This is a genomic window from Streptomyces aureoversilis, assembly GCF_042657885.1.
GTDB lineage: Bacteria > Actinomycetota > Actinomycetes > Streptomycetales > Streptomycetaceae > Streptomyces > Streptomyces aureoversilis.
Genome location: NZ_JBHSKJ010000001.1, coordinates 630,666 through 688,336, shown reverse-complemented (window position 1 = coordinate 688,336; position 57,671 = coordinate 630,666). Strand labels below are relative to the sequence as shown.

The 57,671-nt window shown below is 74.3% G+C and carries 11 protein-coding genes and 1 pseudogene (2 of these 12 cut by a window edge); all 12 read right to left on the bottom strand.

The annotated features are described in order from the left end of the window. A protein-coding gene (locus tag ACFPP6_RS02610) for an AAA family ATPase (protein WP_382036620.1) crosses the window boundary here: on the bottom strand, positions 1-2,421 show its 5' portion. The gene continues 327 nt to the left of window position 1, outside the view; 2,421 of the gene's 2,748 nt are visible here — the first part of the coding sequence; its start codon is at positions 2,419-2,421; the stop codon falls past the left edge of the window. Positions 2,422-2,435: 14 nt separating this feature from the next. Then, entirely contained in the window at positions 2,436-5,273 is a 2,838-nt protein-coding gene (locus tag ACFPP6_RS02605; RefSeq protein ID WP_382036617.1) for a helix-turn-helix transcriptional regulator, read from the bottom strand. Between the two features lie 207 nt (positions 5,274-5,480). Beyond that, the gene (locus ACFPP6_RS02600) at positions 5,481-6,128 is read right to left on the bottom strand and encodes a helix-turn-helix transcriptional regulator (RefSeq protein WP_382036614.1); all 648 of its coding nucleotides are present in this window, start codon (positions 6,126-6,128) and stop codon (positions 5,481-5,483) included. A 433-nt stretch (positions 6,129-6,561) separates the two neighbouring features. After that, on the bottom strand, positions 6,562-6,756 hold the full coding sequence (locus tag ACFPP6_RS02595) for a ferredoxin (protein WP_382036611.1): 195 nt from the start codon (positions 6,754-6,756) through the stop codon (positions 6,562-6,564). 11 nt (positions 6,757-6,767) lie between these two features. Further along, the gene (locus tag ACFPP6_RS02590) at positions 6,768-7,982 is read right to left on the bottom strand and encodes a cytochrome P450 (RefSeq protein WP_382036608.1); all 1,215 of its coding nucleotides are present in this window, start codon (positions 7,980-7,982) and stop codon (positions 6,768-6,770) included. A gap of 336 nt (positions 7,983-8,318) precedes the next feature. After that, positions 8,319-9,518: a cytochrome P450 gene (locus tag ACFPP6_RS02585; protein WP_382036606.1), complete on the bottom strand. Its 1,200-nt coding sequence runs from the start codon at positions 9,516-9,518 to the stop codon at positions 8,319-8,321. A gap of 54 nt (positions 9,519-9,572) precedes the next feature. Then, positions 9,573-10,829, bottom strand: coding sequence for a crotonyl-CoA carboxylase/reductase (ccrA, locus tag ACFPP6_RS02580; protein ID WP_382036603.1), 1,257 nt, complete (start codon positions 10,827-10,829; stop codon positions 9,573-9,575). 61 nt (positions 10,830-10,890) lie between these two features. Further along, positions 10,891-20,952, bottom strand: a pseudogene (locus tag ACFPP6_RS02575) (type I polyketide synthase); the annotation flags it as partial. A gap of 55 nt (positions 20,953-21,007) precedes the next feature. Then, positions 21,008-39,490 (bottom strand): type I polyketide synthase, encoded by an 18,483-nt coding sequence (locus ACFPP6_RS02570; protein ID WP_382036600.1) that lies wholly within the window; start codon positions 39,488-39,490, stop codon positions 21,008-21,010. A 34-nt stretch (positions 39,491-39,524) separates the two neighbouring features. Next, positions 39,525-45,089 (bottom strand): type I polyketide synthase, encoded by a 5,565-nt coding sequence (locus tag ACFPP6_RS02565; RefSeq protein WP_465269361.1) that lies wholly within the window; start codon positions 45,087-45,089, stop codon positions 39,525-39,527. Positions 45,090-45,121: 32 nt separating this feature from the next. Then, a complete protein-coding gene (locus ACFPP6_RS02560; protein ID WP_382036597.1) occupies positions 45,122-56,122 on the bottom strand; it encodes a type I polyketide synthase in 11,001 nt (3,666 codons plus the stop codon). Positions 56,123-56,201: 79 nt separating this feature from the next. Then, positions 56,202-57,671, bottom strand: the 3' portion of a protein-coding gene (locus tag ACFPP6_RS02555) for a type I polyketide synthase (protein ID WP_382036594.1). Its footprint extends 21,939 nt past the window's final position; only the last 1,470 of its 23,409 coding nucleotides appear in the window; its start codon lies off the right edge, out of view; it ends in the stop codon at positions 56,202-56,204.

Sequence of the window (57,671 nt, the reverse complement as noted above, 5' to 3'; positions counted from 1 at the left end):
GGGGGCGGCGGCGCGCGGGGAGGGGTCCGGTGTGCGCCGGCCGGTGGGCTGCGCGGTACCGGGGCCCGCGGGCGGCCGTCCTCCCTCCGCCACGTTCCCGGGCCGGGCCCCGGGGACGCCCCAGGCGCGTGCGAGGTGCTGTTCCTCGGCGAGGAGGCCGGCGGCCACGGGGTCGTCCGCGGGCGCCCCGCAGGCCGAGGCGGCGACCCAGCGCCAGGGCAGGAACGCGGGGTTGGTCACCTGCCGGGCGAGCAGCCTGCGCCCGCACTCCAGCAGGTCGGCCAGAGCCCGCTCCCGCTGGCCGCGGGCCAGGCGGGTCCGGCCCCGGGCGTAGAACAGGAGGGCCCCGGCCAGTCCAGCCACGGTGCCGTACGGCTGTGCCAGGGCGAGGAGCCCTTCGGCTTCGTCCGGATCGCCCTGTTCCAGCCGCACCAGGGCCGCGAGGGCGATCAGCCCCGGGGTGAGGAACGGAGAGCGGCAGTTGCCGAGCATGGCCTCCTGGGCCCGGTCCAGTGCGTCGGACGCGGCGCCGGGCCGTCCGCGGCCCAGTTCGGCGAGGCCGGTGACGAGCAGGGCCAGGCCGGCCACCGGGCGCACGTCCGCGTACCGGGCGCGTACGAGCACGGTGTCGAGGGCCGTGCAGGCCTCCTCGTGGTCGCCGCTGAGCACCAGTACGTGGCAGGCGGCCACCTGCAGCAGGAGCGGCACGGTGCGGCGGGCGGCCTCCGGGGCGAGGGCGGTGCGGGCCAGGCGGCGGGCCAGGCCGATGTCCTGGCCGCGCAGGGCGGTGCGCCAGGCCGCGGCTGCGGCCTCCGCCGCCCCGGCGGGCTGCGCGGGCAGTGGCGGGACCGGAGGGCTGTCCAGCTCGTGGGCGGCTTCCGGCTCGCTCTGTTCGGCGAGCCAGTACAGGGCGCGCAGGGCGGCCGCATCGTCGCCGTCCGGAGCGGCGCGCTCGGCGGCTCCGGCGATCAGTGGCTGGGCGGCGGCCATGTCGCCGCGGGCCACCAGGAGCTCGGCAGCGCGTACCCAGGCGGGTCCGGCGGTGGCATCGGCGGGGGCGAGCAGGGCCTGGCGCAGGTGCCGGTCGGCGGCCCCCGGGTCGGAGGGCAGGAGGGCGACCGCGAGTTCGGTCAGCAGCGGGACGCGCTGCGCGGGCGGTGCGGGTTCGCGCAGGGCACGCCGGAGCAGCCGGGCGGCGTCGGCCGTCCGGCCGGCGGTGCGGTGGCGGGCGGCCTCGCCGCGCAGGATGCCGACGGCCCAGTCGGCGCCGTCGGACCGCGCGCCCAGCAGCATGCGCGCCACCGCGCTGTCGGGGGCGGCGGCCCGGTACGCCCATGCGGCGGTGCGGGCGTGGAGGGTCTCCCGGCTCTCGACGCTCAGGCCGGCCAGGACGGTCTCGGCCGCCGCCGGGTGCCGGAACGCGGGCCGGTCGCCGGGGAGGAGCAGGCCGGTTCCGGAGAGCCGGGCGAGGGCGCGGGGCGCGTGCGCCCCGGTGAGCGCGGTGATCATGGAGTGGGTGCAGTCGGGCCCGGCGGCCGCGATGACGCACAGAACGGCGCGGAGTTCTTCGGGCAGCACGGTGAGGGTGTGCCGGGTGCGCTGCCGGACGGCCTCCGCGGCGCAGCCGGCGAGGCGGGGCAGGTGATCGGCGGTCGGCCGCCATCCTTGGCACGCGAACTGGCTGGTGAGCGAACGCAGCAGGGCGGGGTTCCCGTCGACGGCACGCACCGCCGCTTCCTGGAACACGGGGTCGGCCGGGGTGTCCCATGCCCGGGCGAGGAGGTCGCCGACGGCGGGGTCCGGCAGCGGGCCGAGGGCGAGGGTGTGCCGGACGACGGTGTGCTCACCGTCCAGGGGGCACGCGTCGATGCGGTCCCCGGGTCCGGCGGGGGCGGCGTCGCTGCGGGAGGTGAGCAGCATCAGGGAGGTGCCCGCGAGGCGGCGGCCGAGGGCCTGCAGCCAGCTCAGGCTCGCCCGGTCGGCGCAGTGGAGGTCGTCGGCGACGAGGAGCAGCGGCTCGGTGCGGGCGGCGGCGAGGAAGTCCCGGCACAGGTCGGCCCGTTCCGGCTCCCACGGGCCCTGGTGCGGCGGCGGGGCCGCGGCGTGGCCGCTGCGCGCCAGGGCCCCGTGCAGTTCGGCGGCGAGGCTGTGGGGCAGGCCGGCCTCCTCCGGGCAGGCCTGGGCGGCGGCGACCCGTATGCCGGCCCGGCCGGCCAGGGCGGCCGCGCGTTCCAGCAGGGCGCTGCGGCCGATGCCGGGCGGTCCGTGCACCTCGGCGAGCACGGGCCGGCCGTGGCGCAGCTGCTGCAGCGCGGCGGAGAGCAGGGCTTCTTCCCGTTCGCGGCCGGCGAGCGGTGAGGGCGCGCCCGGGCCGTCGCCGGGCGGACGGGGAGCGGGCTGCGGGGTGGTGGTCGGTGACATGTCCGTTCTCCCGCTCACCGGCCCGTCGCCTGCAGCCCGGCGGGGCGAAGGCCGCCGGGGAGCTCGGCGCGGCCCCGTACGCCGAGCTTGCGGTAGACGTTGGTCAGATGCATCTCCACCGTGCGGGTGGTGATGAACAGCGTCTCGGCGATCTTCTTGTTGCTCGCTCCGTCGCGCGCCAGGGAGGCCACGCGGCGCTCGCCGGCGGTGAGGGAGTCCAGCGGGCTGGCGGCGAGCTGCGGCATCCGTCCGCCCGCGGTGACCAGCAGTCTGCGCGCGATGGCGGCGAGCAGGTGGTAGCCGCAGTGGGTGGCCCTTTCGATGACGCGGCGAAGGTGGCGGCGTGCGCCGTCGGTGTCGCCGTGGCGCAGCAGTTCGTGGCCGAGCTGGTATTCGGCCTTGCCGAGCTCCAGGCGGGCCGGGGAGGAGGCCAGGGCGTCCACCGAGTCGCCGAGGAGCCGCAGCCGGGTCCGGCCCTCGGCGACGCAGGCCGCGGCGAGCAGGCCCAGGCCGAGGGCCCGGGGGGTGCCCCAGCGCCGGATGTCCGGCTGGACCCGCTCGACGAGCTCGGCGGCCTCGGCGGTCCGGCCGAGACGGGCGAGGGTGGTGGTGGCGGGCAGCCACCAGGGGGCCAGGAGCGGGTTGGCCACGCCTGCTTCCTCCAGGCTGCGGCCGCACCTGCGCCACACGGCCAGGGCGCCTTCCAGGTCGCCCTGTTCGCGCAGCGCCCGGCCGCGGACGTAGAGGTAGTGGTGCCACTCGAAAAGGCGGTGCTCGAGCACGAAGTCGGTGCGCACCAGGCGGTCCAGCACGACGCACGCGTCGGCGGTCCGGCCCGCGGAGAGCAGGGAGCTGCCCAGGGCGATGTGGGCCATGGGCGCGGGGTCGCCCTGCCCGTCCCGCTCGGCGAGCACGAGGGCGGCCTGCGCCTGCCGCAGGGCGCCGGCGATGTCGCCGGCGTCGTGGAGGGCGAGGGACCGGCCGGCCAGCGCCGGGACCCGCACCCTCGCGCCGTGGCGGGCGAGGCCGCCGGCGCAGGAGCGCTCCAGGCCGGCCAGCGCCTCGTCGACGGCGTCCGCCAGGCCGAGCACGGTGGAGGGGCCGATGACCCACCAGCCGGCGGCGGGGGCCTCGTCCTCGACGCGTAGCGCCTTGCGGGCGAGGGCGGCCGCCTCCCCTGCAGGCCTGCCCTCCAGGCAGGCCATGACGCTCATGGCGGCCAGCAGCTGGCGCTCGGCGGGGCTGTCGCCGTGCGGCAGCGCCCAGGTGAGGGACCGTTCGCGGGCCGCGGACATGGCCGTCGTGTCGTTGACGGCGGTGACCAGGAGGGCCGAGGCGACGGTCGTGCGCAGTTCGCGGTCGGCGGGCCCGGGGCCGGTGCCGGCGCCCAGGCCGGCGTCGAGACGGTCCAGGACGTCTCCGAGGATGCCCACGGCGTCGGCCGCGTGGCGGGTCCCGGCGGCCGAGAGGCCGTAGTCGACGGCGATGGCGGCCTTCTCCCGGGCGTCCGGGGCGGCGGTGAGGGCCTGGTGCAGGTGCCAGAGCGCGGCGTCGGGCGCCGTGGGGGCGCAGGCTCTGGCGAGTTCGCGGTGGACGTCCTTGCGTTCGGCGGGCGTGAGCTGTGCCGTCAGGGCGCTCCGCAGGCAGGTGACCACGTCCCTGGTGGCGGTCCGGCCGGGTGATTCGGCGATGGCGTCGCGGAGTACGGCGAGCATCCACGGCTCGTCGATGCGGTCCAGGAAGACGAGTTGGCCGACGATTTCGGCGGCCGGCCGGCCGGCGTCGTTGAGCAGCCCGGCGGCCCGGGACCGCAGTTCCTGCAGGGTGGCGGTCGGCAGGCCTGCCAGAACGGCCCGGCGGAGCGGATCGCCCATCACCGGGCCGCGCCGTCCGGGGGTGACGGCCTCGAACCGGCGCAGCTCGCCGAGGGCGGTCTCCACGTGCCGGGCGGGGACGCCCGACAGTGCTCCCAGCAGGTCGGGCTCGGCGCGGCCGAGGACGGCCAGGGCCGTGGCCACCTGCTGTACGGGGCGGGGCCGGCCGGCCAGGAAGCCGGGGATCAGCGAGGCCAGGATGCTGCGGTGGACCGCGCGCAGCCGGCGCAGGCCGCCGCGGTCAGGGCGGATTCCGGCCCAGCGCAGCCCGGCGAGCAGCCGCCCGAGCAGTTGCGGATTGCCTCCGCAGATCTCCGCGCAGCGCCGGGCGAAGAGCGGGTCGACGGGGCCGCCCAGCACCCCGGCGATCATGCGGCCGGTGCCGGCCTCGCTCATCGGCCCCAGCTCCAGCAGCGTGCAGCGGCCCTGGGCCAGCAGTTCGTCGAGGGCGGCCGTGCCGGGGCCGTCGCTCTCCGTCCGCTGGGCGAGGAGCACGAGGAGGGGGTGTGCGGCGACCCTGCGCAGGACGAAGTCGAGGCAGCGTAGGGAGGTTTCGTCGCACCACTGGGCATCGTCGAGGACGATGGCCAGCGGGCCGTCGGCCAGCAGCCGGAGGACGTGACCGTGGAAGCGGCGGCAGGTCGCGTACAGGTCGGGCGACGGCCCGGCGGGGCCCGGAGCCACGGACTCGGCAGGGCCCGGAGCCGCGGGCCCGGCGGGAGGGGTCAGCACGTCGGTGATCCGGTCGGCCGCGGAACCGCCGCCGGCGGTGCGCACCGTGAAGCCGTCGGCCCGCAGCCGGGCGGTTGCGGCGGCCAGCAGGCTGCTCCTGCCGATTCCGGCCGGTCCCCGGACCAGCAGGGCCTGCGCGCTCCCCGCCCGGGCCCGGCCGGCCTGCCGCAGCACGCCGTTCAGTTCGGCGGAGCGGCCGGCCAGGTCCTGGGAAGTCTCGTGACGCGTCTCGGTACTGACCGCCAAAGCGTTCCTTTCATGAAGCCCGACGCGACCTCGCATGACGGTCGGCGCGTCGGCGGTCGGCCCTCGGGGGGAGCCGGGTTACATGATCCACTCGACACGACAGTAAGAAACCGTACGGCACGATTCCACTCATCTTTGAGTCAGAAGTCAGACATTGTGGCTGAATTGACGCTGGTCGGAGGAGCGGAGGCGAGGAGGCGTGTCCGTTCACTTCACGAAGTCCTCCACGACCTCGGGCGGCCACGTCCCGACCTTGAGCACGCCCATGGAGTAGGCGCGGGAGACCAGGGCGGCGCGGTTGGGCACCTTCAGCTTCCGCAGCAGGCAGGTCACGTGGTACTCGACGCCCTGCCGGCTCAGGTAGAGGCGCGCGGCCAGGGGGACGGTGGAGACGCCGGCGGCGATGCCCTCGAGGATGCGGGCGTCCATCTCGGAGAGGATCTTCTTCCGGTTGGTGACCACGCGCGCCCCTTCGGGCTCCCGGGTCGTGGGCATCATGACCAGGATCGCGGTCGTGCCGGGCAGGCCGCCGCGCACCGCGACCGCGGTGAGGGGAACGGTGAAGGGCGTTTCCTCACCGGGGCCCACGGCGATGACGGGGGTGACGAAGCGCTGGTGCTTGCCTTCGAGGAGGTGGGAGAACTGGCGCATCAGCGGCTGCCGCACGCTCGGATGCACCACGTCGCGGAAACTGCGGCCGCATATCTCCTCGGACGAGCCGTTGAACTGCCGGAAGAACTCCTGGTTCGCCTGCTGGATGGTCAGGGCCCTATCGAGGCTCGCCATGCACAGGCCCGGCTGGTCGGGCTGCTGCTGATGCGCGTCCGCGTACCGTCCCCGGCTGCCGAACGGCATGTCGTGAGCCACGGGACGGGCCGGGTCAATGGCGGTAGGGGCTGCATTCGACAAGGAAGGGTTCCCCTTCAGAAAACTTCATGGAGAGTGGAATTAATTCGAGGCTAGTTAGCGGCGAGACCCGTGGTCAACGATCGCCCGGCGGGGCAGGCTTAAAGCTGCGGCTCCGCGGCAATGGTTCGGTACCCGGCCCGCCGGCACTACGGGGTTCGGTACGGTCGAAGTCGCGCCAACGCCCCCGCCTTCGCGCCATGCTTGAGGCTCTGTTTCACTCCCCCATACGCGAACTATTACCAGGCGATGACACGCCGGTAAAAAGTCGTCGGTCTTTTCTCCGGGCACGGGAACCGCGGGCCGGCCCGGCCCGGCCACGCACGTGGGGGCCGCGACCGTTCACACGGTCGCGGCCCCCACGGCTTGCGGTTCCCGCGACTCATTCGCCGGAGATCGTGACCGCCTGGACCGGACAGGCCATCGGGACGTCGTGCACGCGCGGGTCGCCCGCGCCGTCCTCCTGGCCCGGGAGCAGGGCGACCACCGCATCGTCGTCCTGGGTGAAGACGCCGGGCGCGGTCATGACGCACTGGCCCGAGCCGATGCACCGGTCGCGGTCGATGGTGATGCGCATGGCCCCGGCCCTCACCAGGTCACGGGGAGCTCGACCGGGCCCTGGGCGTCGTGGCCCGCCTTGATGGGCACCTCGTCGACGGGTACGGCCAGCCGCAGGCCCGGGATGCGGGTGACGAGCGTGCCCAGGGCGATTTCGACCTCGGCACGCGCGAGGTTCTGCCCGAGGCACTGGTGGATGCCGTGGCCGAAGCCGACGTGGTGCCGCGCGTTCCGCCGGACGTCGAAGGTGTCGGGGTCCTCGTACGCCTTGGCGTCGCGGTTCATCAGCGAGATGGAGACGACCACGGCGTCCCCGGCCTTGATGGTCTCGCCGCCGACCTCGATGTCCTCCTTGGCCATCCGGACCATGTAGTCCGAGACGGAGGTGAACCGCAGCAATTCCTCGACCGTTCCGGAGATCAGGGCGGGATCGTTGCGCAGCGCTTCGAGCTGCTCGGGGTGTTCGAGGAGGGTGAGGGCGCCGAGGGCGATCGCGTTGACGGTGGTCTCGTGGCCGGCCACCAGCAGGACCAGCGCGATCATGACCACCTCGTTGTGGTCCAGTGCGCCTTCTTCGAGCTGACGTGCAATCAGCTCGTCCAGCAGGCCGTCGCCGGGATCGGCCTGCTTCTTCGCGACCAGGCCGTGCAGGTAGCCGTACAGCGCGGCGAAGGCCGCGTCGGCCTCCGCCGAGGTCGCGGCGCCCACGAAGTCGCGCGAACGCTCCTCGAAGAAGTCGTGGTCGCCGTACGGGACGCCGAGCAGCTCACAGATCGCCATGGAGGGCACGGGCAGGGCGAAGGCCGACACCAGGTCCGCGGTCGGCCCCTTCTCCAGCATGTCGTCCAGCAGCCGGTCGACGAGGTCCTGGATCAGGGGGCGCATGGCGGCCATGCGCTTGACGCCGAAGCTGGGTATCAGCATGCGCCGCTGCCGGGCGTGCTCGGGGTCGTCGACGCCGATCAGCGGGAACGCGAGGCCGCCGCGGTCCTCCGTGCGCTGCACGACGACGGGGAAGACCGGGTGGCCCCAGTCGGAGGACAGCCGGGGGTCGGCGAGCAGCGCACGCCCTTCGGCATGCCCCGTCACCATCCACGCCGGGCGGCCGTCGAACAGCTCCACCCGCGACAGCGGGCCCTGCCCCCGCCCGTCCGCGTAGGACTTCGGCGGCTGATACGGGCAGGTCCGGTCCTGGGGGAAGGAGAGGTCCGGTGACCCGGTGGAGCGGATATCGGTCTCGGTCATGTCGTGCCTTTCAAACGATCAGCGGAGCCGTCATTCATGGATACTGACGAGTAAATTCAATCCGTCAGCAGGGCCTTTCGCGGTTCGATCAACACCTGCTCGTTCAGTCCCGGACCCCGGCTCGGGCAATTACCGAAAGAGCCGCACCGGACCGCCACCTCGTCGGAATCTCAGTGTTCGCCAGGCTATGCGCCCGGCAGTAGGGCAACCCCTAGTCTTCGCGGCCTCCCGGCCCGCCCGGCGGGACCCGGCACGACCCGGCGCCGGAAGGTGAGCAGCGCCCGCGGGCCGCGGGCGCTGCTCACCATGTGGGGGGGCTTCACCGGGGCGCGGGGGTCACCAGGTGACGGGGAGCTCGTGCACGCCGTAGAAGACCATGTCGTTGCGGAAGCGGAGCTCCTCGACGGGCTTGGCCAGGCGCAGGGTCGGGAAGCGCCGGAACAGGGTCTCGAAGACGATCTGGAGCTCGATGCGGGCGAGCTGCTGGCCTATGCACTGGTGGGCGCCGAAGCCGAACGCCAGGTGCGGCGCGGGGCGGCGGGTGATGTCGAAGCGCTCCGGCTCCTCCACGAAGGCGGGGTCGAAGTCGGCGGCCAGGACGTGCGCGACGACCTGCTCGCCCTTGGCGATGTGCACGCCGCCGAGCTCCACGTCCTCGGTGGCGACGCGCTCACCGCCGAACTGGCCGATGGTGAGGTAGCGCAGCAGCTCCTCGACCGCGTTGCCGACCAGCGACGGGTCCTCGCGGAGCAGGGCCAGCTGGTCGGGCCGGTCCAGCAGCAGCGCCGCGCCGAGACCGATCATGCAGGCGGTGGTGTCGTGGGCCGCGATCAGCAGGGTGCCGGCCGCGTTCATGAGGAACATGTCGTCGACGACGCCGTCGGTGTCCTCGGTGGTGATCAGCGCCGAGATCAGGTCGTCACCGGGGTTGGCGCGGCGTTCCTGGACGAGCTGGTAGAGCAGCCCGCCCAGGCGCATGCCGGCGGCCTCGGTGGCGGCGACGTCCTGGTCGACGCGCATCATCGCCTCGGCGATCTCCTGGAACTCCGCCCGCCGCTCGACCGGGACGCCGAACAGGTCGGAGATCACCATGGACGGCACCGGGTTGGCGAAGGTCTTCACCAGGTCGACCGGGCCGCCCTGCGCCTCGATGGCGTCGAGGTGCTCGTCGACGATGCGCTGGATGTTCGGCCGGAGCGCCTGCATGCGCCGGACGGTGAACTCCTTGGCGAGCAGCTTGCGGTCGGCGGTGTGCTCGGGCTCGTCCTGCCACAGCAGGCTGCCGCGGCCGGGCTTCTGGGTGACGACGCCGTCCTGGGTGTGCAGCGCGTGGGGCACCTGGACGCTGAACGAGGGATCGCGGAGCAGGGCGCGTACCTGCTCGTAGCCGGTCACCAGCCACGCCTCCCGGCCGCTGGTGAAGGTCGCCCGGGTCACCGGGGCGGCCGCCCGGATGTCGGCGAGGCCGTCCGGCGGCAGGAACGGGCAGCTGCGGGCCTTGGGGACGGCGGGCGCGCCGGCGGTGGGCTGGGACATGACTCTCCTTGGGACTTGCTGGTGGGAGGGGGAGGGTTCGTACGGCGGGAACGGTCAGGCGGCGGGGAGTTCGAGCGTCGTCTCACCGCGCCGGGGCGCGTTCACGAGGACGGCCATGTTCCCGGAGGGGTGCACGTTGTCGTGCATCATCTGGTGCATGCGCCCGATGTCCTCGAAGCCCTCGCAGGCGGACAGGCAGGGGTCGAGCATGCCGGCGCCGACGAGGCTGATGACCTCGCGGCACTCGCGGGTGCCGGCGTAGTGCGAGCCCTGGAGGCGCTTGGAGCGCATCCACAGGTGGCGCAGGTCGACGTCGCCGTTGTAGCCGGAGGTGCCGCCGCAGATCACCACCATGCCGGCGTTGTCGCACAGGTACATCGAGGTCGGCAGGGTGTCCTGGCCGCTGTGCTCCAGCACGATCCGCGGGGACTTGCGCTCGCCGAGGATCTCCCAGATCTTCTTGCCGATCCCGCGGGCGCCGCGCAGGAACCGCGCCGACGCCTCGGCGTCCCCGACGTCGGGCAGCCGGCCCCAGTGGTCGAAGTCGCGGCGGTTGATGGTGCCCTCCGCCCCGAGGTTGCGGCAGTACGCGGCGCGGTCCTCGTCGGAGACCACGGCGATCGGGATGCCACCGGCGAGCCTGACGATCTGGATGGCCATCGAACCGAGGCCGCCCGCCCCGCCCCAGATGAGGACGGGGTCGCCGGGGCGGACCGTGTTGCCCTGCCAGCCCAGGAGCTGCCGGTAGGCGGTGGGCCCGGTGAGCAGGAAGGCCGCCGACTTCTCCCACGACAGGTGGGCGGGCTTGGGGTGGCACTGGTACTCGTCGACGCGGCAGAACTGTGCGAAGGAGCCGTAGTTGGTCTCGTATCCCCAGGCCTTGATGCTCTCCGAGACCAGGGGGTCCGTGCCCAGCCGGATGTCCTCGGCGGTCTCGTCCCACTGGCCGCTGGTGACCAGCACCTGGTCGCCGACCTTGACGTTGCGGACGCCTTCGCCGACGGCCCACACCACGCCGGAGGCCTCCGAGCCGCCGATGTGGAAGTCCTCGGGCTGGCCCTGGCGCTGACGCATCCCGATGACGTCGACGGGCGTGCCCAGCGAGGACCACACGTTGTTGTAGTTGATGCCGGCGGCCATCACGTAGACCAGCACCTGGCCCCGGCCCACGGCGGGGGTGTCGACGACCTCGGTGCGGAACGCCTGCTTGGGCTCCCCGAAGCGGCTCTGCCGGATCACCGAGGCGTACATCTGCGGCGGGACCTCACCGAGCGGCGGGGTCTCGCCGATCTCGTAGAGCGCCTTCGTCATGTCTGTCTCCCACATCTGCTCTGTCTGGTCCTGGGGGCTCGCGGTGGTCGCGGGCCGGGCATCAGGTCGTTGCGTCCGGAGGGACGGCGGGGCCGGACGGATCCGTGACGATGTCCGCCAGCCAGGACTCCACCGCCGCCGCGGTGGTGCCGGCGTGGTCCTCCATCATCGAGTAGTGGTTCCCGGCCACTTCGACGGTCGTGCCGACGTGCTCGGGGGGTGCCGCGCGTCCGTCGCCGTCCGTCGCGCCGGCCGCCGCCGGCATGGGCTCACTCGCCCGCACGAGCAGGGTCGGCGCGGCGATCTCCGGCGCGGCCCAGTCGTCGAACAGGTGCATGTAGCGGCCCATCGCGGTGAGCTGTTCGCCGCCGGACCTCATGAAGTCCAGGCGCTGCGACTGCGCTTGGGCCATGGCGTTGAGCACCTGGCGGTCGAAGGGGATCTCGCGGCTGAAGCTGTCGACCATCACCACGGCCGCGGGCTTCTCTCCCATGGCCTCCAGGCGGGCCGCCACGCCGTGGGCGATCCAGCCGCCCGAGGAGTAGCCGAGCAGGACGACGGGCTTGCCGCCGGCGCATTCCAGCACGGTCCGCGCGTGCAGGCGGAGCACGGCGTCCACGTCGGACGGGACCGGCTCGCCCTTCTCGTAGCCGGGGTGGGTCAGGGCCCACATGTCCATCCGGTCGCGGAAGGGTGCGGCGAACCGCGCGTACTGGTGCGCCCCGGCCGGTACGACGTAGGGCGAGAAGCACATCAGCGCGAGGGGCCGGTCGCCCTGCGAGAACCGCACCGGGGCGGGCGGACGGTCCAGTTCCTCGGGCCGCTCGAAGGAGCGCCGGAAGCGGGCCGCCTCCATCAGCATCCCCATGGCCTCGGCGGCCGTCCCGTTCTCGCTCGCGTGCTGGTAGAGCTGCACCAGCATGTCGGCCGGCCGCTCCTCCTCCGCGGCGCCGCGGCCCGCGCCGCCGAGCTTCGTCAGCAGGTGCTTGGCGAGCCTGGCGGGCGTGGGGTGGTCGAAGGCCAGTCCTGCGGGCAGCTTGAGACCGGTCGCCGCCGACAGGCGCCGTCGCAGGTCGATCGCGGTGAGCGAGTCGAAGCCCAGCTCCAGGAACTGTGCGGTGGGCGGCACGTCCTCGGCCGACGCGTGGCCGAGGACGACGGCGCTCTGGGAGCGGATGTGCTCCAGCAGCCGCTCCTCCTGCTCGGCCGGGGCGAGTCCGGCGAGTCCGGCCGCCAGGCCCGCTTCGGCGCCGGTCTCCTCGCCGGCGGCCTGCTCGGCCTCCAGGAGCCGCTGTACGTCCGGCAGGTCGGCCAGCAGCGGGCTGGGCCGTCCCACGGTGAAGGCGGGCAGGAACTTCTCCCAGTCGACGGGGGCGACGGTCAGGGCCGCCTCGTCGTGCTCGACCGCCTGGTGCAGTGCGGAGATGGCCAGCTCGGGGGCCATGAAGCCCAGGCCCCGCTTCTCGCCGCGCTCCTGGACCGCGTCGTCGACCATGCCGCCGCCTGCCCAGCCGCCCCAGGCGAGCGAGGTCGCGGTCAGGCCGCGGGCCCGCCGCCGCAGTGCCAGGGCGTCGAGGAAGGCGTTGGCGGAGGCGTAGGAGGCCTGTCCGCCGCTGCCCCAGACGCCGGCGCCGGAGGCGAAGAGGACGAAGGCGTCCAGCTCGCGGCCGTCGAGCAGCTCGTCCAGGTGGACGGCGCCGGTGACCTTGGAGGCCGCGGCCTCGGCGAACTCGTCGAGGCCGGCGTGGGTCAGCATGGACGACCGTGCCGTGCCGGCGGCGTGCAGCACCGCGGTGAGCGGGTGCCGGGACTCGATCCCGGCGAGCAGCCGCGCGACCGCGTCGCGGTCGGCGATGTCGCAGGCGGCGATGGTGACTTCGGCGCCCAGTGCGGTCAGCTCCGCGTGCAGTTCCTGCGCGCCGGGGGCGTCGGGCCCGCTCCTGCTGGTCAGGACCAGGTGCTGGGCTCCCGCACCGGCGAGCCAGCGGGCGAGGTTGCGGCCCACGCCGCCGGTTCCGCCGGTGACCAGGACGGTGCCGCGGGGCCGCCACGGCGTGGCGGGTTCCGCGTCGGCGGGCCGCGCACGGACCATGCGCCGGCCGAAGACGCCGTCGGCGCGTACGGCGAGCTGGTCCTCCTCGTGCTGGGCCAGCACTCCGGCCAGGCGGCGCAGTGCGTGCTCGTCCAGCGCCTCGGGCAGGTCGACCAGGCCGCCCCAGCGCCGGGGCAGTTCCAGCGCGGCGACGATGCCCAGGCCCCACAGCTGTGCCTGGTCGGGGTCGCGCAGCGGATCGGAGGCGCCGGTGGACACGGCGCCGCGGGTCGCGCACCACAGGGGTGCCTGGACGTCCAGGTCGCCCAGCGCCTGCAGCAGGGTCACGGTCGCGGCGAGGTTCGCGGACAGCGTCGGGTGGGCCGGGTGCCGGCCGGGTGCGAGGCCGAGCATCGAGAGGACTCCGGCGGGCTGTTCGGTGCCGAGCTCCTCGGCGAGCCGGTTCGCGGCGTCCGCGCGGTCGCAGTCGACGGGGAGTTCGACGACCCGCACCTTGGCGCCGTGGGCGCCGAGCACTCCGACGACGCAGGGCGCCCACTCCTCGTCGGCCAGTCCGGCGGGGAGGACGGCGAGCCACAGGCCGTCCAGGTCCGGGGCCGCCGGGGTGTCGGTGAGCTGGCGGAAGGTGACGCGGTAGCGCCAGCCGTCCACGGTGGACTTCTCGCGGCTGCGGCGGCGCCAGGCGGACAGGACCGGCAGCGCCGGGCCGATGAGGGCGGCGTCGTCCGCCCCGAGCTCACCGGCGAGCCCGGGCAGGTCCGTGTTCTCGACCAGTTCCCAGAACCGGGCCTCGACCGGATCGGCGCCCGCGGGTGCCGGGTCGGCGCCCTCCAGCCAGTACCGCTGCCGCTGGAACGCGTACGTCGGCAGGTCCACGCGCGCTTCGGGATGCCCCGCGAAGGGGACCGTCCAGTCCACGTGCACGCCGTTGACGTGCAGTTCGGAGACGGAGCGCAGGAAGCGGTCCATGCCGCCCTGGTCCCGGCGCAGCGACGCGCCGGTCACGGCGTCGGCACCGGCCTCCTCCGCGATCTCCTGCACGGCACCGGCCAGCAGCGGGTGCGGGCTGCACTCGACGAACACCCCGTGCCCGTCCTCCAGCAGCGTCCGCACGGTCTGCTCGAACTCCACCGTGCGGCGGGCGTTGCGGTACCAGTACTCGGCGTCCAGGGTGGCGGTGTCCAGCACCGCGCCGGTCACCGTGGAGTGGAAGGGGATGTCCGCCGTGCGCGGCGCGACCGGGGCCAGCAGCTCCAGGAGCTCCGTGCGCAGGCTCTCGACCTGGGCGGAGTGGCCGGCGCCGGTGGCTCCGCGGACCTTGCGCACGCGGACGCCTTCGCCTTCGAGCTCCGCCAGCAGTTCGTCGACCGCGCCGGGCTCCCCGGAGACGGTCAGGGCGGCGGGCCCGTTGACGGCGGCGACCGACAGCCGGTCCCCGTACTTCTCCAGCCGCGCGCGGGCCCGGTCGGCGGGCATCGCGACGGCGAGCATCGCGCCCTTGCCGATGAGCTTGGTAAGCGTGCGGCTGCGCAGGGCCACGATCCGGGCCGCGTCGTCCAGCGTCAGCGCCCCCGCGACGTACGCGGCGGCGACCTCGCCCTGCGAGTGGCCGACGACGGCGGCGGGCGTCACTCCGTAGGAGCGCCACAGGGCGGCCAGCGACACCATCACCGTGAACAGCGCCGGCTGGGCGACCTCCACGTCCGCCATGCCCGGGGCGCCCGGCTCGGCGCGCAGGACGTCGAGCAGCGGCCAGTCGAGGTAGGGGGCGAAGGCCTCGGCGCAGGCCTTCGCCCGCTCGGCGAAGACCGGGGAGGTCTCCAGGAGTTCCCGGGCCATCCCGGTCCACTGCGAGCCGTGGCCGGGGAAGACGAGCACGACCTTGCCGGAGGCCGTGGTGGATCCCTGGACCACGGTGTCCGCGGGCTCGCCCTCGGCGAGCGCCGCGAGCCCGGCCCGCAGTTCGTGCCGGTCGCGGCCGACGACCACGGCCCGCTGCTCCAGCTGTGTCCGCGTGGTGACGAGGGCGCGGCCCACGCCGGGCAGGGAGAGCCCTTCGGTGCGGTCGAGGTGGTTCAGCAGCCGGCGGGCCTGCTCGCGCAGGGACCGCGCGGTCTTCGCGGACAGCGCCCACGGGAACACGTCCAGGGCCTGGGCCGTGGCGGTGCCGTCCGGGGTTGCGCGGGTCTGCTCGTCCTCGGCGGCGGGCCCGGCCTCCGGGGCCTGCTCGATGATGGTGTGCACGTTGGTGCCGCTCATGCCGAACGAGGAGACGGCCGCGCGCCGGGGCCTGCCCCGGTCGGGCCAGGCGGTCTGCTCGGTCAGCAGGCGTACGTTCCCACTGGCCCAGTCGACGTCCGGGGTCGGCTCCTCGACGTGCAGGGTCTGCGGCAGGACGCCGTTGCGGATGGCCATCACCATCTTGATGACGCCGCCGACGCCCGCGGCCGCCTGGGAGTGGCCGATGTTGGACTTCAGCGAGCCGAGCCACAGCGGGTGCGTTTCGCGCTCCTTGCCGTACGTGGCCAGCAGCGCCTGTGCCTCGATGGGGTCGCCGAGCTTGGTGCCGGTGCCGTGGGCCTCCACGGCGTCCACCTCGCCCGGGGCGAGCCGGGCGTTGGCCAGGGCCTGCCGGATCACCTGCTGCTGGGCCTTGCCGCTGGGGGCGGTCAGGCCGTTGGAGGCGCCGTCCTGGTTGACCGCGCTGCCCCGTACGACGGCCAGCACCTCGTGCCCGTTGCGGCGCGCGTCGGACAGGCGCTCGACCAGGACCAGGCCGACGCCCTCGGCGAAGCCGGTGCCGTCGGCGGTCGAGGAGAACGCCTTGCAGCGGCCGTCGGCGGACAGCGCGCGCTGCCTGCTCGACATCGTGAACGCGGACGGGCCGGCCATCACCATCACGCCGCCGGCCAGCGCCATCGAGCACTCGCCGTTGCGCAGTGCCTGCACGGCGAGGTGGAGGGCGGTCAGCGAGGACGAGCAGGCGGTGTCGACCGTGACCGACGGCCCCTGCAGGCCGAAGGCGTAGGAGAGGCGGCCGGTGATCACGCTGGCCGCGTTGCCGCTGGGGATGTAGCCCTCGACGCCGTCGGGCACCTTGAGCGGGCGGGCGGTGTAGTCCTGGTAGCCGGAGCCGACGAACACGCCGGTGCCGGTGGAGCGCACGGTGTGCGGGGCGATCCCGGCGCGTTCGAAGGCCTCCCACGTGGTCTCCAGCAGCAGGCGCTGCTGCGGGTCCATGGCGACGGCCTCGCGCGGGCTGATCCCGAAGACGGCGGGGTCGAACTCGTCCGCGTCGTGCAGGAATCCGCCCTGGGTGGTGTACGTGGTGCCGGGGTGGTCGGGGTCCGGGTGGTAGAGCGCCTCGACGTCCCAGCCGCGGTTGCCGGGGAAGCGGGAGATCGCGTCGCGGCCGGAGGCGACCAGCTCCCACAGGTCCTCGGGCGAGCTCACGCCGCCGGGGTAGCGGCAGGCCATGCCGATGATGGCGATCGGCTCGTCCAGTACGGCGGCGGCCGCCGAGGCGTCGGCCTCCGGGCCCTCCCCGCCGGTGAGTTCGGTGAGCAGGTGGGCGGCGAGGTCCGCGGCCGTGGGGTGGTCGAAGACCAGGGTCGTGGGCAGGGCCAGGCCGGTCGCCTCGTTGATCCGGTTGCGGAGTTCCACCGCGGTCAGGGAGTCGAAGCCGAGGTCGCGGAAGGGCCGGTCGGCCTCGACCGCGCCCGCTCCGCGGTGGCCGAGGACGGTGGCGGCGTGCGTGCGCACGAGGTCCACGAGGGCGCGTTCCCGGTCCTCGGGCGGCAGCCCGGCCAGGCTCCCGGCGAGCGCCCCGGAGGCGGGGCCCGTCCCGGGCGCGTCCTCCGCGAGCGTGGCGCGCACCTCGGGGAGGTCGCCGAGGAGCGGGCTGGGGCGGCCGAGGGTGAACGGCACGATGAAGCGCGACCAGTCCACGTCGGCCACGGTCAGCAGCGTCTCGTCGCGGTCGAGTGCGCGCTGCAGGGCGGTGATCGCCGAGTCGGGGGTCATCGCGCGGAGCCCGCGGCGGCGCAGCCGCTCCTCGTCGTCCCCGTCCTCGACCATGCCTCCGTCGGCCCAGGGGCCCCAGGAGACGGCGGTCGCGGTGAGGCCCCGGTCGCGGCGCTGCCGCGCGAGCCCGTCCAGGAAGGCGTTGCCGGCGGCGTAGGCGGCCTGGCCGCCGCTGCCCCAGACGCCGGAGATGGAGGAGAAGAGGACGAAGGCGTCGAGCTCCTGATCGCCCAGCAGCTCGTCCAGGTGCGCCGCGCCGCCGGCCTTCGCCGCGAGCGCGGCGGCGAAGGCGGCCGGGGTCGTGTCGGCCACCATGCCGGCGTCGGCGACTCCGGCGGTGTGCACGACGGCGGTGAAGGTGTGCCCGGCAAGCAGGGCGGCGACGGCGCCGCGGTCGGCAACGTCGCACGCGGCGACCGTGACGCGGGCGCCGAGGGCCTCCAGTTCGGCTCGCAGTGCGGCGGCGCCCGGCGCGTCCGGGCCCCGGCGGCCGGCGAGCACGAGGTGCTCGGCGCCGTTGCGCGCCAGCCAGCGGGCGACGTGGCCGCCCAGCGCACCCGTACCGCCGGTGATCAGGACGGTGCCCCGGGGCTGCCAGCGGCGGGTGGCGGGGCGGGCCGGTGCGTGGGCGAGCCGCCGGGCGAAGACGCCGGAGGCGCGGACCGCGAGCTGGTCCTCGTCCCACCCGCCCGGCCGCGCCTGTGCCAGCACTCCGGCGAGGCGTGCGGCGGCCTGCTCGTCGACGGTCTCCGGCAGGTCGATCAGGCCGCCCCAGCGCCGGGGCAGCTCCAGGGCGACGGTGCGGCCCAGGCCCCAGACCTGGGTGTGCCGTGCGTTGCGTACGGCGTCGGAGGCGCTGACGGCCACCGCGCCGGAGGTGAGGCACCACAGCGGGGCGTCGACGCCCGCGTCGCCCAGGGCCTGGACGAGCAGCAGCGTGGGCAGTACGGGGTCGTCGGTGAGGAGCAGGGACAGCACGCCGTCGACCGGTCCGAGCCCGGCCAGTTCCCGTGCCAGCCCGTCGCGGTCGCTCGCCGCGCCGACGGCCACGGTCCGCACGTCTGCGCCGCGGGCGGTGAGCGCGGTGCGGACCGCGACGCTCTGTTCGTTCCGGTCCTCGGACACGGCCAGCAGCCAGGTGCCGCCGAGGGCGGCCGGAGCGAGCTCGCCCAGGCGCTTCCACGACTCGCGGTATCGCCGGGATTCGGAGGCGGACTGCTCCTTGCGCTGCCGCCGCCACGACGACAGCGCCGGCAGGACGTCACTGAGCGCGTCCTCGGCACCGACGTCCAGGGTCTCGGCGAGGGCCTGCAGGTCCTCGCGCTCCACGGTCTCCCAGAACTCCGCGTCCACCGGATCCGCCGCTGCGGCAGCGGCGGCCTCCGGCGTATCCACCCAGTACCGCTCGTGCTGGAACGCGTACGTCGGCAGGTCGGTCGTCCGCGCACCGGAGTAGAAGACGCTCCAGTCCACCGCGACGCCGTGGGTGTGCAGGTGTGCCAGGGCCGTGACGAGCGCCTGGCGCTCGGGGCGGTCGGCGCGCAGGACGGGGACGGTGACCGCGCCGTCGTCCAGGCAGCCCTGGGTCATCCCGCTCAGGACGCCGCCGGGACCGATCTCCACGAAGGTGGTGACGCCCAGGTCGTGCAGGGTCTGGACACCGTCGGCGAAACGGACCGCTTCGCGGACGTGGCGGACCCAGTACTCGGCCGTGTACGCCTCGACGAGCCGGCCCGTGACGTTGGAGATGACCGGGAGCTGCGGTGCGCTGAAGGACAGGCCCCGGACGACCTCGGCGAAGTCGTCCAGCATCGGGTCCATCAGCGGCGAGTGGAACGCGTGGCTGACCTTCAGACGGGAGGTCTTACGCCCCTGCCCGGTGAAGACCGCGGCGACCTTGAGGGCCGCCGTCTCGTCACCGGAGATCACCACCGACTGCGGGCCGTTGACCGCGGCGATGCCCACCCCGTCGGTGAGGTGCGGGAGTACCTCGTCCTCGGTGGCCTGGATCGCCACCATCGCACCGCCCGCGGGCAGCGCCTGCATCAGCGCGGCGCGGGCGGACACGAGCCTCGCCGCGTCCTTCAGCGACAGCGCGCCGGCCACATGTGCCGCCGCGATCTCGCCCACGGAGTGGCCCACGACGAAGTCGGGCCGGACTCCCCAGGATTCGAGGAGCCGGAACAGCGCGACCTCTACGGCGAACAGCGCGGGCTGGGTGCACCCGGTCTGGTGAAGCGTTTCCGTATCGACGTCGACGGGCGCGTCCAGATGCGCACACACCTGGTCGTACGCCTCCGCGAAGACCGGGAACGCCTCGTACAGCTCACGCCCCATGCCGATGCGCTGCGAACCCTGACCGGAGAAGAGGAACCCGGTCTTTCCACCGGCGGGGCGCCCGAGCAGCACACCGGGCGACGGGGTTCCGGCGGCCAAGTCGCGGAGGCCGTGGAGGAGTTCCGCACGGCTCTCCCCCACCACCGCGGCCCGGTGACGCAGGGCCGCCCGGGTCGTGGCCAGCGACAATCCGACATCCGCCGGCGATACGTCACCGTCGGCGACGGACAGCAGCCGGGCCGCCTGGGCCCGCAGCGCCGCGTCGCTCTTGGCGGAGAGCAGCCAGGCCAGCGGGCCGGCGGCGGGGGATCCCGCGGGCTCCTCGCCGAGGGCCGGGGCCTGTTCGATGATGGTGTGCGCGTTGGTGCCGCTGACACCGAAGGACGAGACGGCTGCCCTGCGCGGGTGGTCGGACTCCGGCCAGGCGACGGCCTCGGTCAGCAGGCGGACGTCACCGGCCGTCCAGTCGACGTGCGGCGTCGGCTCGTCGACGTGCAGGGTCTGCGGCAGCACGCCGTGGCGCATCGCCATGACCATCTTGATGATGCCGCCGACACCGGCAGCGGCCTGCGAGTGACCGATGTTGGACTTCAGCGAGCCCAGCCACAACGGCCGTCCCTCGGGCCGCTCCCGGCCGTACGTGGCCAGCAGCGCCTGCGCCTCGATCGGGTCGCCCAGCGTCGTGCCCGTACCGTGCGCCTCCACCGCGTCGACCTGGGCGGGAGACAGGCCGGCCGAGGCCAGGGCCTGGCGGATGACCCGCTGCTGCGCGGGCCCGTTCGGCGCCGTCAGACCGTTGGAGGCGCCGTCCTGGTTCACCGCGCTGCCCCGCACGACCGCGAGGACCCGGTGGCCGTGGCGGCGTGCGTCGGACAGCCGCTCCACCAGCAGCATGCCGACACCCTCGGCCCAGCCCGTACCGTCCGCCCCGGCGGCGAACGGCTTGCACCGTCCGTCCGGGGCAAGGCCGCGCTGGCGGCTGAACTCCACGAACGCGGTGGGCGTGGTCATGACCTGCACACCGCCGGCCAGCGCCATCGAGCACTCGCCGCTGCGCAGCGCCTGGATCGCCCAGTGGAGCGCCACCAGCGACGACGAACAGGCGGTGTCGACGGTGACGGCCGGGCCCTCCAGGCCGAAGGTGTAGGCGATGCGGCCGGACATCACGCTGGCCGAGTTGCCGGTCCCGAGGTGGCCGTCGGACTCGCCGGCCACCCCGAGCAGGAGGTTGACGTAGTCCTGGTAGCCGGAGCCGACGAAGACACCGGTACGGCTCCCACGCACCGACTCCGCGTCGATGCCGGCCCGCTCGAACGTCTCCCACGTGGTCTCCAGCAGCAACCGCTGCTGCGGATCCATCGCCACGGCCTCACGCGGACTGATCCCGAAGAACCCCGGGTCGAACTCCCCCGCCTCGTAAAGGAATCCGCCGTGCCGCGCGTACGTCTTGCCCGACGCCTCCGGGTCCGGGTCGTAGATGTCCTCCACGTCCCAGCCCCGGTCGGCGGGGAACTCCCCGACCGCGTCGCCACCGGAGGCCACCAGCTGCCACAGGTCCTCCGGCGAGCGCACGCCGCCCGGATACCGGCACGCCATGCCGACGATCGCGATGGGTTCCTGGTCCTTCTCCTCGACCTCGCGCAGGCGCTCCCGGACCTGTCGGAGGTCCCCGGTGACGCGCTTGAGATACTCGAGAAGCCTGTCTTCGTTGCTGCTCATCCGCCCCGTCCGTCCTCGGCTGTCGTTAAAGGTAGAGCGCCAAGAACTAGGAATTTTCTAGATCTTGATCGATCAGATCGAAGATGTCGTCGATCGTCGCGTCCTGGAGCTGCCGCTGTGCGTCAGCGGATTCCGCTCCCTGTTCCCCGGCGGAGTTCACCAGGGCCAGCAGCTCCTGCAGGCGCCTGCGCACCCCTGACCGGACCGTCTCCTCGGCGGAGGCGGCCGTCGAGATCACCGACTCCAGCCGGTCCAGTTCGCTGAAGACCGACGCCTCGTCCGGGCCCGTCCCGCCGGCGAGTTCGGCCCGCAGGAACCGGGCGATCGCCTCGGGCGTCGGGTGGTCGAAGACCAGGGTCGCGGGCAGGGTCAGGCCGGTGTCGGCGGTGAGCAGGTTGCGCAGCTCGACCGCCGTGAGGGAGTCGAAGCCGAGGTCCCGGAACGCCAGGTCCGCTTCCACCGCCGCCGAGTCGCTGTGGCCGAGGACGGCCGCCGCGTGCGCGCGGACCGTGTCCACGAGCAGGCGCTGCTGTTCGTCCTCGGACAGCCCGGACAGCTTCTCCTTCAGCGCGGACGGTTCCGCGGCCCGCTCGGCGGGCTCCCCGGCCAGGGCGTCCCTGACCTCGGGGAGCTCGCTCAGCAGCACACTCGGCCTGCTGACGGTGAACGGGACGACGAACCGCTCCCAGTCCACGTCCGCCACGGTGACCGCGCCGTCGCCGGCGCTCAGCGCACCGTGCAGCGCGGAGATCGCCCGGTCCGGCCGCAGCACGGTCAGACCGCGCTGCCGCAGCCGCTCCTCGTCCCCGGCGTCGGCGACCATGCCGCCCTCGCCCCACGGGCCCCAGGCGATCGCTGTCGCGGCGAGGCCCCGGGCCCGCCGGTGCTGGGCCAGGCCGTCGAGGAAGGCGTTCGCGGCCGAGTACGCGGCCTGCCCGCCGCCTCCCCACACGCCGGAGATGGAGGAGAAGAGGACGAAGGCGTCCAGGTCCCGGTCCCCGAGCAGTTCGTGGAGGTGTACGGCTCCGAGGGCCTTCGCGGCGACCGTCGCCGCGAAGTCGCCGAGATTCGTCTCGGCGAGCATGCCCGCCTCGGCGGTGCCGGCCGTGTGGACGACGGCGTTCACCGGGTGCTCGGCAAGCAGCGCGGCCAGCGCCTCGCGGTCGGCCACGTCACAGGCCGCGATCGTCACCCGGGCGCCCAGCGCCTCCAGTTCGCTCCGGAGGCCGGCCGCGCCGGGAGCGTCGAGGCCCCGGCGGCTGGTCAGCACCAGGTGCTCGGCACCCGCACCCGCCAGCCAGCGGGCGACGTGCCCGCCCAGCGCACCCGTACCACCGGTGATCAGCACCGTGCCGCGCGGCGACCACTGCTGCCCGGCCCGGCCTGCGGGCAGACGGGACAGGCGCCGGCCGAACACGCCTCGGTCGCGGATCGCGACCTGGTCCTCGGCCGACTGGCCGAGCACCGCGGCGAGGCGACCGGCGACCCGGTCGTCGACCGTCTCCGGCAGGTCGACGAGACCGCCCCAGCGCTGGGCGTGCTCCAGCGCCGCCACCCGGCCCAGACCCCAGACCTGGGACTGGAAGGGGTCCGCCACCTCGTCGGCGGGGCCGGCGCCCACGGCGTTCCGGGTCGCGCACCACAGCGGGGCACCGATGCCCGCGTCGCCCAAGGCCTGGACGAGCAGGACGGACAGCGCGACGCCGGTGGTCAGCGCCGCGGCCGCCGGGGCCGGGTCGCCGTCGACGGCGAGCAGTGACAGGACGCCCGCCACGGTCTCGTCACCGGCTGCCCCGGCGAGCTGCGCGGCCAGGTCGTCGCGGCCGGCGGCCGGGTCGACCGGGACCGGCAGCGGAGCCAGGCCGCGGTCGGTCAGCCCGCTCAGGCAGGCGGTGACCCAGTCGTCGCCGAGCTGCGCAGCGCTGACCGGAACCAGCCATACACCGTTCCGGTCGGCCGGGCTCTCGGGGTCGGGGATCCCTTTCCAGGTGATGCCGTAGCGCCAGCCGTCCACGGTGGACTGCTCCTTGCGCTGCCGCCGCCACGACGACAGCCTCGGCAGGACGTCGCTGAACGCGTCCTCGGCGCGGATGTCGAGGGTGCCGGCGAGGGCCTGCAGGTCCTCGCGCTCCACGGTCTCCCAGAACTCCGCGTCCACCGGGTCCGCCACGGCCGCAGCGGCGGCGGATTCCGGCGCGTCCACCCAGTACCGCTCGTGCTGGAACGCGTACGTCGGCAGGTCGACCGTCCGGGCACCGGAGAAGAACGTGCTCCAGTCCACGGGGACGCCGTGCGTGTGCAGGTGCGACAAGGCCGTGACGACGGCCTGCCGCTCGGGGCGGTCGGCACGCAGGGCGGGCACGGTGACGGCCTCGTCCAGGCAGCCTTGCGTCATTCCGCTCAGCACGCCGCCGGGGCCGATCTCGACGAACGTCGTCACCCCCAGGTCGTGGAGGGTACGGATGCCGTCGGCGAAACGGACCGCTTCGCGGACGTGACGGACCCAGTACTCCGGCGTGTAGGGCTCGGCGAGGCGGCCGGTGAGGTTGGAGACCACCGGAATCCGCGGCTCGCTGAAGGTGAGCCCCCGGACGACCTCGGCGAAGTCCTCCAGCATCGGGTCCATCAACGGCGAGTGGAAAGCGTGGCTCACCTTCAACCGCGACGTCTTACGACCCTGCTGCTTGAAGACCTCGGCGATCTCCAGCACGCTGTCCTCGACACCGGAAATCACCACGGACTGAGGTCCGTTGATCGCGGCGATACCAGCCTGCTCGGTCAGGTGCGGGAGCACCTCGTCCTCGCTCGCCTGGACCGCCACCATCGCCCCACCGGTGGGCAAAGCCTGCATCAACGCAGCACGCGCCGACACCAGCTTCGCCGCGTCGTCGAGCGACAGCACACCGGCCACATGCGCGGCCGCGATCTCGCCAACGGAGTGACCGGCCACGTAATCCGGCCGGATCCCCCACGATTCGAGGAGCCGGAACAGCGCCACCTCGACCGCGAACAACGCAGGCTGGGTGCACCCGGTCTGGTGAAGCGATTCCGCTTCGACATCGACCGGCGCGTCCAACCGCGCGCACACCTCGTCGTACGCATCGGCGAAGACGGGGAACGCCTCGTACAGCTCACGCCCCATGCCGATGCGCTGCGAACCCTGACCCGAGAACAGGAACCCGGCCTTGCCTCCCGGCCGGCCCTGGACGACTGCGGGCGACGGCATTCCGGCGGCCAGGTAGCCCAGTCCGCGCCGGAAGTCGTCACAGCTCTCGCCGACGACCGCCGCCCTGTGGCGCAGGGTGCTGCGGGTGGTGGCCAGTGAGAAGCCGACATCGGCCGGTGACATGCCGTCCGTCACGAAGGACAGCAGTCGTCGCGCCTGATCGCGCAGGGCTGCGCTGCTCTTGGCGGAGAGCACCCACGGCAGCAGGGCCGGGACCGGGGCCGGGGCCTCTGCGGGCTCTTCGTCGAGGGCCGGGGCCTGCTCGATGATCGTGTGGGCGTTGGTGCCGCTGACGCCGAACGAGGAGACGGCGGCGCGTCGCGGACGGTCCGACTCCGGCCAGTCCCTGGCCTCGGTCAGCAGGCGGACGTCACCTGCCGACCAGTCCACGTGCGGGGTCGGCTCGTCGACGTGCAGGGTCTGCGGGAGAACGCCGTGGCGCATCGCCATGACCATCTTGATGATGCCGCCGACACCGGCGGCGGCCTGGGCGTGGCCGATGTTGGACTTCAGCGAGCCCAGCCACAGCGGCTGTCCCTCGGGCCGCTCCTGCCCGTACGTCGCGAGCAGCGCCTGCGCCTCGATGGGGTCGCCGAGCCGTGTGCCGGTGCCGTGCGCCTCCACCGCGTCGATGTCGGCGGCGGTGAGGCCGGCGGCGGTGAGGGCCTGGCGGATGACCCGCTGCTGCGCGGGCCCGTTGGGCGCCGTCAGGCCGTTGGAGGCGCCGTCCTGGTTGATGGCGCTGCCGCGTACGACGGCGAGGACCTGGTGCCCGTTGCGGCGGGCGTCGGAGAGGCGCTCCACGAGGAGCATGCCGACGCCTTCGGCCCAGCCGGTGCCGTCGGCCCCGGCGCCGAACGCCTTGCAGCGGCCGTCGGCGGCCAGGCCCCGCTGGCGGCTGAACTCCACGAAGGCCCGCGGGGTGGACATGACCATCACGCCGCCGGCCAGTGCCATGGAGCACTCGCCGCTGCGCAGGGCCTGGACCGCCCAGTGCAGGGCCACCAGCGACGACGAGCACGCCGTGTCGACGGTGACGGCCGGTCCTTCCAGGCCGAGGGTGTAGGCGATGCGGCCGGACATGATGCTCGCGGAGTTGCCCGTGCCGAAGAAGCCCTCGGAGTCGTCGATCGCGTTGAACGCCTGGGCGGCGTAGTCCTGGTAGCCGGAGCCGACGAAGACGCCGGTGCGGCTCCCGCGCACCGACTCCGCGTCGATGCCGGCCCGCTCGAACGTCTCCCACGTGGTCTCCAGCAGCAACCGCTGCTGCGGATCCATCGCCACGGCCTCACGCGGACTGATCCCGAAGAACCCCGGGTCGAACTCCCCCGCCTCGTAAAGGAATCCGCCGCGGCGCGTGTACGTCTTCCCGGAGGCGTCCGGGTCCGGGTCGTAGATGCCGTCCACGTCCCAGCCGCGGTCGGCGGGGAACTCCCCGACGGCGTCGCCTCCTGAGACCACCAGCTGCCACAGGTCCTCCGGCGAGCGCACCCCGCCCGGGTAGCGGCACGCCATGCCGACGATCGCGATGGGATCGTCGTCCTCGGCCGCGGTGGTGGCCGTCTCCGGTGCGGCCGCGGCGGTGCGGCCGGTGATCTCGGTGCGCAGCTGCCGGGCGAGTGCGTGGGCGTTGGGGTAGTCGAAGACCAGTGTGGGGGGCAGCGCGAGGCCGGTCTCGGCGTTGAGTTTGTTGCGCAGTTCGACGGCGGTCAGGGAGTCGAAGCCCAGGTCCTTGAACGCCCGGTCGGCCTCGACCTCGCCGGCGCCGCTGTGGCCGAGGACGGCCGCCGCGTGGGTGCGGACGAGTTCGACCAGCAGCGTGTCCTGCTCGGCCTCGGGCATCCCGGCGAGGCGGGCGGCCAGCGGCGAGGCGGCGGTCGTGCCGGGCTCGCCGGCGGAGCTGCCGGCGCTCAGGATCCGCTCGGTCTCCGGGAGGTCGCCGAGCAGTGCGCTCGGGCGGCCCACGGTGAACGGCGGGAGGAAGCGCTCCCAGTCGATGTCGGCCACGGTCACGGTCGGTTCGCCGGATTCCAGGGCCTGCCGGAGGCCGGCCACGGCGAGCGCGGGAGGCATCGGGATCAGGCCGCGGCGGCGCAGTCGTTCGTCCGCGCCGTCGCTCTCGGCCATGCCGCCGCCGGCCCACGGGCCCCAGGCCACGGCGGTGGCGGTCAGGCCCCGGGCCCGCCGTCGTTCGGCGAGCCCGTCGAGGAGGGAGTTGGCCGCCGCGTAGGCGGCCTGGTGGCCGCTGCCCCATACGCCGGCGATGGAGGAGAAGAGCACGAAGGCGTCGAGCTCCCGGTCCGCGAGCAGGGCGTCGAGGTGGAGGGCGCCGGCCGCCTTCGCGGACAGCACGTCGGCGAAGGCGCCCGGCGTCATGGCGTCCAGCGGCTCCAGGTGATCCACTCCGGCCGTGTGGACGACGGCGTTCACCGGGTGCTCGGCGAGCAGCGCGGCCAGCGCCTCGCGGTCGGCCACGTCACAGGCAGCGACGGTCACGCGGACGCCCGCCGACTCCAGTTCGGTCCGGAGGCCGGCCGCGCCGGGGGCGTCGAGGCCGCGGCGGCTGGTGAGCACCAGGTGCTCGGCGCCGGCACCGGCGAGCCAGCGGGCGACGTGCCCGCCCAGCGCACCCGTACCACCGGTGATCAGCACCGTGCCGCGCGGCGACCACTGCTGCCCGGCCCGGCCGTTCCGGCGGGCGGCGGCGTGGGAGAGCCTGCGGCCGAACACGCCGCGGTCGCGGATGGCGACCTGGTCCTCGGCCGACTGGCCGAGCACCGCGGCGAGGCGACCGGCGACCCGGTCGTCGACCGTCTCCGGCAGGTCGACGAGACCGCCCCAGCGCTGCGCGTATTCCAACGCCACCACCCGGCCGAGGCCCCAGACGGCGTTCTGGGCGGCGCTCGGCGCCGCGTCCGAGCGGCCGGTGGACATCGCGGACCTGGTCAGCGTCCACAGCGGGGCGTCGATGCCGGCGTCGCCCAGGGCCTGGACGAGCGCGAGGGTCAGCGCGGTGCCGGCGGAGAGGGCGGGGTGGGCGGCGTGGGGCCGCTCGTCGGTGCCGAGCAGGGAGATCACGCCGTCGACCGGTGTGCTGCCGGCCGCGTCGCCGAGCTGCCGCAGCAGCGTGCCGCGGTCGGCGGCCGGGTCGGCGACGACCGGGAGCAGCCGGGCCCCGCGGGCCGCGAGCCCGTCGGCGACGGCGGCGGTCCACTCGGTCTCCTCGGTGACCAGGAACAGCCAGTCGCCCGGCAGTTCGTGCGACCGGAGACCGCTCAGCGGCTTCCAGACCGTGCGGTAGGACCAGCCTTCCACCGCGGATTCCCGGCGCTGCTGCCGGCGCCACGCGGACAGCCGGGGCAGGACCGCGTCGAGTTGTTCGGCGGGCAGGTCGAGGGTGGCGGCGAGGGACTGGGCGTCCTCGCGCTCCACCGTCTCCCAGAACCCCGCCTCCACGGCGTCGGTCCCCGTGAGGGCGGCGGCAGCGGGCGCGGTGGTCTCCAGCCAGTACCTCTGGTGCTGGAAGGCGTAGGTCGGCAGGTCCGCGCGGCGGGCGCCGCGGCCGGCGAAGAACGCGTGCCAGTCGACGGGGACGCCGTGCACGTGGAGCTGCGCGACGGCGCCGGTGATCGCCTCGGGCTCGGGGCCGCCGGCCCGTGCGGCGGGTACGGTGACCGCGCCGTCCAGGCAGCCCTGGGCCATGCCGCTGAGCACGCCGCCGGGGCCGACCTCCACGAACGTGGTGACGCCCAGGTCGCCCAGGGTCCGGATGCCGTCGGCGAAGCGCACGGCCTCGCGGACGTGCCGCACCCAGTAGTCCGCCGTGTACGCGTCGATGAGCTCGCCGGTCACGTTGGAGACGACCGGGACGGCCGGCTTCTCGAAGCGCAGTCCGCCGACGACGCGGGCGAAGTCCTCCAGCATGGGGTCCATCAGCGGCGAGTGGAACGCGTGGCTCACGGTGAGCCGGGAGGTCTTGCGGCCCTGCCGGGCGAAGTCCTCGGCGACGGCCGTCACGGCGTCCTCGTCACCGGAGATCACCACCGACGAGGGGCCGTTGACCGCGGCGATGCTCACCGCGCCGGTGAGGAGCGGCAGGACCTCGTCCTCGGTGGCCTGCACGGCGACCATCGCGCCACCGGAGGGCAGAGCCTGCATCAGGCGGGCGCGGGCCGTCACCAGGGTGGCCGCGTCCTCCAGGGACAGGACCCCGGCCACGTGGGCCGCGGCGATCTCGCCGACGGAGTGACCGGCCAGGTAGTCCGGTCGTACGCCCCACGACTCCAGCAGGCGGTGGATCGCGACCTCGTGCGCGAACAGTGCGGGCTGGGTGAAGGCGGTGCGGTTCAGCGCGTCGCCGTCCTCGTGGCCGTTCCCGCCGAAGGCCACGTCCCGCAGCGGCCGGTCGAGGTGCCGGTCGAGGTGTGCGCACACCTGGTCGTACGCCTCGGCGAAGACCGGGAACGCCTCGTACAGCTCGCGCCCCATGCCGGGCCGCTGGGAGCCCTGCCCGGAGAAGAGGAAGCCGACCTGGCCGGCGTCGGCGCGGCCGAGGACGACGCCGGGAGCGGGCGCCCCCGACGCCAGGGCCCGCAGGCCCTCGGCGATCCGGCCGCGGTCGGCTCCGACCACGGCGGCGCGGTGCTCCAGGGCGGCCCGGGTGGTGGCCAGGGAGAACCCGGCGTCGGTGAGGGACGGCCCGGCGCCGTCCGCGGTGAGGGCCAGCAGGCGCTCGGCCTGGGCGCGCAGCGCGGCCTCGGACTTGCCGGACAGCACCCACGGCACGGTCGCCGAGGCGACCTCGACCGGTGCGACGGCGGCCGGCTCCGCCGCCGGTGCCTGCTCGATGATCGTGTGGGCGTTGGTGCCGCTGACGCCGAAGGAGGAGATGCCGGCGCGGCGCGGACGGCCGGAGTCGGGCCAGTCGACGGCCTCGGTCAGGAGCCGCACGGCGCCCGCCGACCAGTCCACGTGCGGCGTCGGCTCGTCCGCGTGCAGCGTCCGCGGCAGCACGCCGTGACGCATCGCCATCACCATCTTGATCACACCGGCGACGCCGGACGCCGCCTGGGCGTGACCGATGTTGGACTTCAGCGAGCCCAGCCACAGCGGCTCGTCCTCGGAGCGGTCCTGACCGTACGTCGCCAGCAGGGCCTGCGCCTCGATGGGGTCGCCGAGCGCGGTGCCCGTGCCGTGCGCCTCCACCACGTCGACGTCGGTCTCGGTGAGCCCGGCGGAGGCCAGGGCCTGCCGGATCACGCGCTGCTGCGCCGGGCCGTTGGGCGCGGTGAGGCCGTTGGACGCGCCGTCCTGGTTGACCGCGCTGCCCCGCACGACCGCGAGGACGTCGTGGCCGTTGCGCACGGCGTCGGAGAGGCGCTCCACGAGCACCACGCCCACGCCCTCCGCCCAGCCGGTGCCGTCCGCGCTGGCGCCGAAGGCCTTGCAGCGGCCGTCGGCGGACAGCCCGCGCTGCCGGCTGAACTCCACGAACGCGGCCGGTACGGCCATGACGTTCACGCCGCCCGCGACGGCCATCGTGCTCTCGCCGTTGCGCAGCGACTGGATGGCCAGGTGCAGGGCGACCAGCGACGACGAGCACGCCGTGTCGACGGTGACGGCCGGGCCCTCCAGGCCGAACGAGTAGGCCACGCGCCCGGAGACGACGCTCGCGGCGCTGCCGGTGAGCAGGTGGCCCTCGACGCCTTCGGGGACCTGCGGGAGGCCGGCGCCGTAGCCCTGGTAGGACATGCCGACGAACACGCCCGTGCGGCTGCCCTTCAGGGAGGCCGGGTCGATGCCGGCCCGCTCGAAGGCCTCCCACGAGGCCTCCAGCAGCAGGCGCTGCTGCGGGTCCATCGCGAGCGCCTCGCGCGGCGAGATCCCGAACAGCGCGGCGTCGAAGTCGCCCGCGTCGTAGAGGAAGCCGCCGTCGCGCGCGTACGTCTTGCCGGGGGTGCCCGGGTCGGGGTCGTAGAGGTCCTCGACGTCCCAGCCGCGGTCCTCGGGGAAGCCCGCGACGGCGTCGCCGCCGGACATCACGAGCTGCCAGAGGTCCTCGGGCGAGCCGACGCCGCCGGGGAGGCGGCAGCTCATCGCCACGATCGCGATGGGCTCGTCGCCGTCGGCGGCCGTGCTCCGCTCCTGCGGCGCGGCGGTCTGCGCACCGAGCAGTCCGGCGCGCAGGAACCGGGCCAGGGCGGTCGCGTTCGGGTAGTCGAAGACCAGGGTGGTGGGCAGCTTCAGGCCGGTGTCGGCCGTGAGCTTGTTGCGCAGTTCGACGGCGGTGAGCGAGTCGAAGCCGAGGTCGTTGAACGCCCGGCCGGGCTCCACCGCCGCGGCGCCGTCATGGCCGAGCACGGCGGCGGCGCGGGTACGGACGAGGTCGGCCAGCGTGCGGTCCTGCTCGCCCGCCGGCAGCCCGGTCAGCTTCTCGGCGAGGGCGTTGCCGGCCCCGGCGCCGCCGGAGGCCGGGGCCTCCAGGGCGCGGCGCGCCTCGGGCACGTCGGAGAGCAGGGCGCTGGGGCGGGTGACGGTGAACGGGCCGATGAACCGCTCCCAGTCGAAGTCCGCCACGGTCAGGGCGGTCTCGTCGTCGGCCAGCGCCTGCTGCAGCGCGGAGAGCGCGAGGGCGGGCCGCATGGGCGGCAGGCCGCGGCGGCGCAGCATCTCCTCGCCGTCGCCGACGCCGGCCATGCCGCCTTCGGCCCAGCCGCCCCAGGAGACGGCGAGCGCGGTGCGCCCGCGCGCCCGGCGGTACTCGGCGAGGGCGTCGAGGTAGGCGTTGGCCGCCGAGTAGGCGCCCTGACTGGCGCCGCCCCAGATGCCGGCGCCCGAGGAGAACATGACGAACGCGTCGAGCTCCTGGCCGTCCAGCAGTTCGTCCAGGTGGGTCGCGCCCGCCGCCTTCGCCGACACCGTGCGGGCGAACCCGGCCGGGTCGGATTCCTCGATCATGACGTGGTCGCCGACGCCGGCGGCGTGGACGACGGCGTTGACGGGGTGTGCGGCCAGCAGCGCCCGCAGGGCGTCCCGGTCGGCCGCGTCACAGGCCACGACGGTGGCGGTCGCGCCGAGTTCCTCCAGCTCCGCGACGAGTTCGGCGGCGCCGGGCGCCGCGGGGCCGCGCCGGCTGGTGAGCACCAGGTGCTCGGCTCCGGCACCGGCGAGCCAGCGGGCGACGTGCCCGCCCAGCGCACCCGTACCACCGGTGATCAGCACCGTGCCGCGCGGCGACCATCCCTGGGCGGGGGCGGTGGCGCGGCCCGCCCGCACCAGGCGGCGTCCGAAGACGCCCGAGGCGCGGACCGCCACCTGGTCCTCGTCCGACTGCCCGAGGACGGCGGCCACGCGGGCCGCGGTACGGGCGTCCAGCAGCTCGGGGAGGTCGAGCAGACCGCCCCAGCGCTGCGGGTACTCCAGTGCCGCAGCCCGGCCGAAGCCCCATACCTGCGACTGCAGCGGCCGGTCCACACGGTCGGAGCGGCCGGTGGCCACCGCGCCGCGGGTGGCGCACCACAGGGGCGCGTCGATGCCCGCGTCGCCGAGCGCCTGCACGAGGCAGAGGGTCGCGGCGAGGCCGTGCGACAGGCCGGGGTGGCCGGCCGAGGCGCTCTCGTCCTCGGCGAGCAGCGACAGCACACCGGCCACGGGGCCGGCGGCGGCCAGGTCGCGGGCGAGCGTCCCGCGGTCGGTGCCGGGCGCGGCGGCGAGCGTGACCAGTTCCAGGCCGCGCTCGCCGAGCGCGGTGCGGACCGAGTCGGCCCACTCGCTCTCCCCGGCCGTCACGAGCAGCCAGGCACTACCGGACGCACTGGGCTCCGGGAGCGCGCCGAGCGGCTTCCACGTGACCCGGTAGCGCCAGCCGTCGACCACGGACTGCTCGCGGCGCTGACGGCGCCACGCGGACAGCCGGGGCAGGATCGCGCCGAGCGAGGCGTCCGCACCGACGCCGAGGGTCGCGGCGAGGGACTCCACGTCCTCCCGCTCCACGGTGTCCCAGAACCCGGAGTCCGCCGGGTCGTCCGCGGTGCTGGTGGCGGCGGCCGGGTCCTCGTCCCCCTCCAGCCAGAAGCGCTCGCGCTGGAAGGCGTAGGTGGGCAGGGCGACGCGGTGAGCGCCGGGGAAGAGCGCCTGCCAGTCCGGGGAGACGCCGTGCACGTGCAGTTCGGCGAGCGCGGTGACGACGGCCTGCGCTTCGGGGCGGTCGGCGCGCAGGACGGGCACGGCGACCACGTCGTCCGTGCGGTCCACGTCGTCCACGTCGTCCACGCAGGACTGTGCCAGGGCGCTGAGGACGCCGCCGGGGCCGATCTCCACGAAGGTCGTCACGCCCAGGTCGTGCAGGGTGCGGACGCCGTCGGCGAAACGGACCGCTTCACGGACGTGACGGACCCAGTACTCCGGCGTGTACGACTCGGCCAGGCGGCCGGTCAAGTTGGACACCACCGGGATCTGCGCCTCATGAAACGTCAGTTCCGCCACCACCCGGCCGAAATCGTCCAGCATCGGGTCCATCAGCGGCGAGTGGAAGGCGTGGCTGACCTTCAGCCGGGAGGTCTTGCGGCCTTGCTGCTTGAAGACCTCGGCGATCGCGGTGACGGCGTCCTCCGCGCCGGAGATCACCACGGACCGCGGGCCGTTGACCGCGGCGATGCCGACCTCGTCGCTCAGGTGCGGGAGCACCTCGTCCTCGGTCGCCTGGACCGCCACCATCGCCCCACCGGTCGGCAGCGCCTGCATCAGCGCGGCACGCGCCGACACCAGCTTCGCCGCGTCGTCGAGCGACAACACACCGGACACATGCGCGGCCGCGATTTCGCCCACGGAGTGACCGGCCACGTAGTCGGGCCGGATCCCCCACGATTCGAGGAGCCGGAACAGCGCCACCTCGACCGCGAAGAGAGCGGGCTGCGTCGAACCCGTCTGGTGCAGCTCCTCCGCATCGACGTCGACCGGCGCGTCCAGCCGCGCACACACCTCGTCGTACGCATCGGCGAAGACGGGGAACGCCTCGTACAACTCACGCCCCATGCCGATGCGCTGCGAACCCTGCCCCGAGAACAGGAACCCGGCCTTGCCCTCGGAGCGGGCGCGCCCCAGCGTCACGTTCGCCGCCGGTTCGCCGGCCGCTAGCGCGGAGAGTGCCTGCCGGAGCTCGGCCGGGTCCTGCGCCAGGAGCACGGCACGGTCCTCGAACGTCTCGCGGGAGGCCAGGGAGAGGCCGATGTCGGAAGCCGTCCACCCGTCCTTCGCGTCGAGGTGACCGGCCAGCCGGGCCGCCTGCGCGCGCAGGGCCGGCTCGCCCTTGCCCGACAGCACCCACGGCACGGCCGCGCCGGAGTCGGGCGTCGGGGGCAGCTCTGCTGCTGCGGGTGCCTGTTCGATGATGGTGTGGGCGTTGGTGCCGCTGACGCCGAACGACGAGATCGCGGCGCGGCGCGGGCGGTCCGGCTCCGGCCAGTCGACGGCCTCGGTCAGCAGGCGCACGTCACCCGCGGACCAGTCCACGTGCGGCGTCGGCTCGTCCGCGTGCAGCGTCCGCGGCAGCACGCCGTGGCGCATCGCCATGACCATCTTGATGATGCCGGCCACGCCCGCGGCGGCCTGGGCGTGGCCGATGTTGGACTTCAGCGAGCCCAGCCACAGCGGCCGGTCGCCGTCCCGCTCCTGGCCGTACGTGGCGATCAGCGCCTGCGCCTCGATCGGGTCACCCAGCGTCGTACCCGTGCCGTGCGCCTCGACGACGTCGACATCGCCCGGCTGAAGGCCGGCCGAGGCCAGCGCCTGCCGGATCACACGCTGCTGCGCCGGGCCGTTCGGGGCGGTCAGGCCGTTGGACGCACCGTCCTGGTTCACCGCGCTGCCCCGCACCACCGCCAGGACCTCGTGGCCGTTGCGCACGGCGTCGGAGAGGCGCTCCACGAGCACCACGCCCACGCCCTCGGACCAGCCGGTGCCGTCCGCGTCCGCGCCGAACGCCCTGCAGCGGCCGTCGGGCGACAGCCCGCGCTGCCGGCTGAACTCCACGAAGACGTTCGGGCTGGCCATGACGGTGACGCCACCGGCCAGGGCCATCGTGCACTCGCCGCTCCGCAGCGACTGAACGGCCAGGTGAAGGGCCACGAGCGACGACGAGCACGCCGTGTCGATCGTGACGGCCGGGCCTTCCAGGCCGAAGGTGTAAGCCACCCGGCCGGAGACGACGCTGGACGCGCCGCCGACCAGCCGGTGTCCTTCGACGCCTTCCGGAGTCCGGCGCACGTCTGCTCCGTAGCCCTGGTAGGCCATGCCGACGAAGACGCCGGTCCTGCTGCCGCGCAACTGTGCGGGGGTGATCCCGGCCCGCTCGAAGGCCTCCCACGACGTCTCCAGCAGCAGCCGCTGCTGCGGATCCATCGCCAGCGCCTCGCGCGGCGAGATCCCGAAGAAGCCGGCGTCGAACTCGGCCGCGTCGTGCAGGAAGCCGCCGTCGCGCGCGTACGTCTTGCCGAGGCGGTCGGGGTCGGGGTCGTAGAGGGAGTCGACGTCCCAGCCGCGGTCGGCCGGGAATTCGGAGATGGCGTCGCCGCCGGACGCCACGAGGTTCCACAGGGCCTCGGGCGAGTCGACGCCGCCGGGCAGGTGGCAGCTCATCGCCACGATGGCGATGGGCTCGTCGTCGGCTGCGGTCGCGTGCCGCTCCTGCAGCGCGGCGGCCTGCGAGCCGAGCAGCTCGCTCTGGAGGAAGCGGGCGAGCGCCGTGGCGTTGGGGTAGTCGAAGACCAGTGTGGGGGGCAGCGCGAGGCCGGTCGCCGTGTTGACCTTGTTGCGGAGTTCGACGGCGGTCAGGGAGTCGAAGCCGAGGTCCTTGAACGCCCGGTCGGGCTCGACCTCCGCCGCCGAGGCGTGGCCCAGGACGGCCGCGACGTGTCCCCGGACCAGCTCGATCAGGGTCTCCGTGCGCTTGGCCTCCGGCAGTCCGGCGAGCCGGGCCGCCAGGGGCGTGGCTCCCGCTGCGGCGTCGGCCGCCGGTGCGGCGGCCTCGGCGCGGCGCACCTCGGGCAGCTCGGACAGCAGGGCGCTCGGGCGGCCGAGGGTGAACGGTCCGATGAACCGCTCCCAGTCGATGTCGGCCACGACGGCCGCGGTGTCGTCGCAGTCGAGGGCGCGCTGGACCGCGGTCACGGCGAGGGCCGCGGGCAGGGTGATGACGCCGCGGCGGCGCAGGTGCTCCTCGTCGGCGTCGGTGACCATGCCGCCGTCGGCCCAGGGGCCCCAGGCGATCGCGGTGGCGGTCCGTCCCCCGGCCCTGCGCCGGGCGGCGAGGCCGTCGAGGAAGGCGTTGGCGGCCGCGTAGGCGGTCTGCAGACCACTCCCCCACACGCCGGCGATCGACGAGAAGAGGACGAAGGCGTCCAGCTCCTGGTCGCCCAGCAGCTCGTCCAGGTGGGCGGCGCCGCCGGCCTTCGCCGCGATCGTGCGGGCGAAGTCGGCCGGGGTCAGCTCGTCGAAGGGGGCGAACTGCTCCACGCCCGCGGCATGGAAGACGGAGGTGAAGGTGTGCTCGGCGAGCAGCGCCGCCACCGCGTCGCGGTCGGCGATGTCGCACGCGGCGAGGGTGACGCGCGCGCCCAGCTCCTCAAGCTCCGCCTTGAGGCCGGCCGCGCCGGGCGCGTCGGCGCCGCGGCGGCCGGCGAGCACCAGGTGCTCGGCACCGGCACCGGCGAGCCAGCGGGCGACGTGCCCGCCCAGCGCACCCGTACCACCGGTGATCAGCACCGTACCGCGCGGCGACCACGGGCGGCCGGTGCCGCTGCGGGCGTGGGTGAGCCGGGCGGTGAACACGCCGGACGCACGGACGGCGACCTGGTCCTCCACCGTGCCGGAGCCCTGGTTCAGCACGGCGGCGATACGGCCGGCAGCGCGCTCGTCGACCGCCGACGGCAGGTCGATCAGGCCGCCCCAGCGCCGGGCGTGCTCCAGGGCGAGGGCGCGACCGAAGCCCCACACCTGGTTCTGTACCGCGCTCAGCGGTGCGTCGTCCGAGCGGCCGGTGGCCGCCGCGCCCCGGGTGACGCACCACAGCGGCGCGTCGATGCCCGCGTCGCCCAGTGCCTGAGCAAGCGCCACGGTCTGTGCGAGGCCCTGGGAAACGGCGGGGTGCCCGGCCGAGGCGGTCTCGTCGATCGCGAGCAGCGACAGGACGCCCCGAAGGCATCCGGCCTGCGGTGATCCGGCTTCGGCTGCGGCCCGGGGCAGCTCGCCGGCCAGGAACTCGCGGTCGGCGTCCGCGCCGACCGTCAGCGGGATCAGACGCGCGCCGCGGCCGCCGAGGGCCGCGCGGACCGTCGCGGCCCACTCGTCGCCCTCGGGCGCGGCGAACAGCCAGGTGCTGCCGGACAGGTCCGTGGCGGGCAGGCCGTTCAACGGCTGCCAGGTCAGCCGGTAGCGCCAGCCGTCCACGACGGACTGCTCGCGGCGCTGTCGCCGCCAGGCGGACAGCTTCGGGACCACGACGTCCAGCTCTTCGGCGCTCAGGCCCAGCGTGGCGGCGAGCGACTGGGCGTCCTCGCGCTCGACGCTCGCCCAGAACTCGGCGTCGACCGCGTCCACGGCGGCCGCCTCGGCCTCGGGGGCCTCCAGCCAGTAGCGCTGCTGCTGGAAGGCGTACGTGGGCAGGTCGGTCTTCCGCGCGCCGGGGAAGAGCGCCTGCCAGTCCGGGGAGACGCCGTGCACGTGCAGTTCGGCGAGCGCGGCGGTGACGGCCTGCTGCTCGGGGCGGTCGGCGCGCAGGACCGGGACGGTGATCACGTCGTCGTCGAGGCAGCCCTGGGTGAGGGCGCTGAGCACGCCGCCGGGGCCGATCTCCACGAAGGTCTTCACGCCCAGGTCGTGCAGGGTCTGGACACCGTCGGCGAAACGGACCGCTTCGCGGACGTGACGGACCCAGTACTCGGGGGTGTAGGGCTCGGCGAGGCGGCCGGTGAGGTTGGAGACCACCGGAATCCGCGGCTCGTTGAAGGACAGCCTGCCGACGACCTCGGTGAACTCCTCCAGCATCGGGTCCATCAACGGCGAGTGGAAAGCGTGGCTCACCTTCAGCCGGGACGTCTTACGGCCCTGCTGCGCGAAGACCTCGGCGATCGAGGTCACCGCCTCCTCCGCACCGGAGACCACGACGGACTGCGGGCCGTTGACCGCCGCAATGCCGACCCCGTCGGTCAGATGCGGCAACACCTCGTCCTCGGTCGCCTGGACGGCAACCATGGCTCCACCGGCGGGCAGGGCCTGCATCAACGCAGCACGCGCCGACACCAGCTTCGCCGCATCGGCGAGCGACAGCACACCCGCCACATGAGCCGCAGCGATCTCACCCACAGAGTGGCCGGCCACGTAATCCGGCCGGATCCCCCACGACTCGAGGAGCCGGAACAGCGCCACCTCGACCGCGAACAACGCAGGCTGCGTCGAACCCGTCTGGTGAAGCGTTTCCGCATCCACATCCACCGGCGCGTCCAGCAGCGCACACACCTCGTCATAAGCCGCAGCGAACACCGGATACGCCGCATACAGCTCACGACCCATGCCGATCCGCTGCGACCCCTGACCCGAGAACAGGAATCCGGTCTTGTCCCCGAGGCGGCCCGTGCTCCGGATCACGGCCGCGGACGGGCTGTCCGACGCCAGTGCCCGTACGCCTTCGGTGAGTTCCTCCAGGCTCTCGCCGACGACGGCCGCCCGTCGGTCCCAGGCGGCGCGGGTCGTGGCGAGGGAGAAGCCGATGTCGGCGGGCGACCGGCCGGGGCCGCTCTCCAGGAAGGAGAGCAGGCGCTCGGCCTGGGCACGCAGCGCCGCGTCGCTCTTGGCCGAGAGCACCCACGGCAGCGCGCCGGCGGCGGGCGCCTGGGCGGCCTCGCCGGCGGGCTCCTCCTCCGGGGCGGGGGCCTGCTCGATGATCGTGTGGGCGTTGGTGCCGCTGACGCCGAACGAGGAGACGGCGGCACGGCGGGGATGGTCGGACTCGGGCCACCGGACGGCCTCGGTCAGCAGCCTGACGCCGCCGGCCGACCAGTCGACCTGGGAGGTCGGCTCGTCCACGTGCAGCGTCTGCGGCAGCACGCCGTTGCGGATGGCCATCACCATCTTGATCACACCGGCGACGCCGGAGGCCGCCTGCGTGTGACCGAGGTTGGACTTGACGGATCCCAGCCACAGCGGCCGGTCACCCGCGTGCTCCTGGCCGTACGTGGCGAGCAGCGCCTCGGCTTCGATCGGGTCGCCGAGGGTGGTGGCCGTGCCGTGCGCCTCGACCGCGTCGACCTGGGAGGCGGTCAGCCGCGCGTTCTCCAGCGCCTGCTGGATGACACGCACCTGCGACGGACCGTTCGGGGCGGTGAGGCCGTTGGACGCGCCGTCCTGGTTGACGGCGCTGCCGCGGATGACGGCGAGCACGTCGTGGCCGAGCCGGCGGGCGTCGGACAGCCTCTCCAGCAGGAGCACGCCGACGCCTTCGGACATGCCCGTGCCGTCGGCGGTCGACGAGAACGCGCGGCAGCGGCCGTCGGGCGACAGGCCGCGCTGCGCGCTGAACGCGATGAACGTGTTCGGCGTGGCCATCACGGTCGCGCCGCCGGCCAGGGCGAGCGAGCACTCCCCGCGGCGCAGCGCCTGGGCGGCCAGGTGGAGCGCCACCAGCGAGGAGGAGCAGGCCGTGTCGACGGTGACGGCCGGGCCTTCGAGGCCGAGGGCGTACGAGATGCGGCCGGAGACCACGGCCGCGGTGTTCGCGGTGACGAGGTGGGCCTCGATGTCGCTGTCGCCCGGACGCTGGAGGTAGGCGTGGTCCTGGCCGTTGGTGCCGACGAACACTCCGGCCCGGCTGCCCCGCGCGGTGGCGGGGTCGATGCCCGCGCGTTCGAAGGCCTCCCAGGAGGTCTGCAGCAGGAGCCGCTGCTGTGGGTCCATGACCAGGGCCTCGCGGGGGGAGATCCCGAAGAACGCGGGGTCGAACTCGGCGGCGTCGTGGAGGAAGCCGCCCTCGCGCACGTACGTCCGGCCGGTCCGCCCGGGCTCGGGGTCGTGGATCGCGTCCAGGTCCCAGCCGCGGTCGGTGGGGAACCCGGTCACGGCGTCACCGCCCGAGGAGACCAGCTGCCACAGGTCCTCGGGGGAGCCGACCCCGCCCGGGTAGCGGCAGGCCATCCCGACGATGGCGATGGGCTCGGTGTCCTTCGCCTCCAGCTCACCCAGCTGCCTGCGGGTGTGGCGCAGGTCCACCATCACGCGCTTGAGGTAATCCCTGAGCTTGTCGTCGTTCGACATGTTTTACGTCCTCGGTAGCAGTGCGTGAGAAGAGTTAGAGAGACCCGAGCTCTTGGTCGATGAGGTCGAACATCTCGTCGTCGGTGGCGGTGTCGATCCGGTCGAGGTCGAGACCGAAGTCGCGGTCGGTGCCGGGGCCTGCGTCGGCGGCGGCGTTCGCCGCGGCGTCCTGGTGGGTGTCGGTCCACTTCCAGAGCAGCGCCTTGAGCCGGGCCGTGACCTTGTCCCGTACCGCGTCCTCCGGGGCGAGCGCGGCCAGCCGGCCCTCCAGCCGGTCGATCTCTTCGAGGACCGGCGGCGTCCCGGCGGCGAGGTCGAGGACCAGGTCCTTGTGCAGGAGCCGGGCGATCGCGACCGGGTTGGGGTGGTCGAAGACGAGGGTGGGCTTGAGCCGGAGCCCGGTCGCGGCCTTGAGCCGGTTGCGGAGCTCCACGGCGGTCAGGGAGTCGAAGCCGATGTCACGGAAGGCCGTGGTGGGCTCGATCCGGGCCGCGTCGGCGTGGCCGAGGGCGGCGGCGGCCTGGTTGCGGACCAGGTCCAGCAGCACCTTCTCCTGGTCGGCTTCCGGCATGCCGGCCAGGCGGCGGGCCAGGGCGGGGGTCCGGGCGGCGGTCGCGTCCTCCTCGGCCGGGCCGCCGGTGTCGCCCACGAGGCCACGGAAGACCGCGGGCAGCATGCCGGCTCGGGCCATGGCGCGCAGCCCCGCGACGTCCAGCCGGACGGGCACGATCACCGGCCGGCCCACGGTGAGAGTGGCATCGAACAGGGCCAGGCCCTCCGCGGAGGTGAACGGCACGATCCCGGACCGGCCCATGCGGTCGCGGTCGGCGTCGGTGATCCGGTCGCCCATGCCGCCGTTGTCCGTCCACAGGCCCCACGCCAGCGAGGTGCCGGGCAGGCCCGCGGCCCGGCGCTGCCGCGCCAGCCCGTCCAGGAAGGCGTTGGCCGCCGCGTAGCTCGCCGCGCCGGCGCTGCCCAGGACTCCGGCCAGGGAGGAGAAGAGCACGAACGCGGAGAGGTCCAGGTCCTTGGTCAGCTCGTGCAGGTGCAGCGCGCCGTCGGCCTTCGGCCGCAGCACGGTGTCCAGGCGCTCCGGGGTCAGGGCGGTGATCACGCCGTCGTCCAGGGCCGCGGCCGCGTGCACCACGGCCACGAGCGGGTGCTCGGCCGGGACCGAGGCCAGCAGTCCGGCGAGGGCGTCCCGGTCCGCGATGTCGCAGGCGGCCACGTCGACGTGCGCGCCCAGCCCGGAGAGGGCGGCGACGAGTTCGCCGACGCCGTCCGCGGCGGGGCCTCGGCGGCTGACCAGGAGCAGCCTGCGTGCGCCGCGTTCGGCGACGAGGTGGCGTGCGAGGGACAGTCCGAGGCCACCGGTCGCGCCGGTGAGCAGCACGGTCCCTTCGGGGTCCCACGCGTGATCGGCGGGCTCCTCTGCCGGGGCGGTCCGTGCGAGACGAGGCACGAACAGCTTGCCGCCGCGCACGGCGGCCTGCGGCTCGTCCAGGGCGGCGAGCGCCGCGGCCAGTGCGGAGTCCACGCCGCCGCCGACCGTGACCGCGTCGTTCGCGTCGTCCACGTCGACGAGCAGGAGCCGGTCCGGGTGCTCGGCCTGGGCCGACTTCACCAGGCCGGCCACCGCGGCGTGCGCGGGGTCCGGTGCCGCTCCCTCCAGGTCGACGGCGCCGCGCGTCATCACCACGAGCCGCGCATCGGAGAACCGCTCGTCGGCGACCCACTCCTGGACGGCCGACAGCACACCGGCCAGCAACTCGCGCGTGGACGAGGCGGCTTCGCCCTCGCTCGGGGCGCAGGGCAGGAGTACGTGGGCGGGCGGGACCGCACCGTCGTCGACCGCCTTGCGGAGCGCGTCGAGGTCTGCGTAGGGGCCGTCGCCGCCGAGGACCACCCATGCGGCATCGGAAGCGGGAGCGGGAGCGGCCGCACCGGGAGCGGTGCGCTCGGTGCGCTCGGTGCGCTCGACCCAGTCGACCTCGAACATCCAGTCCTGGTGCGCCACGCGCGAGGCCAGCACCTGCTGCGGGGACATCGTCCGCGTCCGCACGGACGCCACCGAGGCGACGGGAGCACCGTCGGCGTCGGCCAGTTCGATCGCCACCGCGTCGCCGGAGCCGGCGCCGGCGGGCCGGATCCGTACGCGCACGGCCCCGGCTCCCGGGGCGTGCACCGACGCGCCGCTCCAGGCGTAGGGCATGAGCACCTCGCCGGAGTCTCCGGCACGGGCCGGCGCCAGGGTGTCCAGGGCGACGTCCAGCAGTACGGGGTGGAGGCCGTAGCGGTCCGCCCGGTCCCGCTCCGCAACAGGCAGCGCGATCTCGGCGTACAGCTCGTCCCCGGCGCGCCAGGCGGCGGACAGGCCCGGATGGCCCTCGACGTCCACCGGCTCGGCGCCCGCGGGGGGCCAGATCACCATGTCGAATTCGGCCACAGGGGCACTCCGGGTGAGCTCTCCGGCGACGTGGCGGACCCACGGCTCGTCGGCGCCGCCGGCGGCGGGCCGGCTGTAGACCCGCACCGACCGTCGGTCGGTGTCCTCGCCCGCGCCGATCTGCACCTGGATGCGGACGGCACCCTGCTCCGCCAGCACCAGCGGGGCGTCCACGTCCAGCTGCTCCAGATGCGGGAACCCGGCCTGCCGGCCCGCGCACAACGCGAGCTCCACGAACGCGGCGACCGGAAGCACCGGCACACCGCCGACCGTGCGTTCCACGATCCAGGGCGTGTCGGCCGGGGACAGCCGGCCGGTGAAGAGCACGTCCTGTCCCCCGGCGGTCTCCACCACCGCGCCGAGCAGGGGGTGACCGGAGGAGCCCAGCCCCGCCGAGGAGACGTCGAGCGCGGCCGTTCCTTCGAGCCAGAAGCGCTCGCGCTGGAAGGCGTAGGTGGGCAGGGCGACGCGCTTGGCGCCGGGGAACAGCGCCTGCCAGTCCGGGGAGACGCCGTGGGTGTGCAGCCGGCCGGCAGCGAGGGTGATCGCCTGCGGCTCGGGGCGGTCCGTGCGGAGGACGGGGACGGTGACGGTGACGGTGACGACGCCATCGCCTTCGTCGTCGAGGCAGCCCTGGGCCAGGGCACTCAGGACGCCGCCGGGGCCGATCTCGACGAAGGTCGTCACGCCCAGGTCGTGCAGGGTCCGGACACCGTCGGCGAAACGGACCGCCTCGCGGACGTGACGGACCCAGTACTCGGGGGTGTACGGCTCGGCCACGCCGCCCGTGAGGTTGGACACCACCGGGAGCTGTGGCTCGCTGAAGGTCAGGCCGCGGACGACCTGGGAGAAGTCCTCCAGCATCGGGTCCATCAGCGGCGAATGGAAGGCGTGGCTGACCTTCAACCGGGAGGTCTTGCGGCCCTGCTGCGCGAAGACCTCGGCGACGGCCAGGACGGCATCCTCGGCACCCGAAATCACCACGGACTGCGGGCCGTTGACCGCCGCGATACCAACCGGCTCCGTGAGGTGCGGCAGCACTTCGTCCTCGGCCGCCTGGACCGCCACCATCGCACCGCCCGCAGGCAGCGCCTGCATCAACGCAGCACGCGCCGACACCAGCTTCGCCGCGTCGTCGAGCGACAGCACACCGGCCACATGAGCCGCGGCGATCTCGCCAACGGAGTGACCGGCCACGTAGTCCGGCCGGATGCCCCACGACTCCAGCAGGCGGAACAGCGCCACTTCGACCGCGAACAGCGCAGGCTGCGTCGAACCCGTCTGGTGAAGCGTTTCGGCATCGACATCGACCGGCGCGTCCAGCAGCGCACACACCTCGTCATAAGCCGCAGCGAACACCGGGTACGCCGCGTACAGCTCACGACCCATCCCGATCCGCTGCGACCCCTGACCCGAGAACAGGAAGCCGACCTTGCCCCGGGCGGCGTCGGCGCGCCCCGTCACCACATGTGCCGCGGGCTCGCCCGCTGCGAGCGCGGTCAGCCCGGCGCGCAGCTCGTCCGCGTCGGCGCCGACCACCGCGGCCCGGTGTTCCAGCGCCGATCGGGTGACCGCGAGCGAGATCCCCACGTCGGCCGGCGACGCGGCCGCGAGGTCCGCGGACGACAGCAGCCGCTGCGCCTGCTGCCGCAGCGCCTCCTCGGTCTTCCCGGAGAGCACCCACGGCACCACCGGGGTCCGCGGCCGCAGCGGCTCCTCAACCGCCGCGCCCTCATGCCCCGTCCTGTCGTCCGCCGTTTCCTCCGCAGCCGGTTCTGTCGCCTGCTCCAGGATGATGTGCGCGTTGGTGCCGCTGATCCCGAACGAGGAGATCCCGGCCCGGCGCGGGTGGTCCGTCTCCGGCCACGCGACCGCCTCGGTGAGCAGCTCGACCGAGCCGGCCGACCAGTCGACCTGCGGGGTCGGCCGGTCCACGTGCAGCGTCCGCGGCAGCACACCGTGCCGCATCGCCAGCACCATCTTGATCACGCCGGCGACACCCGCCGCGGCCTGCGTGTGACCGATGTTCGACTTCAGCGAGCCGAGCAGGAGCGGCCGTTCGCGGTCCTGCCCGTAGGTCGCCAGCAGCGCCTGCGCCTCGATCGGGTCGCCGAGGTTCGTGCCGGTGCCGTGGGCTTCGACGGCGTCGATCTCCTCGGCGGACAGCCCGCCGCTCGCCAGCGCTTCGAGGATCACGCGCTGCTGCGAAGGGCCGTTCGGGGCGGTCAGGCCGTTGGACGCGCCGTCCTGGTTGACCGCGCTGCCCCGCACCACCGCCAGCACCCGGTGGCCGAGCCGGCGGGCGTCCCGCAGGCGCTCCACCAGGAGCAGGCCGGCGCCTTCGGACCACGACGCGCCGTCCGCGGCGGCCGCGAAGGACTTGCAGCGCCCGTCGGGGGCGAGGCCGCGCTGGCGGCTGAACTCGACGAACGCGCTCGGGCCCGCCATGACGGTCACGCCGCCGGCGAGTGCCATGGAGCACTCACCGTTGCGCAGTGCCTGCACGGCGAGGTGCAGGGCGACCAGCGAGGACGAGCAGGCGGTATCGATGGTGACGGCGGGGCCCTCGAGGCCGAAGGCGTAGGCGATGCGCCCGGAGGCGACACTGCCGGAGTTGCCGGTGCTGAGCAGCCCTTCGACCCCCTCGGGGAGGACACCGGGCGTGAAACCGTAGTCGTGGTACATCAGGCCGGCGAAGACGCCGGTGCGGCTGCCCTTGAGGGAGGCGGGGTCGATGCCCGCGTGTTCGAAGGCCTCCCACGCGGTCTCCAGCAGCAGCCGCTGCTGCGGGTCCATCGCGAGCGCCTCGCGCGGCGAGATCCCGAAGAAGTCCGCGTCGAAGTCCGCGGCGTCGTGGAGGAATCCGCCCTGCCGGGTGTAGACCTTGCCCGGCTGCTCGGGGTCGGGGTCGTAGAGCGAGTCGACGTCCCAGCCGCGGTCCTCGGGGAAGTGCGAGATCGCGTCGCCGCCCTCGTCCAGCAGCCGCCACAGCGCCTCGGGCGAGTCGACGCCGCCGGGGAACCGGCAGCTCATGCCCACGACGGCGATCGGCTCCTGGTCCCGGGACTCCAGCTCGCGCACGCGCCGCCGGGCCTGGCGCAGGTCCGTGGTGGCCCGCTTGAGGTAGTCGCGGAGCTTGTCTTCGTTCATCATCGGTGTTGCCCGCCCCTTTTGGCCTGCGCAGTTCAGGAGATGCCGAGTTCGTCGTCGAGGAGCTCGTACAGCTCCTCGTCGCTCGCCGAGCTGAGGTCGTCTTCGTCCTCGGCTCCGCCGGCGCCTCCCGGATCGGCCGGCTCGTTCCCGTTCCAGCGGGCGAGCAGAGCCTGGAGACGCATGTTGATCTTGGTTCGGGTGATGTTGTCGACGCCGTCCGCTCCGGCGCCGTCGAGGGCGGCGGCGAGGCGGTCGAGCTCGTCGAGCACCGACACCGTCCCGCCCGTGCCGCCGGGGAGGTCCTTCAGTACCCGCTGGGCGAGCACGGCGGGCGTCGGGTAGTCGAAGACCAGCGTCGCGGGAAGCCGCAGCCCGGTGGCCTTGTTCATCCGGTTGCGGAGCTCCACGGCGGTCAGCGAGTCGAAGCCCAGGTCGCCGAAGGCCTGGTCGGGCTGGACGGACTTGGCCGAGCCGTGCCCGAGGACGGCGGCGACCTCGGACCTGACCAGGTCCAGCACCAGCTCTTCGCGCTCGCTCTCGGGCAGGTCCGCGACCCGCCGGGCCAGCGGCACGGAAGCGGCCCGGTCCGTGCGCCGCGGCCGGCCGCCGACCAGCGTCCTGAGCAGCGGCGGCACCGGGGCGGCCGCGTTCCGCAGGGCGGCGAGGTCCAGCCGCGCCGCCACCACCAGGGGCTCGTCCAGAGTGAGCGCGGAGTCGAGGAGTCCGAGACCGTCCTCGTCGGACAGCGGCAGCACGCCGCCGCGGGCGAGCCGGGTCCGGTCCGCTCCGCCGAGGTCCTCGGTCATGGTGCCGGTCCGCTGCCACAGGCCCCACGGCAGCGACACCGCGGGGAGTCCCTGCGCACGGCGGCGCACGGCGAAGGCGTCCAGGAAGGCGTTGGCGGCGGCGTAGTTCGCCTGGCCGGGGGTGCCGAGCGTGCCCGCGAGCGAGGAGAAGACGACGAACCCCGACACCTCGCCCGCCAGTTCGTGCAGGTTCAGCACCGCGTCGACCTTGGGGCGCAGCACCGCGTCCAGCCGCTCCGGAGTGAGCGAGCCGATCACGCCGTCGTCGAGGACGCCGGCCGTGTGCACCACGGCCGTCACCGGCGTCTCCGCCAGCACCCCGGCGAGGGCGTCCCGGTCGGCCACGTCGCAGGCGGCCCAGCGCACCTCGGCGCCCGAGGCGGTGAGCTCCGCCCGGAGCTCCGCCGCGCCCTCGGCGTCCGCGCCGCGCCGGCTCATCAGCAGCAGGCTGCGCACGCCGTGGGCGGCGACCAGGTGCCGGGCGACGAGTCCGCCCAGGGCGCCGGACGCGCCGGTCAGGAGCACCGTCCCGGTGCCGAAGTCCGGGTTCTCGGACTGCGGGGCGTCGGCGCCGGCCCTGACGAGCCGGGGCAGCAGGAGTGCGTCGCCGCGCAGCGCCGCCTGCGGCTCCTCGGAGGCGAGGAGCCGGGGGACGGCCGTCGCCGCGGCCTGCTGCCAGTCGCTGTCCTTGCCGGTGTCCTTGCCGGTGTCCTTGCCGGTGTCGAGGAGGACGATGCGGTCCGGGTTCTCGGACTGCGCCGACCGCACCAGACCCCACACGGCCGCCTGCACCGGATCGTTCTGGGACGAAACGTTCTGGGACGGATCGCTCCGGGACGGGTCGTCTCCGGCAGCGACCGCGCCCCGCGTCACGAGTACGAGGCGGGCGGTCCGGTCCTCGGCCAGCCACCACTGCACCAGTCCGAGCACCTCGGCCAGGACCTCCCGGACCCGCTCGGCCTCGGTGCCCGAACCGGCCGGGCAGGGGACGACGACGGCATCCACGTCCGTATCCGCCCCGGTCCCGGTCTCCGTCTCCGTCTCCATCGCCATCGCCGCGGCGGAACGGAGGGAGGCGATGTCGTCGTAGGCACGTACGGCCGGGGCGTTCGCCTCGGACGGTGCGGCGAGCGGTGCCCACTCCACGGTGAACAGGGAGTCCCGGGAGCTCGTGCGGAGCTGGTCGGCCGATACCGGGCGCAGCGTCAGCGATTCCACCGAGACGACGGGCCGGCCCGTGTCGTCGGCGGCTTCCAGCCGTACCGCGTCCCCTCCGGCCTGCGAGAGCCGTACCCGCAGGCCGGCCGCTCCGGTTCCGTGCACTGTGACGCGGGACCACGCGAAGGGCAGCAGGGGCCCGTCGGCGGCCGGTACGAGTCCGCCCGCCCCCAGTGCGTGCAGGGCGGAGTCGAGCAGGGCCGGGTGCACGCCGAACGCGTCCGCCTCGGCGTGCGCTTCGCCGGGGACGGCCAGTTCGGCGTAGACCGCGTCGTTGCCGCGCCAGGCGGCGCGCAGCCCCTGGAAGAGCGGGCCGTAGCTCAGGCCGAGGCCGGCCAGGCGGTCGTAGAAGCCGTCGAGGTCCACGGGCTGCGCGTCGGCCGGGGGCCAGCTGCTCAGGTCGGTGGCGGAGGGGGCTCCGCCGGTGGCGAGGGCACCGGTGGCGTTGCGGATCCAGGAGCCTTCCCCGGCGCGCGAGTGCACGCTCAGCGGGCGGCGGCCGGAGTCGTCCCGGGCGCCCACGAGGACCTGGAGCACGACGCCACCATGCTCCGGCAGCACCAGCGGTGCCTGCAGGGTCAGCTCCTCGACCAGGTCGCAGCCGGTCTCGGCCGCGGCGTGGGCGGCCAGTTCCACGAAGGCCGTGCCCGGCAGGATCACCGTGCCCAGCACCGCGTGGTCGGCCAGCCAGGGCTGGGCCTGCAGCGACAGCAACCCGGTCAGCAGGTGGCCACCGGCGTCGGGGAGCTCCACCGCCGCGCCCAGGAACGGGTGGTGGGCGGAGTCCAGTCCGGCCGCCCGTACGTCGCCGGCCGGCGCGCCCGCTTCCAGCCAGTACCGCTCGTGCTGGAACGCGTACGTCGGCAGGTCGACGCGGCGGGCACCCGGCAGGACGGCGTCCCAGGCGACGGCGACGCCGTGCACGTGGGCCTGTGCCAGGGACAGCAGCAGCCGGTGCCGTCCGCCGTCGCCGCGGCGCAGCGTCGGTACGACCACGGCTTCGGCCTCGGCGGCCTCGATGGCGTCCTGGATGCCCGCCAGCTGCACGGGGTGCGGGCTGACCTCGACGAACACGTCGTGCCCATCGGCCAGGGCGGACCGGATCGCGTCGTGGAACCGCACCGTCTGCCGCATGTTGCGGTACCAGTAGCCGGAGCCGAGCTCGCCCGCGTCCAGCTTCCCGCCCGTCACCGTGGAGTAGAAGGGCACGGCGCCGGGGAGGGGGCCGATGCCGGCGAATCCCTCAGCGGCCTGCTCCTCGACCCGTTCGATCTGCGGCGAGTGCGCGGCGTAGTCGACGGCGACCTTGCGGGCCTGGACGCCCTCCTTCTCGCAGTGCGCGAGGAGTTCGTCCAGGGCGTCGGTGTCGCCGGAGACCACGACGGTCCCGGGTCCGTTCACGGCGCCGATGCCCAGGCGGCCGGCCCAGCGGCCGATCAGCTCCTGTGCTTCCTCCTCCGGGAGCGTCACCGAGGCCATGCCGCCGCGGCCCTGCAGTTCGCGCACCGCGAGGCTGCGCTGCGCCACGATGCGCGCGCCGTCCTCCAGCGAGACCGCTCCGGCGATCACGGCCGCGGAGACCTCGCCCTGGGAGTGCCCGACGACCGCGTCGGGAGTCACCCCGAAGGAGCGCCACACCTCGGCCAGCGCGACCGTCATCGCCCACAGGACGGGCTGCAGCACGTCGACCCGGTCCTGCTCGACGTCGGACGTGCCGCGCAGCACCGCGGTCAGGGACCAGTCCACGTGCGGCGCGAGGGCGCGCTCGCAGGCGTCGATCCGCTCGCGGAAGACCGGGGAGGTCTCCAGCAGTTCGGCGGCCATGCCCACCCACTGCGACCCCTGTCCGGGGAAGACGAAGACGGTCTTGCCGCCGGCGCGTGCGGTGCCGGTCACCACGCCGGGCGGTGTGGAGCCGTCCGCGACGGCGGCCAGCCCCTGCCGGAGCTCCTCGGGGGTGTCCGCGACCACCACGGCGCGGTGCTCGAAGGCCTGCCTGGTCGTGGCCAGCGAGTACGCAGCGTCGGCCGCCGGGACCGCGGTGTCGCCGCCGGTGCCGGTGCCGGTGTCCTCCAGGAAGGACGCGAGGCGGGTGGCCTGCGCCCGCAGGGCCGCTTCGGTCCTGCCGGAGAGCACCCAGGGCACGGCCGCGCCGGAGTCGGGCGCCGGGGGCAGCTCTGCTGCTGCGGGGGCCTGTTCGATGATGGTGTGGGCGTTGGTGCCGCTGACGCCGAACGACGACACGGCGGCGCGTCGCGGGCGGTCCGACTCCGGCCAGTCCATGGCCTCGGTCAGCAGCCGTACGTCACCGGCCGTCCAGTCCACGTGCGGGGTCGGCTCGTCGACGTGCAGGGTCCGCGGCAGGACGCCGTGGCGCATCGCCATGACCATCTTGATCACGCCGGCCACGCCGGCCGCGGCCTGGGTGTGGCCGATGTTGGACTTGAGCGACCCCAGCCACAGCGGCCGGTCCTCCGGCCGCTCCTGGCCGTACGTGGCGAGGAGCGCCTGCGCCTCGATCGGGTCACCCAGCTTCGTGCCCGTGCCGTGCGCCTCGACCGCGTCGACGTCGGCGGGTGCAAGTCCGGCCGAGGCCAGCGCCTGCCGGATGACGCGCTGCTGCGACGGGCCGTTCGGGGCGGTCAGGCCGTTGGACGCACCGTCCTGGTTGACCGCGCTGCCCCGCACGACCGCCAGCACCCGGTGGCCGTTGCGCTCGGCGTCGCTGAGTCGCTCGACCAGCAGCATGCCGACGCCTTCGCCCCAGCCGGTGCCGTCGGCCCCGGCCGCGAAGGCCTTGCAGCGGCCGTCGGGCGACAGGCCCCGCTGGCGGCTGAACTCCACGAAGACCGTCGGGCTGGCCATGACGGTGACGCCGCCGGCCAGGGCCATCGTGCACTCGCCGCTCCGCAGCGACTGAACGGCCAGGTGCAGGGCGACCAGCGACGACGAGCACGCCGTGTCGACCGTGACGGCAGGGCCTTCCAGGCCGAAGGTGTAGGAGACGCGCCCGGAGGCGACGCTGCCGGAGCCTCCGGTGGTGAGCAGGCCCTCGACGCCCTCGGGCAGTTCGCGCGGGCCCTGGCCGTAGTCGTGGTACATCAGGCCGGTGAAGACCCCGGTCCTGCTGCCGCGCATCGTCGCCGGGTCGATCCCGGCGCGTTCGAAGGCCTCCCAGGACGCCTCCAGCAGCAGCCGCTGCTGCGGGTCCATCGCCAGCGCCTCGCGAGGGCTGATGCCGAAGAAGCCGGCGTCGAACTCGGCCGCGTCGTGCAGGAAGCCGCCGTCGCGCGCGTACGTCTTGCCGAGGCGCTCCGGGTCGGGGTCGTACAGCGCGTCGACGTCCCAGCCCCGGTTGTCCGGGAACCCGGAGATGCCGTCCCGGCCGGAGGCCACCAGCCGCCACAGGTCCTCCGGCGAGCGCACCCCGCCCGGGAGCCGGCAGCTCATGCCGACGATGGCGATCGGTTCGTCGGCCGCGGCGGCGGACTGCCGCGCCGTGGTCGTGGTTGTGGCCGTGGCCGCCGGGGTCTCGCCGAGCAGTTCGGTGCCGATGTGGCGGGCCAGGGCGGCGGGCGTGGGGTGGTCGAAGACGAGGGTGGCGGGCAGGCGCAGGCCGGTGGCGGTGGACAGCCGGTTGCGCAGTTCGACGGCCGTCAGCGAGTCGAAGCCCAGGTCCTGGAAGGCGTGCGCGGGCTGGACGGCCCGGGGCGAGGAGTGCCCGAGCACGGCGGCGACCTCGGACCGGACCAGCTCCAGGACGGCTTCGTCGCGCTCCTCGCCGGTCAGCCCGGCGAGACGGTCGGCCGGTGATCCGGTGGTGGCGCGCCGGGCGGTGCCGCGCGTGCTGACGCGCACGAGTCCGCGCAGCAGTGCCGGTACGGTTCCGGCCGCCTGGTTCCGCAGGGCGGCCGTGTCGAGGCGGACCGGGACGAGAACGGGCTCGTCCGAGGCGAGCGCCGCGTCGAACAGGCGCAGGCCGTCCTCCGTGGAGAGCGGCAGTACGCCCGAGCGTGCCATCCGCGACCTGCCCGCCTCGTCGAGGCCGTCGGCCATGGCGCCTTCCTGCTCCCACAGGCCCCACGCCAGCGAGATCGTGGGCCGGCCCTGGGCGCGGCGGTGCCGGGCGAAGGCGTCGAGGAAGGCGTTGGCCGCGGCGTAGTTGCCCTGGCCGGGGTTGCCGAAGACTCCGGCGGCGGAGGAGAACAGGACGAACGTCGTTGCCTCGCCTGCGAGCTCGTGCAGGTTGAGCACGGCGTCGGCCTTGGGCTTCAGGACGGCGTCCATGCGCTCCGGGGTCAGGGCGGCGAGCACGCCGTCGTCGAGCACGCCGGCGGTGTGCACGACGGAGTCGACCGGAGTCCCGGCCAGCAGCCGGGCGAGGGCCTCGCGGTCGGCGATGTCGCAGGCGGCCCACGTCGCCTCGGCGCCGAGAGCGGCGAGTTCGGCTTCCAGGGCCGCGGCGCCCGGGGCGTCCGCACCGCGGCGGCTGACCAGCAGCAGCCTGCGCACGCCGTGTCCGGTCACGAGGTGCCGGGCGAGGGCTCCGCCCAGCGCGCCCGAGGCGCCGGTCAGCAGCACGGTGCCGAGGCCGCCCGGGGCGGTGCCCTGGGCAAGGGCGGAGGTGTCGCCCTCGGCGAGACCGGAGGCGGCGCCCTCCGCGGCCGACGACGCGGAGTTCTCTGCGGCCGGACAGGCAACGTCCTCGGTGGCCGGGGACACGGCGTTCTCCTCCGCCGGAGAGGCCACACCCTCCGCGGCCGGAGGCACAGGGTGTTCCGTGGCCGGAGAGGCAGCGCTCCCCGCGGTCGGCGAGGCATGGCTCTCCCCCGCCGGAGACGCGACGCGGGCCAGGCGCGGTGCGCTTGCCTCGCCGTCGCGGACGACGACGTGCGGTTCGCCGGAGTGCAGAACACCGGGCACGAGCCCGAGAACGTCCGCCGGGCGGTCGGTTTCGAGCAGCACGATCCGGCCGGGGTTCTCCGCCTGGGCCGAGCGCACCAGTCCGCCTGCGGCGGCGTGGGCGAGGTCGTCGCAGCGCGCCACCAGCACGAGGCGAGGCGTGCATTCCTCGGCGAACCACCGCTGGAGCAGCTGCAGCACCCCGGCGGTGACCGCGTGGACCCTTGCGGCCTCGGAGGCCCCTTCCGGGCCGTCGGGGCACGGAACCACGACCGCGTCCGGCTGCGTCGACGCGTCGACGCCGTCCAGTGCGGCGGCGGTGTCCGGGGCGTACGTGACGGTCGTCCCGTCGGCGGCATCGGACGGCAGGGTCAGCGGTGCCCACTCGACCGCGAACATCGCGTCGCCGTCGCCGGAGCGCTTGCGGAGCTGATCGGCCGCCACCGCGCGCAGCGTCAGCGCCTCCACGGACGCCACGGGCTCGCCGGCGGCGTCGGCCACGAGCAGGGACACCGTGTCCGGACCGGCCGGCGACAGCCTCACCCGTACGGTGGACGCGCCCGTGGCGCGCACGGACACGCCGGACCAGGCGAACGGCAGGAGCGGCCCGTCCGCTTCGTCCACCAGGGAACCGCGGGAACCGCCCGCGCCGATCGCGTGCAGCGCCGCGTCCAGGAGTGCGGGGTGCAGGAGGAAGGAGCCGGTGTCCGTGCCGTCGGGGAGGGCGACCTCGGCGAAGACCTCGTCGCCCGCGCGCCAGGCGCTCCGCAGGCCGCGGAACGCCGGGCCGTAGGCCAGTCCGAGGCCGGCCAGCCGGTCGTAGAAGCCGTCGAGGCCGACCGGCTCGGAACCCGCCGGCGGCCACGCCGTGAGCGCCTGCCCGGCTGCCGGGGTGCCCGCCGCTTCGGTGACGAAGCCGGTGGCGTGCCGCACCCACGGCAGGTCGGTGTCGTCCTCGGGGCGCGAGTGCACGGTCAGCGGCCTGCGGCCGGAGCCGTCGGCCGCGCCGACCCAGACCTGGACGGCCACGCCGCCCCGCTCGGGCAGCACCAGCGGCGCTTCGAGGGTGAGCTCCTCCAGCAGTTCGCAGCCGGCTTCGTCGGCGGCGCGCACGGCCAGTTCGACGAACGCGGTGCCCGGCAGCAGGACGTTGCCGAGCACGGCGTGGTCGCTCAGCCACGGGTGCGTGCGCAGGGACAGCCTGCCGGTCAGCAGCCGCTCGTCGCCACCGGCCAGGGAGACGGCGGCGCCCAGCAGCGGGTGGTCGGCGGAGCCCAGGCCGGCGGCGCGCACGTCGCCGGGCGCGGCCGGTGAGGCGTCGAGCCAGTAGCGCTCGTACTGGAAGGCGTAGGTGGGCAGTTCCACGCGCCGGGCGCCGGGGAAGAAGGCGTGCCAGTCCGGCGAGACGCCGTGCGCGTGCAGTTCGGAGACCGCGGCGACGAGTGCGGCCCGCTCGGGGCGCTCGGCACGGAGGACGGGGACGGTGACGATGTCATCGCCTTCGTTGTCGAGGCAGCCCTGGGCGAGGGCGCTGAGGACGCCGCCGGGGCCGATCTCCACGAGCGTCGTCACGCCCAGGTCGTGCAGGGTACGGATGCCGTCGGCGAAACGGACCGCCTCGCGGACGTGCCGGACCCAGTACTCGGGGGTGTACGGCTCGGCCAGGCGGCCGGTCAGGTTGGAGACCACCGGGAGCTGCGGCTGCTCGAAGGTCAGCCCGCGCACGACCTGCGCGAACTCCTCCAGCATGGGGTCCATGAGGGGCGAGTGGAAGGCGTGGCTGACCTTCAGCCGGGACGTCTTACGACCCTGCTTCTTGAAGACCTCGGCGATCGCCACGACCGCGTCCTCGGCACCGGAGACCACGACGGACCGCGGGCCGTTGATCGCCGCGATGCCCACCTGCTCGGTGAGATGCGGCAGGACCTCCTCCTCGGTCGCCTGGACCGCCACCATCGCACCACCGTCGGGCAGGGCCTGCATCAGCGCAGCACGCGCCGACACCAGCTTCGCCGCGTCCTCCAGGGACAGCACCCCGGCCACGTGAGCCGCAGCGATCTCGCCTACGGAGTGACCGGCCACGTAGTCGGGCCGGATCCCCCACGATTCGAGGAGCCGGAACAGCGCCACCTCGATCGCGAAGAGGGCGGGCTGGGCGGCGCCCGTGAGGTGCAGTTCTTCCGAGTCGACGTCGATCGTGGCGCCGAGGTGCGCGCAGACTTCGCCGTACGCGGCGGCGAACGCCGGGTACGACGCGTACAGTTCGCGCCCCATGCCCAGGCGCTGCGAGCCCTGGCCGGAGAAGAGGAAACCGACGCGCCCGCCGGTTCCGGAGCGGCCGCGCGCCACGCCCGGGGCCGGGGAGCCGGAGGCCACGGCCCGCAGCCCCTCGGCGAGCTCCGCCGGCGACTCGCCCTGCACCACCGCGCGGTGCTCCAGGGCCGTGCGCGTCGTGGCGAGCGAGAACGCCACGTCCAGCAGTGAGGCGTCGGTGTCCGTGTCGCTGCCGCTACCGGTGTCGGAGTCAGTGCCGGTGCGGGACAGCAGGCGTTCGGCCTGGGCGCGCAGGGCTTCTTCGCTCTTGCCGGAGATCACCCACGGCACCGGCCCGCCCTCGGCCGGGAGCGCGGCCTCGGCGGCGACGGCCTCGGTGTTCTCGGCGTTCTCGGCGTTCTCGGCGCCTCCCTCCGGGGTCTCGGTCTCCTCGGTGAACGCTCCGGCCGAGGGGGCTTCCTCGATGATCGTGTGCGCGTTGGTGCCGCTGATCCCGAAGGAGGAGATGCCGGCCCGGCGCGGCTCGCCGGAAGCCGGCCACGGCGTGGTCTCGGTCAGCAGCCGTACGGCGCCCGCCGACCAGTCGACGTGCGGGGACGGCGCGTCGACGTGCAGCGTGCGCGGGAGTTCGCCGTGGCGCATGGCCATGACCATTTTGATGATGCCGGCCACGCCGGCCGCGGCCTGGGTGTGGCCGATGTTGGACTTGATCGAGCCCAGCCACAGCGGCTTGTCGTCGGACCGGCCCTGCCCGTACGTCGCGAGCAGCGCCTGTGCCTCGATCGGGTCGCCGAGCCGTGTGCCCGTGCCGTGCGCCTCCACCGCGTCGACCTGGGTAGTGGTCAGCTGCGCGGCGGCCAGGGCCTGGCGGATCACCCGCTGCTGCGAGGGGCCGTTGGGGGCCGTCAGGCCGTTGGAGGCGCCGTCCTGGTTGACGGCGGAGCCCCGCACGACGGCGAGCACCTCGTGCCCGTTGCGGCGGGCGTCCGAGAGGCGCTCCACCAGCAGCAGGCCTGCGCCCTCGCCCCAGCCGGTGCCGTCGGCACCGGCGGCGAAGGCCTTGCAGCGGCCGTCGGGCGCCAGCCCGCGCTGGCGGCTGAAACCGACGAAGGTGGCGGGACCGACCATCGCGGTGACGCCGCCCGCCACGGCAAGCGAGCACTCGCCGTTGCGCAGCGACTGCACGGCCAGGTGGAGGGCGACCAGCGACGACGAGCACGCCGTGTCGACCGTGACGGCCGGGCCTTCGAGGCCGAAGGTGTAGGCCACCCGGCCGGAGGCGACGCTTCCCGAGGTGCCCGTGCCCAGATAGCCCTCCAGGTCTTCCGGGGAGTTCTGCAGGGCGGCGAGGAACTCGTGGTTCATCACTCCGGCGAACACGCCGGTCCGGCTTCCGGCCAGCGAGGCGGCGTCGATGCCGGCCCGCTCGAAGAGCTCCCAGGACGTCTCCAGCAGCAGCCGCTGCTGGGGGTCCATGGCGAGCGCCTCACGGGGCGAGATCCCGAAGAGGCCGGCGTCGAACTGCGCCAGGTCGCGCAGGAACGCGCCCTCGCGGGCGTAGCTGGTCCCGCGGTTCTCCGGGTCCGGGTCGTAGAGCGCGTCCAGGTCCCAGCCGCGGTCGGCCGGGAACTCCGAGACGGTGTCCCGTCCGCCGGCGACCAGCTCCCACAGATCCTCGGGCGAGTTGACGCCTCCCGGGTAGCGGCAGCTCATCCCGATGATGGCCACCGGCTCCCCGGCGGCGTCCTCGTAGTCACGAAGGCGCCGCCGGGTCTCCTGGAGATCTGCGGTGACTCGCTTCAGGAAATAGCGGAGCTTGTCCTCGTTCGCCACCGAAATCGTCCCTCACCCTTGCGAAGACTTACCGGAATTCGGCAAGGGGGTCACTGGGGACGCACCGGAACCGGAACGGTCAGGAGATCCCGAATTCCTTGCCGAGCAGATCGAATACTTCGTCGTCCGTGGCCGATTCCAGATCGCTGCCCGTTCCAGGGCCTTCCGGTACCGGCGACCTGCCGGATTCACCGGCAATCGCCAATACAGCCTGGAGCTTTGACAGGATCCGGTCGCGAGCTTCACTCTCTGACAACTTCGTGACCAATTCTTGTTCGACCCTGTCCAGGTCAGCAAGTAGGGAATCCACTAGGGCTGGTTCGGCCGCCCCGGTCGTCTCCGTGAGCACATGACGTGCCAGGAGAGCGGGCGTCGGGTAGTCGAAGACCAGCGTCGCGGGGAGCCGCAGCCCGGTGGCCTTGTTCAGCCGGTTGCGCAGCTCGACGGCCGTCAGCGAGTCGAATCCCAGGTCCTGGAAGGCATGTTCCGGCCGGACCGTCTGGGCCGACGCGTGCCCCAGGACCGCGGCCACCTCGGCCCGGACCAGGTCCTGCACGGCCTTGTCCCGCTCGGCCTCCGGCAGCCCCTCCAGACGGTCTGCCAGCGAGGACACCGACGGCGCGGCAGCGGCCTGCACCGCCGCCCTCCGGGCCGCGGCCGGCACGAGAGCGCGCAGCACCGCCGGCGCTTCACCGGCGCGCAGCGCACCGGTGTCGATGCGCACCGGGGCGAGCACCGCCGCCTCCGAAGCCAGGGCCGCGTCGAACAGGCGCAGCCCCTCCTCCGGCGGCAGCGGCAGCACGCCGCTGCGCGCCATCCGCGCCCGGTCGGCCTCGGCGAGTCCCTCCGTCATCGCACCGGACTGCTCCCACACGCCCCAGGCCAGCGAAATGGCGGGCAGGCCCTGGGCGCTGCGGTACGCCGAGAAGGCGTCGAGGAAGGAATTCGCCGCCGCATAGCTCGCCTGACCGGCGCTGCCGACCATTCCGGCGACGGACGAGAACACCACGAACGCGGCCAGGGCCATGTCCCGGGTGCAGTCGTGCAGATTCAGCACGGCGTCCACCTTGGGACGGAACACCTCCCTCAGCCTCTCCGGTGTGACCGAGGCGACGACTCCGTCGTCGAGAACACCGGCCGTGTGCACGACCGCCGACAGCGGATTTCCGCCGAGCCCGTCCAGCATTCCGGAGACGGCTTCCCGGTCGGCCACGTCGCAGGCCGCCCAGGTGACTTCGGCGCCCCATGCGGCCAGCTCGGCCTCCAGCTCGGCCGCACCGGGCGCCTCCGCGCCCCGGCGGCTCGCCAGCAGGAGCCGGCGCACCTTGTGCTCCGACACCAGGTGCCGGGCGACCAGCGCGCCCAGCGACCCGGAGGCCCCGGTAACGAGGACGGTGCCGTCGGCGAGGTCCGGCACGTCTCCGCCGCCGGTGTCTGCCCCCGCGGCCTTCGTCAGGCGCGGTACGAGCACGTCCTGGCCGCGCACCGCGAACTGCGGCTCACCGGAAGCGACCGCGGCGGGCAGCACACGGACCGCCGCCTCCACATC

Coding starts and splice junctions, on each gene's coding strand:
- ACFPP6_RS02600 (WP_382036614.1), bottom strand. CDS start 6,128: ATGCCGTTCGGCAGCCGGGGACGGTACGCGGACGCGCATCAGCAGCAG.
- ACFPP6_RS02595 (WP_382036611.1), bottom strand. CDS start 6,756: ATGCGCATCACCATCGACCGCGACCGGTGCATCGGCTCGGGCCAGTGC.
- ACFPP6_RS02590 (WP_382036608.1), bottom strand. CDS start 7,982: ATGACCGAGACCGATATCCGCTCCACCGGGTCACCGGACCTCTCCTTC.
- ACFPP6_RS02585 (WP_382036606.1), bottom strand. CDS start 9,518: ATGTCCCAGCCCACCGCCGGCGCGCCCGCCGTCCCCAAGGCCCGCAGC.
- ccrA (WP_382036603.1), bottom strand. CDS start 10,829: ATGACGAAGGCGCTCTACGAGATCGGCGAGACCCCGCCGCTCGGTGAG.
- ACFPP6_RS02570 (WP_382036600.1), bottom strand. CDS start 39,490: ATGTCGAACGACGACAAGCTCAGGGATTACCTCAAGCGCGTGATGGTG.
- ACFPP6_RS02565 (WP_465269361.1), bottom strand. CDS start 45,089: ATGATGAACGAAGACAAGCTCCGCGACTACCTCAAGCGGGCCACCACG.